The organism is Selenomonas sp. WCT3 (assembly GCA_900100835.1).
GTDB lineage: Bacteria > Bacillota > Negativicutes > Selenomonadales > Selenomonadaceae > Selenomonas_A > Selenomonas_A ruminantium_E.
Genome location: FNCM01000015.1, coordinates 1 through 57,671 on the forward strand (window position 1 = coordinate 1; position 57,671 = coordinate 57,671).

Here is a 57,671-nt window from a genome sequence, read left to right on the forward strand (position 1 = left end):
ACGCGCTTCGCGCCCACCGCCCGGGATGTCCACCGGACATCCGCAACTTCGTTGCCCCCAGAGGGGAAGGCAGTTTTGTACCGGCTCTAACCGAGGCGGCGGGGGACACAGTATCATAAGCGTAGCCTTGACGTTCCGCGTGAAGCAAGAAATTTTTGCCTGCGTTCTCGTTGGAAAAGCAGTTTCGTCCAAGCGAAGCGCGTTTAACTGTTTTCCAACTCTTAATTAAAAGGCAAAAATTTCTTGTAGCGGGTTGTCACCGGTGGAGCGTTGGTACTGGGGCCCCCGCCGCCGGCGACTTACCTCGAACACGAACTGGGTACGACTCCCCTGCAAACTGCAATCTATGAAATCTTATAGAGAACCCTTTGGTGGGCAGGAATTTGACGAAATCGTGTAGAACGTGTATTATGATAACTTAGAAAAGGATTAGAAAAATGGAAGGAATCGTGATGTCTTACAAGGGGAGTTGCTATGAAAGCGGAAAAGAAGCGGAGGCGTTGTACGAGGAAAGAGAGTTTCTTTATCCTATCGGTAGCCTTCCTGTTCCTGGTGGCAGTAGCGGCTGTGGGTGTATCACAGTTTCCTGTGGGAAGAGAACTGATGGTATCGCAGCATGTAACGGCGGCGGCCTCGTATGATGGCCCTCGGATTGTGGGAGGCGTTGTGCCGGGAGAAACGATGGGAGCCGAGGAAAAGTCCGGGGAGGATAAGGGAAACGACCCAATCTTTTTGAGTTGGGAATTTATCAATGGACTGTTTGCCATTATCATCGTGCTGGAGTTTGTCATTTTTCCCATCCTGTTTTGGATGTGGTTCAGTCCGGGCAGCTGTGAATTGGATGAAAACGAAGAGGAGGATTCCGAAGGGGAATCTTTACCGGATAAAAAATAGACCTTGTGGATTTTCGTATCCACAAGGTCTATTTTTGTCTGGCATTATTTTTCTTCGGTGCCGGCAGGGTCTTCCAGCAAGGGATGCTGTCCGAGCATTGTCGTCAGATTGTTGCGGTGGAAACCGTAGGAGAAGCTGGCGAAATCCTGCTCTGGGTTGTAGCGGGCCGACGGTGCATTTAGCAGACCGCAAATCATATCGTAGAGCATGTCATTGGTGAAGTAACGGCTCTGATGCATGCGAAGGGCGTTGGTATGGCTTGGCATGATCTGTTGATAAGATGGCGAGAGGTACGTCCACATGGGGATGCGCACCATGTCGAAACTGAATACATCCGGGTTGTGGGAAATCTCAATGTTTTCGCCATGGTCGGAGAAGTATACCATCGCCTGCAGGTTCAAGTTCTTCTGAGCATAGTCGAAAATCTGTGAAAGAATATAGTCGGTATAGAGAATGCTGTTTGCGTAGGACTGAACGGAAGAAACGGTAGAATCGCCTTCGGCGGTTTCAAACTTATTGAACTCACTGGGGTAGCGGTTGTTGTAGTAAATATGGCTGCCCATGATATGGAGGACAATGAAGTTGTTCTTTGACGGGTCAACCTGGGTCAAATACTGCAGCAGGGCTTCGTCGTATTTGTCCGAGAAGTTATAGGAGTCATCGGTCCATTCTGCGTGGTCGGCTGTCTTAGCCACCAGGGTGATGGCGCTGTCGTACTGGCCATAGCGTCCCTGATTGCTGAACCACCAGGTTTCATATCCGGCTTTCTTAGCCACATCGACGATAGAGGCAGAATCGAAGAACTCCTTGCCGTTGTACTGGCTCTGTTCCGTCAGGGCTCGCTGCAGTACCGGAACCGTCTGGGACCAAGAGGAGTAGACGTTGTCGAATTTCAGGAAGTTCGACGAATCGTTAGCGAATTTATCGCTGAGCCATGGCGTATCCTCATAGGGGAACGATGGTGTATAGGCCTTCATATAGTTGCGGGAGGCCGATTCGCCAATGACTACGATGACAGTACCCGGCAGTTTCGTGGGCAGGGTCATATTCCGGTCAATCATCAGACTGTTTAACCGTTCGTCATGGCCGACGCTGTATTCCTGAGTTTGGTCTACATAGGAAATGACATCGTTCCAAAGGTCGGCAACGGAAGTCTGCGGCAGATACCAGCCTTCAGCGGCAATCATGGCGATAGTAAGGAAAGACAAGGCTCCCATGCGTCCAGCTGTGGTATCCTCGGCCAGCGTGCGGCGGCCAAATTCCCGGTGGCAGTGATAGCAGCCATAAAGGAACAGGGCAAAGCCAGTAAAGATGAGGAGCGTCGGCAGCAGGCCAAGATTTGACTGAATGAAGTCAATGCTTTCCCGATAGTTAGTCAGATACAGCGCCATAAGAGATGCAGGGGAAAGGCAATGCCAAAAGAGGCAGTAGTAAGTCACCTGGATAAAGGGAATGACAAGGCAGAGAAAATTCAGCACGGACATAAAAGCCGCAGTAATTTTTTCATATCCCAGCCGGAACAATGCCCCCTCCAAAGCCATGAGGAGAACAAAGCCAGCGGTACCGACCACAAAGTCAAAACAGATTTTTGACTGGTACCAAACGGAATGGTAGGTCCACTGATAAAGCAAGGGAAAGGTGATACACCAGGTCACACCGGTTACGAGATTCGGTAGCGCAGCCTTGCTGAAGATACTGACTCTGGTGCCGTATTGTACGAGGACTAGGGCGGCAAGTATCGGAATTAGGACGGGCATAAAGTATTTGGCACCCATATCCTGGCCGAAGTCAATATAGGCTGCAATCAAGCAGACAAAATAGGCGGCAGCCGCCGCAAACCAGCGGATAAATTTGTCCTGGTTTATCGTAGTATGTTTCATAGCTTGGTATTCTTCCTTCTACTATATAATAAAAAGTAAAAACTAATGATAATTCTACATGAAATAGAGTATTTCGTCAATTTGGCCTTTTCTTGACTTTTGAATGGGGAGTAAGTAAAATTGACGATAGAAAGAGCAAAGTGAGGATTTGTCATGGAAAAGCTAGATTCGTTACGTTTGGAAGATCAGCTATGCTTCCCGCTCTATGCCTGCTCCCGCGAGATTATTAAGATATACCGTCCCCATATGGATAAACTGGGGCTCACGTATACGCAATACATTACGATGGTTGTTTTGTGGGAAGAAGGCAGAATAAGTGTTAAAGAGTTGGGAAAGAAACTCCATCTTGATTCTGGCACACTTACGCCACTGCTGAAGAAACTGGAAAACAAGGGGTATTTGAAGCGGGAGCGTTCCCGGCAGGATGAACGTGTCGTTATTGCCTGCCTCACGGATAAGGGCCGGAAGCTGCGGCAGATAGCTGCAGATGTTCCTCGGGCAATGCACGAACAAACGGCAGCGTTTGGGCAAAGTGATGCCCGCGAACTTTACGGACTTTTGTATAAGCTGATGGCTTTTTTGGAAAATCTCAACAGCGAAGAAAATAAAAAATAAAAAATACCGATTGGAGCAGGAGCAGCAGGGGCTCCTGCTCTTTTTCGTATCATTTATGACCGGATTTGGGAGATTTGGTCATTGCCATCTGAGAGGTTCTTTGGTACAATATATACCGTTACGACAATATTAAACCACAATATATAGGGGGAGGCGTCAAGGAATACCGCATATATGGGAGCGGTATCCGAGTAGTCTATGAACTTAAAAACAGTTACGAAACGTTCTGGCCATACCGTGGCCTATAATCGTGAAAAGATTTTCAATGCCATTGCCGGTGCCAACGTGGACGGTGGCAATAAAATGACCGACAAGGATATCGATGAGGTAACCAGTCAGGTCGAATGGGATATCCAGGACCGCGAAAATGTCAGCGTGGAGGAAATCCAGGACATCGTTGAGCAGGAGCTCATGAAATACGATTTCTATGATGTGGCGAAAAAGTATATCACCTATCGCCAGAAGCATGCGGAGCGCCGTGCCGCGCAGAAGCATCTGATGAATTCCTATCGGGATATTTTCTTTGCCGATTCGGTGGATGTTGACCTCAAGCGCGATAACGCGAATATCAACACCGATGCCTCCATGGGTATCATGCTGAAACTCGGTGCGGAAGGTTCGAAGCACTTTGTGGACAACTATGTGCTGACGGATGAATTCCGTGAGGCAGACAAAGAGAATTGGATTCACATCCACGATAAGGATTTCTCCCTTATTACCTTTAACTGCTGTCAGATTGACCTGTTGAAGCTGTTCCATGGCGGTTTTTCCACGGGCCATGGTTTCCTGCGGGAGCCAAACTCCATCCGTGCTTATGCCAGCCTGGCCTGCATCGCAATTCAGAGCAACCAGAACGACATGTTCGGCGGCCAGTCCATCAATGCCTTTGACTATGCTATGGCCGAAGGCGTCCGCAAGTCCTTCCGCAAAGCAGTGATTGACGAGGCTTACAAAGCGCTGCGCTATCAGCTGGCCCAGGATTTCGGCAGCGAAGAGGAGTTCAAACAGGAATTCAAAAAAGTGATGGCCTTTGATTCCTGCCGTTATACGGAAACCATGGAGGATGAGGGAGCACAGCGTTCCATTGCCGCCATCAAGACTGCAGTGACAACTCTGCTGGCAGAAGTCTATCACAAAGAACTGGCAGACCTTGACCGAATCGTTTCGGTCATCTATCAGCTGGCCTGCGAAGATGTGGTGGAAGAGACGCATCAGGCCATGGAGGCACTCATCCACAACTTCAATACCCTGCACAGCCGTGCCGGTGCCCAGGTTCCCTTCAGTTCCATTAATTACGGTATGGATACGTCGCCGGAAGGCCGTCTGGCTGTCCGGGAAGTGTTAAATGCCATCTGGTCGGGACTGGGCAATGGCGAAACGCCGATATTCCCCATTTCGGTATTCCAGCTCAAGGCTGGTGTCAACTACAATCCGGAAGACCCGAACTATGACCTGTTCCTGCAGGCCTGCAAGACCAGTGCCAAGCGCCTGTTCCCGAATTTCGTCAACATCGATGCGCCGTACAATCTGCAGTATTATAAACCGGGAGATTACAACAGCGTGGTGGCAACGATGGGCTGCCGCACCCGCGTTATGAGCAACATCAATGGCCCGGAGGAATCCGGCAGCCGTGGTAACTTTGCCTTTACGACCATCAACCTGCCAAAGCTGGCCTTGGAGTCGAAGGGCGACATGGATAAATTCTGGCAGTTGTTTGACAAGTATATCCAGATAAGCCATGATTATCTGCTGGAGCGCCTGCATGTCATTGAACAGAAACACGTCTATAACTACCCGTTCCTCATGGGCCAGGGGGTTTGGATGGATAGCGACAAATTGTCCAATGATGACAGCATCAAGGATGTTCTTAAGCATGCGTCCTATTCCATTGGTTTCTGTGGTCTGGCCGAGTGCCTTAAAGCACTTATGGGCAAGCATCACGGCGAAAGTGCTGAGGCGCAGGAACTGGGCCTTAAGATTGTCGGGCACCTGCGGGCGGCAACGGATAAATATACGGAAGATGAGCATATGAACTGGTCGACGTTTGGCACGCCGGCAGAATCAACGGCAGGCCAGTTCCAGCGCAGCAACCGCAAGAAATACGGCGTCATCGAGGGCGTTACGGACCGCGACTACATGACGAATTCCAGCCATGTCCCGGTATACTATCCGATAAAAGCCATCGATAAAATCCGCATTGAGGCACCGTACCACGCCCTTGAAAATGCTGGACATATTGCCTACATCGAGATGGATGGCGACCCGACCAAAAACGTCAAAGCATTCGAGAATGTAGTCCGCGCTATGCACGACGCCGATATGGGTTACTTCTCCATCAACCATCCGGTTGACCGTGACCCAGTCTGCGGCTACACCGGCATCATCGAAAACGAATGCCCCCATTGCCATCGTAAAGAAGTTGGCACTGGCCGCTTCACGATAAAACGCATGAAGTAAATAAAAAAGCTCCTTATGAGAATAAAACCTCCCCCTATGAGTGACAGTAAAAATGTCATCATAGGGGGAGGTTTTTACGTCCGCTTGATCACCTGGGAGTAGTGGCTATTTTATCAAAACTTTGTTCGCATTTTTTGAGGAATTTACAATGTTTTTGTCGAATTATGAAAATATAATATAAATTTTGCGAATGCAGGGAAGGTAGCGTCGAAGAATGCTTCCATGGGCAAGATGGATATAGGCGTTACCGTTGGTGTGGGAAGCAGTCATAGTGAAAGTAAAACTACCACAAAAAGCGGAATATGTCGGTAGTAATATCGATTTCGATTGGGTTCAGGAGGGTGTTAAATCGATAGTGTCAGAAGTAGAAAGTTATAAATACGGAAAGATCGATGAATATGATAGTTAGTTACCCAAGTCGATAAGTATTCCTAATAAGGTGATGAAAAATGTCAGAGGTGTGAAAACAGGAGGACATATAATTGGGATTCAAAAAGAAAAGGAAAATTAAAAATATCGATATAAGAAATGAAACATTAAGAGGTGATATAAAAGCGATGCTTGAGCCAATGGTTGGCTTCGAACAAAATATTGTTGAACTTGCAACTCAAGGTAGAGGTTTAAAAGTAACTGTAGAAGGTGAAAACAATACTATTTGTTTGTTTTTTAATAATGTATGTGAATATTTCGTTGTTGATAGATTCGGTGTTTTTTTTGATACATATAATGATTCGTTTGGGAAGTATTTAAAAGAAGGATTTAATAATATATTATATAGCGTAAAAAAAGAGAATAATGAAAATGCGTTTTTGGTTGTTACAGAGAATTATTTCATTGAAATTATAGCTGATGAGTGGGAACAGGTTAAACATATATGATGATGGCAATTGTTTTTTTTTTCTTAATATATATTTTTGCGATAATATCCACGTATACATAAAGGTTAAAATGGAGTTATTATGGAGAAAATTTTAAATGTAAAAGAAGGAAAATATCAGGTGGAGGTTTGGTTGAATGAACTTGATAGAGAAGATACTGGATTGAATGTTAAAATGATAGGAGATGAAATAATATATGATATAAGTTTTGGGTATGTTTCTGGATTCTTTGAGAAGAAAATAAGGTCGAATATTGAACCGGGTATATATTTATGTAATAGAGAGAATCATTTTTTAGAAATTATGAAAGAATGGAAAAAAGCGATTTATGATGAAAATCAAAAACAATATATTGTTGTCGGGGAAAAAACATGTTTACTCGTTTTGTCAAACTGGGAAGTTGAAATGAAATCGTTTATAGTGAAAAAGTAAAGGCAAATGTGATATCGTGGGAAAATAGAATCGGAATATCAAAGCACTACTGAGCAAACAGGGATTTATGCAGGAAAAGAAGGATTCCAAATCAATACCGTAAGGAATACAGATTTAAAGGGGGCAGTTATCGCAAGTGAGTCCGCGTCTGCTAAGAATAAGTTAAGTACTGGAACACTTAGCTGGGAGGATATAGATAATAAAGAAGAATATAAGGCAGGAGAAATCGGCTTCTCGTATCATAAGTATGGTGACTTTGATAAGAAAACACGGGCAGAACAAGATGCACTTTATAAGACAATAGGACTTACTCCCGATTCGTCGATGTCAGCCCAGGGAAAAGTTAAGAATATCAGCAAAGCTGCGATAGCAAAAGGTGAAATTACAATTCGTGATAAAGAACAAGATATTAATACCTTGAGTCGTGATACACAAAATGCGTTATCAAAGTTAGATAAAATATTCGATAAGAGTACCCTACAGGAAAGACAAGAGCTGGCTAAAATGTTTGGGGAGGAAGCATATCGGCTGGCACATAACATGAAAGACGATGGAAGTGGTCGAAAAATTGTGGTTCATGTCGCTATTGGCGGAATAATGAGTTAAATAACAGGGGCAGGATTCGTACGGGATACCAAATTCAAGTAAGGATAAAATTGATGATAAGGGGAATATACTAATAAGGAGATGGTATGATTCGAAAGGAAGAGCGGTGAAAGATGTAGATTTTACAAATCATGGAAATCCTAAACAGTATCCTAAGATCCCATATGAGTATAAGTGGGGATGGGATGAAAATGGCGTGCCGAGAAGAGGTAAATAAAATGAATGAAAAATATATAGAATTAGAAATACCAAATGAATGGGGAGAGTATTTATATAATCTATTAAATGGATTAGAAAAAGAAAGAGAATTACATTGGATGATAAATTATAGTGAAATATTAGAAAAAAAAGGAAATGATTTTCCGGAATTGTTAGAAGAAAAAGTATATAAAAATGATGACTTATTTAAAAAAATAAAGACAGTGTGCTATGTAATACAATTGGATATATATGCATATTGTAAGGAAAGAATAGAAGTTATGCATTTGCGAATATCGGATTCATCTTATGTCGAAATATGGATGAGTGATAAGTATGTTTTTGACAAATTTATAAAGGGAAATATTATATCTGATTATTTAAGGGAGCATGGGATGGAGTAAAAGTGTGAAAAATTGTATTAGGAATTTGTAAATCCGTCGAATATAAAAAGTCAGTGATGATTATAAAAATAGGAATGCAATGAATGAGAGGCCATCAATGGAAAAATGGATTGATGTTTATGAAGGTGTTATCCCTAAAGATAACTATATTATAGAAATCAATTGGGGAAGAAAGGTGATTGCTAACTTAATAGGCAATGCTTACAATATAAAAATTGAATTCGAAGGTGAACCTATAATTCACTGTATGGATGAAAGTGATATGTTGGGGGAGGGGTATAATGAAAAAGAGATAGAGCGGTTGAAAAAATGTCGATACAAGAACACAATTTATAAAATAAATAATGGTGAATATAAGAGGTATGTTCAAAAACATATAGGTAGTACAGAAAAATATGATTCATATATTATTGTTACGGAGAATTACTTTATTGAAATCATGACTAATTCTAAAATAATAATAACCAACATAGATGAAGGTTGAGGTGATAGTGTGTTTGAAAATATAAAATTTCGGCGATTAAGTGAAATAGTTAACGGCTCATATGATGTTGATATTGCTTATGGAGAAGAAAAAGGAATGCAAGTTCATTTATATGGAGCTGATAGTGAAATAAATATTTATTTTTTTCGAGCATCGATATTAGTATATGATAAAAAATATGCTAAAGACTATAATGATGGATTATATGAAATAGAAGATAGTGAATATGTAGAGTATGTAAAAAATAAGATGGGGATTGCTTCGGAGATATATGATTATAATAATTATATTTTAATTGCGGGGAAATATATAATAGAAATAGTTGGTGATCCGCCTGAAATAACTGTATTATAATTAATTATAATACTTAAGTGGAAGTCGCTTATTATGCTGTAATAAGCAGATGGGATATCCAGAAAATATCGATGGTAGATTATGGATCGATTTATAATATAAGTGTAGCAATATATGGCAAAAAATAATATATCGCATAGGCCATTAGTATAATGGTGCTTGCGACAAACTCTTTCCAAGAGAAATTATACGTTATTACAAACTGATTTACAGATTGGTGATAGGGGATTATGGTGAGGTCGTAAGATATTAAGAGAAAATGATAATTGGTTTTTGAACAGTAGGTAGTTTATGATAATATGTATTATTAAGGGATTAGGTTGGTAAGTTGCCTAATATGTCAGTATCAGCAACAAGGCGTTGAAAATGTTGGTGGTGCTGATACTTGGGATAAGTTTAGAATATATTGGAAAGTAGAACGATGAAAATGAAATATGAATATATATTCATTGTATGGTTGCTTTTATATTTAAAATTGATTATAGATTACAGACAGAATAAGTACAGTGATTATGTTTATAAAATAATGCAAAAGGTTTCTTTATTGGAATTGATCTTATTACTATCAATATATCTAATAATAGATAATAGATTGCCTGATTTATTTTACAGAGAAAATATTTCTTTTTGGGTAATTATGCTTTTGATTTCATTGTTGTCTGCAATCGGATGTTATCCAATGAGAATAATAAAAAAAGTTAGTGATGATTATAAAAATAGGAATGCAATGAATGAGATGCCATCAATGGAAAAATGGATGCATGATTGGTGCTTGGTTACAACAGATGAACATTTTTGGATAATATGTGTATTAGTGGCGTTTTGGTGTTCACTAGCATTACTATATACATTATTGACAGGTGACTATGGTGAGATAAGAAAATTTTGACAAGTAAAAAGAAAAATGGAGTTAAGGTGTGAAAATAACAAAAACGGTGATAGGGTGCATATGTAGTATAGTCTGTCTTGTAAATACACAGTTCGCTGAGGCAGCGCTTAATGATAATTGGCAAGATTCGCGATATTGAGCAGGGGATAGAACCGATGAAACCGGAGGAATAAGTCTGGTCTGTAGTATATAGAATTATTTTATGGGGAGACGCAGTCCTTTTTGCAGGTAATTCCGCTGCAGTTCGAAGATGCATTGGATGAGTTTGTCCTGCTGGCGCAGGTCTAGGCTGTCTTCGAAGGAGGCGCCGACGTGGAAGACCGTTCCCGAAAATACTTCAACCTTGGTGCAGCGTTCTATCCGGGCTTCGGTGTGCAGGGTTCCGTATAGTGGGAGATTGGGAATGGTGACGACGATTTTTTCGTGCAGGAGTACTTCTTCGGTATGGGCAAAGCAGATGCCGCCGCCGCTGATATCAACGAGGGTTGCATCAATTGTATCCTGCATGCTGCCATGGGCCCCGGGCAGTTTTATCTGAATGGGAAGAGCCATGGGCACGCGGACGAAACGGCGCATTTGGACACGGTCCACGGTAGCAGGCTTTTCGATGAACCAGTTTTTCTCGGCCAGGGTAGAACTGCTGCGGAAATTGGCAGCAAAGCGATAGACGTAGCCATTGCCTGTAACCGAACATTGGAGTTCGGCATTGGCAAGGGGCGTGGACAAGAAGGTTTGGGGCGAAACATCAAGGGTGATGGATAGGAAGCGATGGGCGATTTCGTTTATCGTCCCTCGGATATCGATAGATGCGTCGGTGATATGTATGGCCTGGCCTTCACGCAGGACTGCTTCAGAAGATTTGCTCTCCGTCGTCATAGGCGGCATCCTTTCTGTTTTGTCGTTATTGCAATTGGTTTTATGGTAGCAAAGTCCTAATTTAGTGTCAAGTGAAAAAGCCTGTCTCCCAATCGGAGACAGGCTTTTCGTTGATGGGCAGTTTTTACCACGCCATATTCAGCAGATTCCCAATCATGTTGTACTGCACGTTGGCAGTCAGGACTTTCGGGTTGGTGTAGGCTGATGCAAGGTTCAGCTCACTTCCGAGCATGGTCTTCATTGAAGGGAAGGCCTTGTCCTGCTGGGCAAGGGCAAAATCGGCATGATGGCTTGCTTTGCCAGCAAGACCGTTTTTACCCAAGGCGTTTTCGACGCGGCTGCCATTTTCGGTAAGAGCTTTGGCAAGTTTGTCTTCATCGACAGATAGTTCGCCAGTTTTGCCGTCTACGCTTATTCCGACCTGTTTGTAGATGTCGGAACGATAGGTAGTATCAGCGAAGGTATTGGCGATGGATTTCATGCGTTTGCTCACACTGCTGTAATCGCTCGTGATTCCCAGGGCATCGTTGTAGTCGGATACGAGCTGCTTGATGTCTTTGATGGCACCTTTGAGCGCGTCGCTGTACGTTTTCGTACCATCTTCGGCAGTTTTGATGTCATCCTGGCTGAACTTCGAAGTGTCCAGTTTTGCAACATTATCAGCGGAGCTTTTCAGGTCACTCATGGTGGCTGAAAATTCCGTCTGGTAGACCTTCCGTGCTTCGTTGTACGAGTTGACCAGCTCCGTGGCACTGGAGCTTATGCCGTAAATCGTACTGAGACCCGAAAGACTTGACGAAGAGTTGGCAGAAGCCGTGTAGCTTGACCAAAGATTCGTCAGGGAATCCTGTGCGGCATTGGTTTTCTTCTGCGGACTGTAGGCAGAGGAAAATGCGGACACGAGATTGCTGTTGGCCGATGTGGTGCTGGCAGTGTTACCTGAAGCCATTTTATACATGGTGTAGGTGTTGTTAGCCAGCGAAGAAATCGTGGTCATGGTAAAACCTCCTTTCATCAAGAATGTGGGGAGAAAATATTATCCCTAATGGTATATCGATGGTTTGTGATGAAAAGATAAGAGGATTTTTTAAATGATGAAATTTTCTGTCTTTACGGTTCCCTCGTGAATTATACGGATAAGCTATGTTTATAAAGGGGAATAAAACCAATAAATTTTAAACAAGGATTGTGTTTTCAGAAAATATTTACTTTGGAAAAATCTGGTGGAAATTGTTTTACTTATAGGGACAAAACGTGTAGAATAATAACTGTCAGAGGGATTGTTCCCTCAATTAGTTCAGGCCGTGAACAGGGTGCCACAGCGACACCGGGAAACCGGTGGCAGCCTGTTTGATAGTAATATGGAGTAAAAAGAATAGGTGGGGATTTACAACATGTTAAAGAAGACGAAAATCATCTGCACGCAGGGACCATCCACGGAGAAACCGGGCGTTATCGATGCGCTGATTGCAAACGGTATGAACCTGGCTCGTTTCAACTTCTCTCATGGTGATCATGAGGAGCATCTGAACCGTATCAACATGGTACGCGAGGCTGCTAAGAAGGCTGGCAAGGTTATCTCCCTCGTTCTGGATACGAAAGGTCCGGAGATGCGTCTGGGCGAGTTCAAAGACGGTAAAGTCATGCTCGAGAAGGGCAACAAATTCACGCTGACCTATGAAGATATTCCGGGCGATGAGACTCACGTTTCTGTCAATCACAAGGGCCTCTACACGGAAGTAAAACCGGGCGACACGCTGCTGCTGTCCGATGGTCTCGTAGCACTCAAAGTCGATGAGATCAAAGGCAAAGATATCGTTACGACGATTCAGAACAGCGGTAAGATGAGCACGCGTAAACGCGTTGCTGCACCGGGCGTATCCCTGGGCCTGCCGCCGATTTCCGAGCAGGATGAGAGGGATATTATCTTCGGCTGCGAGCAGGATATGGATTTCGTTGCCGCTTCCTTCATCCAGCGTCCGGCTGATGTCCTGGCTATCCGCAAGCTTATCGAAGAGCATAACGGACACATGGAAATCATCCCGAAAATCGAGAACCTCGAGGGTGTTAAGAACTTCGACGAGATTCTCGAAGTTTCCGATGGTATCATGGTTGCTCGCGGTGACCTGGGCGTTGAGGTTCCGGCTGAGGATGTTCCGCTGATTCAGAAAGAAATCATCCGCAAGTGCAACAAGGCTGGCAAACCGGTTATCGTTGCTACGCAGATGCTCGATTCCATGGAGCGCAACCCGCGTCCGACTCGTGCAGAGGTTTCCGATGTTGGTAACGCTATCCTCGATGGTACGGATGCCATCATGCTGTCCGGTGAGACGGCTTCCGGTGACTACCCGGTTGAGGCAGTTGCTACGATGAACCGCATCGCTTGCCGTATCGAGTCCGCTCTGGAGTACAAAGACCTCTTCATCGAGCGCGGCTTCGAGCATCTCCAGTCCCGTACGCGTGCAGTCGCTCATGCTACGGTACAGATGGCTTATGAGCTCGATGCTCCGGCAATCATCACGCCGACCGAGAGCGGTTACACGACGAAAGTCGTTTCCAAGTATCGCCCGAAAGCAGCTATCGTTGCTTACACGCCGAGCGAGAAAGTTGTCCGTCAGCTGAACCTGCGTTGGGGTGTATATCCGATCCTGGGCACAGAGTGGAACGATGTTGACGAGATGCTCAGCAACGCTACGTCGGCCGCTGTTAAGAATGAGTACGTAAAACGCGGCGACACGACGATTGTTACCTCTGGTATCAAAGTTGACAGCAGCGCTGCTGTTGGCAAGAACACGAACTCCATCCGTGTTTACGCTATCTGATAATTTCATCAGGCTTTTCAAGAGCTTTCCTGAGGGGAAGCTCTTTTTGTTTTTGTCGGCTTTTTCTTGCGGAGGGGAGCTACTCTATGGTAGAATAATAGGGAAACTGTAATTAAAGGGAGGCTTACATACATGTTGCTTACCGTTTTGATGATATTAGATGCATTGGTAGCAATTATCCTCATCGCGTCGGTGCTTGGGCAAGAGGCAAAATCCTCGGGCATGGGCGGTATGGGCGGCGGTGCGGATACCGTATTTTCGAGCAAGGCTCGTGGTATGGATGCATTGCTGGCACGCGTGACCGTGGTCTTTGCGATTCTGTTCGCGGTAATCACGATTGTAATTGCTCGTATGAGCAACTAATACGAGAAAGCGTTCCCTGTTCTGCAGTATCAGAGCGGGGTTTTTTCTTTATGGATTCGAGGGGGCGAGAGGATGATTTTGCCAGGAGCGGAACCTTTTTTCCTGCCGGGAGGGCCAAAGGGGGTTCTGCTGATTCATGGCTTTACGGGACTTCCAGCAGAGCTTTTGCTCATGGGGCAGCATCTGCATAAACTTGGGTTTACGGTGCTTGGGGTTCGGTTGGCTGGGCACGGAACCACGGTGGAGGACATGAGCCACATGACCTGGGAAGATTGGATGGATTCGGTACGGGATGGCTATGCGGTGCTGTCTGGGTTCTGTGAATCCATCGATGTTATCGGGCATTCCATGGGAGGACTGTTTTCTTTGCTGCTGTCAACGGAGGAGAAGGTTCGAAAAGTGGTGACGATGGCAGCTCCCATCCAGATTGCCGAAGAGCGTGGCATCAAGTTTTTGCCCCCGCGGGAAGTTTGTAACAATCAGTTCATTCCCAAGGCCCGGCGACGGCTCAAAGGGGTTCCCGAAGCGGTCAATAAGACCTATCGCAAGATGCCCCTCATTGGGGTACATGAGCTGGTGGATGTGATTGAGGCCACAAAGGGCTGCATTGATAAGGTTTCCTCACCCGTGCTTATCATGCATAGCCACGACGACCATACGGCGGCTCCGTCCAGTGCGGGGTATATATACGAACACGTCAAAAGTGAAGATCGCCGTATTTTTTGGCTGGAAAAGTCCGGCCATCTTCTGCCGGTGGCGGCAGAGCGCGAAAAAGTTTTTGCCGAGGCAGCGGCGTTCCTGCAGTCATCTGACGCGTAAGGGATGACGGGGAAGCGAGAGTGAAGCGCCGCGCGGGCGCTTTAGGAAAAGGGAGAAAAAGAAAGTATATGGATTTAAAAGAACGAATTGTTGCGTATATGCGTGAAGATGCCTATAAACCATTGCTGGCCGAGGATTTGGCTGAGGAAATGAACCTCACTCCGGAGGAACTGGTGCAGTTTGAACAGGCACTGGAGGAACTGGAGCAGGAAGGTGCCATTATCAAGAACCGCAGCGATCTCTACGGTGTGCCGAGCCGCATGCATTTGGTGGTGGGGCGTATCTCGATGACGGCCAAGGGCTTTGGTTTCATCATCCCGGATGTACGCGAATCGGAAGAGGAAACGGACGTATTCGTGCCGGGGCCGGGGATTGGTTCTGCGATGCACGGCGATCGGGTGGTGGCACGGGTCACGCCGTCGGAACAGCCGGGCCGTTCGCGGGAGGGTGAGATTGTCCGCATCCTCGAGCGGGCCAATGAGAAAATCGTTGGTACCTTTGAGAGCAGCAAGACTTTTGGTTTTGTGACGCCGGATAATACGAAGCTCACCCAGGATATTTTTGTGCCGAAGAAGTTTTTCCATGGTGCGAAAACTGGCAGCAAGGTTGTCGTAAAGATTACGAAGTGGCCGGATGGACGGCGCAGTGCTGAAGGCGATGTAATCGAGGTGTTAGGTAAAGTCGGCGAGCCTGGTGTCGATGTTCTGTCGGTTATGCGCCAGTATGAGCTGTCGGAGACCTTCCCCGAGGATGTCCAGGCAGCTGCCGATGCGGTGGAGCAGGAGCCGTCGCCAGAGGAATACCGTGGCCGGGCTGACCGTCGTGATCTTCCCATTGTGACGGTGGATGGCGAGGATTCCAAGGATTTGGACGATGGTGTTTATGCCCGCAAGAATGAGGATGGTTCCTTCTTCCTTGGCGTCTATATTGCCGATGTCAGCTGGTATGTCCGGGAGAATCAGCCCCTTGATCGTGAGGCTTATGCCCGTGGTACGAGTGTCTATCTAGTTGACCGGGTTATTCCCATGCTCCCGAAGGAACTTTCCAATGGTATTTGCAGCCTTAATGCAGGCGTCGACCGCCTGTCGATGGCCTGTGAGATGCAGATTTCCCCCGAGGGTGAAATTACTAGCTATGAAATTCTGCCGACGGTTATCCACGTATACCGCCGTTTGACTTATAACATCGTCAACAAAGTATTGGTCAACAAGGAAGAACCCTTCCTGTCGGATAATCACGACATCCATTCGATGCTCACGACGTTGGCGGAACTGCGCAACGTCTTGAAGGCAAAGCGCCATCGCCGTGGTTCCATTGACTTTGACCTGCCCGAGGTAAAAGTCAAGCTCGATGAAAAGGGCCATCCGGTGGCTTTGATTAAACGCGAAGGTTCCCTGGCTGAGTCGATTATCGAGGAATGCATGCTGGCAGCTAATGAGACGGTGGCCCGTCACATGGACACGAAAAATCTGCCCTTTATGTACCGCGTGCATGAGCAGCCGACCACGGAAAAAATCGAGCGGCTCAACAATCTGCTGGGTGCCTTCGGCTTGTTCGTCCGTCAGGACGAGGCGGGGCAGATTAAACCCATGGATGTACAGAAGGTCCTCGAAAAGGTCGAAGGCCGTCCTGAGGAGCGCATCATCAGCACGGTAGCCCTGCGTTCCATGCAGCAGGCACGATACTCAGAGCTGAGCCTGGGGCATTTCGGTTTGGCAGCCCGCTATTACACGCATTTCACATCGCCGATTCGCCGCTACCCGGATCTCATCGTTCACCGGCTGCTGCGGGAGACTTTTGCTACGGGCACGCTTCCAGCAGCTCGTCAGGCAAAACTCAAGTCGGTCTTGCCAGAGACGGCAGATCATGCTTCTCAGCGTGAGCGCGTTGCCATCGAGGCCGAACGCGAGACTACCGATATGAAAAAGATTGAGTATATGGCGCAGTTCGTCGGGGAAGAATTCTCCGGCGTCATCAGTGGCGTGACGGCCTTTGGCATCTTCGTGGAGCTTGATAATGGTGTCGAGGGGCTGGTTCATGTTTCTACGATGGTCAACGACTATTACGAATATGTTGAGGAACAGTATGCCATGGTGGGGGAACGCAGCCAGGCGAAATACCGCCTCGGCGATGAGGTTGAAGTGGTGCTGGTGCGTGCCAGCGTCGAGGAACGCAACCTTGACTTTGTGCTGAAAGACAATGGTGCCTATGACCCAGAGGCCATGAAAAATGCCCTCCGGGGTGGCCGCAATGCTGGCAAGGGCAAGGAAAAAGGCAGCAAGAACGGCAAAAAGAACAAAAAAGATAAGAATAACGGCAAAAAAGAGACCAAAAACACCGATAAACGCGGTGGCCGCAAGGATAAGAAAAAAGTGGCGGCTGAGGATATCATTGCTGAGGCTATGGTAACGGATTTGGAGGCCGAAAAGCCCAAGAAAAAATCTCGCGGCTCCCGGGGCAAGAAACGCGGTGCCTCTGGCGAAAAGCTGCCGAAGCAGGAAAATCAGCAGCCGAAGAAAAAGGAGCGCAAGCGTCCTGAAAAGGCTGCCCGTCCCCAGGAACAGGGCGGTGACCGCAGCCGCAACCGCGACGAGCGGCGTGGCGGCAAAGAGGGGGACTACCATCGCGTCTATGTGACGGGGCTCAACAGTGCCGTTTGGCCGGACCCGCCGGGGTATCATGAGCGCAAAATGCGGGAAGAAGCCCGTCAGGAGAAAGAGAAGGCGAAAAAGGCACCGAAACGCCGTCCGCGTCCCCATCGCAAGACCGAAGGCGGTACGGCCAACAGCAAATAATCAGTATTCCCATAGGGAAGTAAGGTGATAATCATTGGGTAAGCAGAACATCCCTATCAAGATTGCCTGTGAGAACCGCAAGGCCCGTCATGACTATTTCATTCATGAGACTTTTGAGACGGGGCTGGCACTGCAAGGGACTGAGGTCAAGTCCCTGCGGGCTGGCAAGGCAAATCTCAAGGACAGTTATGCCGTTATCAAGAATAACGAGATATTCGTTGAACATATGCATATCAGCCCGTATGAGCAGGGAAATATCTTCAATCATGACCCGCTTCGCACCAGAAAACTGTTGATGCACAAGGCGGAAATCATCAAACTCTTCAGCAAGACCCGGGAAAAGGGTTATACGCTGGTGCCGCTTAAAGTGTATTTCAAGCACGGCAAGGCTAAATTGGAATTGGCCCTGGCAAGCGGCAAACACAATTACGATAAGCGTCAGGACCTGCAGGCTAAGGCGGCAAAACGCGATGTAGAACGTGCACTGAAAGAACGTCAGCGGTTTTGACGAGAAGACGAGGAGCATGGCTCCTCGTCTTTTTATTTCTGTAATGTTGTAAAGGGATAAGGGAAAATGCTATAATGGGAAGGTATTCTTTTTATTTGGAGATGAATGTATGAGTGAACCGACGAAAATGAAACGTGGCCTCAAAAATCGTCACCTGCAGATGATAGCGCTGGGCGGCGCTATTGGCACGGGGCTTTTTTATGGGTCGACGTCGACGATTGCCCTGGCGGGGCCTGCGGTTATGCTGGCTTATTTGCTGGGGGGTATCGTTATCTTTTTTATCATGCGCATGTTGGGAGAGATGGCCGTTGATGAACCGGTCTCGGGCTCCTTTAGCCATTATGCCACGAAATATTGGGGCAAGTTCCCAGGGTTTTTGTCCGGTTGGAATTACTGGTTCAACTACGTGCTGGTTTCCATGGCGGAACTTACGGCTGTGGGCATCTATATGCAGTTCTGGTATCCGGATTTGCCGCAGTGGATTGCGGCGTTTATCTGCCTGGTGGTCATCACGGCGGTAAACCTCATAAACGTCAAACTCTATGGCGAGTTTGAGTTTTGGATGGCGCTTATCAAGATTGCCGCGATTGTGCTGATGATTGTGCTGGGACTTTATCTTTTGTTCAGTGGTCCGCTCAGTTTTCCGGATAATTTCCGCAACATCTGGGCAAACGGTGGCTTCCTGCCCAATGGCTGGTGGGGCCTTGCAATGGCTACGGCAGTAGTCATGTTCTCCTTTGGTGGCATCGAGCTTATCGGCATTACGGCCGGTGAAGCAGAAAATCCCGATAAGACGATTCCACGGGCTATCAATCAGGTTATTTGGCGCATCTTGCTCTTTTATGTTGGCACGATGGCGGTTCTTATGGCCCTCTGGCCCTGGAACCAAGTCGGTGTTGATGCCAGCCCCTTTGTGCAGATTTTCTCCAATGTGGGGGTGGTAGCGGCAGCGCATATCTTAAACTTTGTCGTTTTGACGGCTGCCGTATCGGTCTACAATTCGGCCATATACAGCAACAGCCGCATGCTTTACGGTTTAGCCTCTAAAGATGAAGCCCCGGAGTTTTTGGGACAGCTTTCCGGGCGCGGGGTGCCGGTAAAGGGAATCTTCGTCTCTTCGGGAATCACCCTTATCTGTGTGGCCCTTAATTACTTCTTCCCGGGAAAGATTTTCATGTATCTGATGTCCATTGCGACCATTGCGGCGACCATCAGCTGGATGACCATTACCATTACCCATCTCAAGTTCCGGAAATATTGCCAGAAACAGGGGAAGAAGACGAAGTTCCAATCCCCGCTGTATCCGTTCATCAACTATGTTTGCATCTTGTTCCTCGTAGGGGTCTGGTACTTTATGCTGCAGATTCCTGATATGGAATTGGCGGTATATCTGTTGCCTGTCTGGCTGCTGGTTTTGTGGCTGGGCTATTGTTATCGCGAACGAAATCACCAAAAGGGATAAAAAATGCCAGCTTGCAGCTGGCATTTTTGATTGATCGATTTAATTAGCGGGCGGTTTGGGTGATGGCCCGTGGCATATCGCGCAATGATACCTGATGTTCAACGGCACCGGAGTCAAAGGCGGCTTTTGGCATGCCGTAGACGATACAGCTTTGCTGGTCCTGCCCCAAGGTGGGCGATCCCTTTTGCCGCATGTGCAGCAGTCCCTCCGCCCCATCTTTTCCCATGCCGGTGAGAATCACGCCGAGGGCTCCGGCACCTATTTCCTGGGCGACAGAGTCAAACAGGACATCTACCGATGGGCAGCAGCTATGGACTGGTTCCCCGGGAGAGCAGTCCAGCATAATCTGTCCGCCACAGCGATGGACGGTCATGTGCTTGTTGCCTGGGGCGATATAGACGTGGCCCGGGCGGACGATGTCACCGGTAGCTCCCTCCTTGACCGTGAGGACGCATTCATCATTGAGGCGCTGCGCCAAAAGCCGCGAGAACATCGGCGGAATGTGCTGGACGATGACAATGCCGGGGAGCGGCGGACGAAGGTGTGTCAAAATGGAAGACAGGGCTTCGGTTCCACCGGTGGAAGAGCCGATGGCTATCAGTTGAATTGCTTGTTTGTTGGCCGCGGGGATAAATATCGGTTTTGGTTCCTCGGGCGTTGGGGCGGATGGTGGTATGGTCTTTATGGGGGGAGTTGGCTGCGTTATTGGCGCAGCAGCTGCCGGCTCCGATTGCACCGCTGGTGCAGCCGGCGTCGGTGGTGCCAGCGGGAGCCAGCCCTTTTTGGGCATAGCTGCCGTCCATAGCTCTTTGGTGACCATTGCTCCTGGCCCTACATTGGTGGACGGTGCGCTGGTGGAAGCTGCGGCAGCATCGGCGGTTAGCCGGACAAGTTCCTCATAAAATCCCTCTAGGGATTGTTCCGGTCCCGGTTTTTTCAGATAAGCAAAGGCACCAAAACTCAGTGCTGTTTTTTTGCTGGTATCCATCAGCCCATAGGTAATGATGGGAATATGAGGATATTGGCTGGCGAAGCTTGGCAGTAGTTGGTTGCCATCCATGGTGATGACGGACATGGCAAAATTCATGATGATGACCATGGGCCGGAAAAGTTGAATTTTTGCCTTGACGTCAACCGGGTCGGCGTTTTTTTCCACCAGACTGCCAGCAGGCAGCCGCTTGAGCAGTTCCTGGGCACAGGTGTCCTGGAAATATATGGAGTTTTCGATAAGCAATATACGAAGCCCCTGCATATCGTACCTCTCAGTGCTATTCTTGGTTGTTTATTCGAATTCATTGTAGCATAAGAATGTTATCACTGAAAAGAAGGAATATGAAGACCGATGTTGAATTATGTATTGTGGATGATAAAATAGATTCCAGAAATATTCAACAGGGAATCATGATAGGAGTGTTAGCATTATGAATCGGATCAGTAAATTATTGGCGGCAGCCGGCATTGCTGCTACGATGGTGTTTTCTCAGGGACAGGCAGATGCAATGGTAGTAACCGGCATCAGCCAGAGCATGACCATTGCGGATAAAACCGTAACGGCGACGGATCAGGATGGACAGAAGATAAAATTCGTTTCGGATGGCCGTGTTATGCGTCTGATGAGTGCTGATGGCGAGAAAGACTATCTGTCCTTCAATAGTTTTGATGGCCGGTACACGGGAGTGGATTTCAATGTCCGTGCAATCGAGACGACTGATCCGGGGATGCGCCTGTTTGAAATCACGGCGACTCATGGCGTTAATGATAAGAACTGCGGTTACTGGCTCGTGGGCAAGCATAACGGGCTTTGGACTACGTATATTTCTTGGAACAGCCTGGCCAATATCGGTTTCCGCGTAGATCGTTGGCACAAGCTTTCCTCCCGCATCGTTGATCAGCAGCTGGTAATCACCAGCACCAACAGCTATGGCCGTACGGATTTCCAGACCCAGGCCTTCTGGGATGACAGCTGTGATTGGTTTGGCGTTCGCCGTCTCTAAGAAAAATATGATTTAAGTATTGACAGGATGATTCGCATCCCTTATAATAAGTTCTGTCAGTTATGGAGTACCTGACAAATTGCTGATTTAGCTCAGTTGGTAGAGCAGCTCATTCGTAATGAGCAGGTCGTAGGTTCAAGTCCTATAATCAGCTCCATAGAAAGCCTAAGCTACCGAGAAATCGGAGGCCTTTTTTGTATGTCAGGCTTTGGTGGGGCAGGATTTCGGTGCGGAACGGAGAAAATCTAATAGAAATATAAAATGAGATTAATGACTTTGTCAACTAATTTTCGTAAGATAAAGAGGAAGATAGGTTTATTGTAAGGTGCACGGAGAAGGTGTTTGCAATGGGAAAGTATATAATGGGATTTTTCATGTTCTGCCTGCTCCTGATGGGAGCTGTTGCCGGGGAGGCAGCGCCCCAAATCATCACGGCAAACGGTGTTTATATCATGGGAGAAAATGATTCGCCGAAGATTGCCAAAGATGCTGCCAGGCAGGAAGCAATGCGGACAGCGGTGGAGAAGGCCGGCGTCTATGTGGAAAGTTATTCGAAGACCCAGAATATGCAGCTGACGGAAGACGATGTGAAAGTCATTTCCGGCGCGGTGCTCAAGGTGACCGATGAAAAGGCCAGGCCGGAGCTTGATGGTGATGTATGGCGGTATACTGTGACGATTACCGCGGAGATTGATACGGAACATCTCGATTTGAAAGCCATGATGGAAAAGCGCAGTGAACTGGAAAAATTGCAAAAGGAACGGGATGAGCTCAAACGGCAAAATGAAGAATTGCTGGAAAAATACCGGCGGGCCAGTGGCAAGGAAAAGGATACGCTAGGAACAAAGCTGGAAAATCAGTATGGGCTCGGGGCGATTTTTGACCGCTGTGTTGCCATGATTCAGCGCGGGGAGCAGCATCGGGCAATTGACACCTTAGGGGGTGTGATTCGCGATGCGTCGGTAACGGATAGCCCCTTGGCTTACGCCTATTATCTGCGCGGTCGGGCCTATTATGAGTTAAATTACGATTCCCGGGCCTTGGAGGATTTTGGCTTGGCACAGAGCACGCCCCATGATGATAGTATTTATCCGGTATGGAGGGCGCATTACTATCGCGGGCTCATTTATTACGACCGTCGGCAGTGGAAGGATGCCTATGCAGAAATAAAAACTGCCTGGGATGCGTCGGATAAGACCGATGGGGAGATGGAGGCGGCCCTTGCCCGAGCGAAGGAAAAGGCTTATCCATCCCGGCGGCAAAGTTCGCTGGAACAGATTCTTCGGGATGTGTTAATTGGGGCCATCAGGGGAGATTATGAAAGACCATGAGAGAATTTTGGCAAGAACAGGGATTGCGTGAATCGCTGCTGGCGGAGGTAGACCGCTATCGGCAGCAGTATCCGTGGCAGGGAAAGCGGCTGGTGGCAAAACCGCGATACCGCTATTACGGGCGGGAGGTTTTGGAACAGGCGGTTACGGCTATCGTGGCCGGCGAAAACCTGCTGCTGGTGGGGCCGAAAGCAACGGGGAAAAACGTGCTGGCTGAGAATCTGGCGGCAGCTTTTGGCCGCCCCGATTGGAATATTTCTTTCCATATTAATATGGATTCAGCCTATCTCTTGGGAACGGATACCTTCCGCAATGGGGCCGTGGAGTTTCGCCCGGGACCTGTTTACGAATGTGCCGAAGCCGGTGGCTTTGGGGTGTTGGATGAAATCAATATGGCCCGGAATGAAGCGCTGGCAGTGCTTCACTCGCTGCTGGATTTTCGCCGGATTCTGGATGTTCCAGGCTATGGGCGTTTGCAGCTCCACCCGGCGACACGGTTTATCGCCACGATGAATTATGGCTATGCGGGGACGCGGGAGCTCAACGAGGCGTTGACTTCACGCTTTGTCGTGCTTCAGCTTCCGCCGATTGGCGCTGATGATTTGGAGCGGTTGATGGGGGCGGAATTTCCACGACTAACGGCCAAAGGCAGGCGGCTCTTGGTGGAGCTCTTTGCGGATTTGCAACAGAAGTGCGAGAATGGGGAAATCAGCAGCAAGTCGGTGGATATCCGCGGGCTCCTCGATGCAATTCGGCTGATGGAGTTTGGTTTAGGGGTGTATCCAGCCTTGTCAATGGGAATCATCCATAAGTGTTTTGATGAAAGCGAACGCGAACTGGTGCGGGATACCGTGGCGCTGCGGATTCCGGAAAAAATGGAGCCGGCAGCGTTATTCGCTTGATGGGAGCGATAAGATGAAGGCGTCAAAACGAGAGGGAAATCGTGAGTTCCGGCAGCGCCGGGCTATGAACATCGTTTGGACGGCGGCGGGAGAATATGGTTTTTCTCCCGCTTTTTTGGCATTTCAGGAAGATGGTACGCCGGACCTTTATTTGAATTCGATTATCGGTTTTGCGCATCGCTTCTATGATGCGGAGAAGTTGGCGGCGTATGTTTGCCAGCTTGACCAGTCAATCCTGTCAAGTGTGTTTGAAGATATTTTGTGGCTGGGGTTAGAGCAGGCAATTTATAAAAGGGAATTGCCGAATCGCCCGGTCCTTGAAGAACTGCGCCGGGAGCATGCCCGGCGCTTTTTGCTGGATTCGGTTGATGTATCCATGCAGCAGCTCATGATGCGCAGTGAAATCATCCATACCTTGAAGGCTGGGCGCTGTCGGGAAATTTTAGGAGAGCCGCCTGGCATACGCAATCCTTGGGATAGGAAGCTCTACGAGGCTTTGGATTATTCGGCAGAATTAACCACTGAGGAAATCATTGCCCGGACGGACCAGATATTGCGGCGGTTTTTTATTTTCCGCTTTACGGCAGGCCGGCGGCGGAGCTGGCATATCATTTTGAGCAATCGCTGGCAGCAGTGGCTGCGGCGGTTGTTTTCGCTGGAGGGGCAGCGGGAATTTTCGATTCGCCCTTGGCGGCAGGCTGATGCAGCTGGGGGACTGGGAAATGACGAGGGCAGTATTTCGGGCTGGAGCCGTGATCCGCTGGCGGCAAAGCTGGCAGAGCTTACGGCAATTTATGGCAACCCCCTTTTTGCCGAATCGGTGCGGCTGGAGTTGGAGGTTTCCTTGTGCCGGGGAAATCATCAACGGGCTCATTTGTATTTTGCCATTGGCAGCGAGAACGATGCCAGCCGAGAAAATCGCGCCTTTTGGCGGGGGCACCAGCGGCAGTATGAACTGTGCCGGCGGCATCTTCGCGCTTCGCTGCAAAATTGCCTGTTGGTTCATCATCAACCGCAACAAATATCTGGGCGGCAAGGTGTCTTTGCGCCGGCTAGGGCTTGGCGAGGTGTTTTTCTGCATGACCCTAGCGTTTTTTGGCAGTATCAGGAGGAGCCTAAAGGGGATTTTGCCGTTACGCTGCTGCTGGATGCTTCGGAGTCGCGTCGGGAACAACAGGGGATGATTGCCGCGCAGACTTATGCGATTGCCGGAGCTTTGGCAGACTGCCGGATTCCCGTTCAGGTCTATTCCTTTTGCAGCGTAAAGGGGGTAACGGTATTTTGCCAGTTGAAATCGTTGGCGGAACGGGATGGGCAGAGAATCTTTGCTTATCGTACCGGTGGCTGGAATCGGGATGGGCTGGCCCTCTTGGCGGCTGAAAAATTACTTCCCCAGGAGAAAAAACGTCGTCAGTTGCTGATGGTGCTGACGGATGCCCATCCCAGTGATGCGCTGGACGTTCCGGCAGGGGCGGGAAGAAGTCATCGCTATATGGATAAGACGGCCATGGAGGATACAGCAGCGGCGGTGAAATCTTTGCGGCGTCATGGGGTAAAGCTGGTGGCTTTGGTCAATAGTGTGCTGATGGGCCAGGGGGCAGAAATAGCGGCCCGGGAAATATACGGCAAACAAGCCGTTGCCATTTCCTCGATTGAATGCTTGGCAGAAACCGTGGCCGGATTGGTGGAGCAGCAGATAAGCATGGACTGAGGATAAATGCGGATGCTTCGGATACGAAACTTGCTTTTTTGTGGGAAAAAGGGCAAAATAGAGAGGTGATTTATCGTTATTTACATGTGTAAGGATTTTTAACGGGTGAAATGGATATATGCAAATGGAGCAGATGCGGCAGTCTTTGGTGCTGGCAGTGGATGGCAGAGAAGAGGACCGCACAAAGTTAAGGAATGTGTTAGCCTCCCGTGTTAATTTCTTTGGTGTGGCGGCTGGCAGCGCTGGATTGGCGTATGTGGAGCAGAAGCGGCCGGACTTGGTGCTTTTAGCCGATGAATTGCCGGATATGGATGGGTTTGAGGTGCTAAGGCGCATCCGCGAGGATGAACGGTTCAAGGACATTCCGGTTATCATGATGACGATGGACCAGAGTCAGAAGGCCGAGGCCGCCAGCATTATGGCTGGGGCCTTTGAGATTGTGCGCAAGCCCTTTGTGCCCATCATTGTGGTGAAAAAGGTGGAGCAGGTCCTGGAGTTGGAATACCTGCACCGTCATTTGCGCAGTGAAGTCAGACGCCAGACCCATCTGGCGGAAGAGCGGTTGGCGTCGAGCCAAAGGCTGTTTGAGGAAACGGTTATGGCCCTGGCGAAAACCATTGATGCCAAGGATGCCTATACCCGTGGTCATTCCCAGCGGGTGGGGCGCTATTCCCGCCACATCGCCTATAAGTTGGGATGGACAGAAGAAGAGCAGCAGAAGCTTTATTTTATGGGACTGCTTCATGACATCGGCAAGATTGGTGTGCCGGAGGCAATCATCAACAAGCCAGACCGGCTTACCGATGAAGAGTATGATCGGATAAAGGAACATACGGTTATCGGGTCAGAAATTCTGGAGCTGGTGGCGGAGTTCCCAGAACTTACCATTGGGGCGCGGTCTCATCATGAACGATTTGACGGAACAGGGTATCCGGATGGCAAGAAGGGGAAGGAGATTCCCATTTATGCCCGCATCATTGCGGTGGCCGATGCCTATGATGCTATGACGTCTAAACGCAGTTACCGCGACATCTTGCCGCAGAATGTGGTTCGGGCAGAAATCGCCAAAGGGCGCAATTCCCAGTTTGACCCGGAATTTGCCGATGTGATGCTGCAGATTATCGATGAAGATGAAGACTATATGCTGCACGAGCGCTAATTGCTAAAAAATTGTATGGGATAAAACCCGCTGATTCGCAAGATCGGCGGGTTTTTCTTGCGTTATGGAACGGAATGAGTTAATATACCTATAGGGGGTATATTAACAGAGTGATTAGGAGAGAGAAAATGAGCGAAGCGAAAACTATGCCCTGCGGCTGCTGTGGCGGCATAAAGCATAAATTTCGGGATAAAGATGGTGAGGAATACAAGTGTCTGGTGCGCCGGCTGAACCGGATTGAAGGGCAGATACGCGGTATCCACAAAATGGTGGATGAGGATCGCTACTGTGTCGATATCCTGACCCAGGTCAGCGCGGTGCAGTCGGCACTGAATGCGTTTACCAAGGAGCTTTTAAGTCAGCATATCCATAGCTGTGTGGTGGAGGACATCCGCGCAGGCAATGACGAAGTGGTGGAGGAACTTTGCGGTCTCTTGCAAAAAGTCATGAAATAATGGATGGCCGGCTCCGGTAAGGAAGGAGAACGGTGTGAGGAAAGAAAAATTCAATGTAACGGGTATGACCTGTTCAGCCTGCTCGGCTCGGGTGCAAAAAGCCGTGGAAGGTTTGGCGGGGACACAGGACGTATCGGTCAATCTGTTGACCAATAGCATGCAGCTTCAATATGATGAACAGGTGGTCGATGCGGCAGCAGTGATTGCGGCGGTGGAAAAGGCCGGCTATGGAGCGTCGGTCAAAGGTGCCCCGGCAAGAGCGGCGTCGGAAACGGAGCCGGAACGAATCGGCGATCGGCAGATACGAGAGCTCCGCCAGCGGCTTTCGTGGTCGCTGCTATTCCTGCTGCCCCTTATGTATGTGGTGATGCAGAACCATTTAGGGGCTTTGGTGCCTGCAGGGCTTCGGGAGGTGCTGGCTGGACCGGAAAATGCTGTGGTATTTGCCTTTGTCCAGTTTTTGCTGGTACTGCCGATTATGCTGCTGAACCGTAAATTTTATATCGGCGGCTTCCGGGCACTTATTCAGGGGGCGCCCAATATGGATACCCTGGTGGGAATGGGCTCTATGGTCTCAGCCCTGTTCGGCGTGGTGGGGATTTTCCGTATCGGCTGGGGAATGGGCCATGGCGATTGGGCGTTGGTGTCATCGTATAGCCAGAATCTGTATTTTGAATCGGCGGGCATGATTGTCACGTTGATTACGGTAGGAAAATATCTGGAGAGCCGGGCCAAGGGGAAGACCAGCCGCGCCTTGGAACAGCTGATGGAACTTGCGCCGAAACAGGCAACTGTGCTGCGGGAGGGCAAAGAGGTGGTTATCGCCGCCGATTCTCTGCAGGTGGGGGATACCGTGGTGGTTCGCCCTGGCGAACGCATTCCTGCCGATGGGGTCATCACCTGGGGCACGACCAGCGTCGATGAAGCGGCTATTTCCGGGGAAAGTATCCCGGTGGAAAAGGGAATCGGCGATGGTGTGACTTCTGCCACCATCAACAAGAATGGCTTTATCCGTTTTAAGGCAGAACGGGTAGGGGAGGATTCTACCATCAGCCGGATTATCCGCTTGGTGGATGAGGCTAGCGCCAGCAAGGCCCCCATTGCTCGTTTGGCCGATAAGATTGCCGGTGTTTTCGTCCCCGTGGTCATGGCGATTGCTGTCAGTGCTGGGGCGATCTGGCTCATGGCTGGAGCGGATGTGGAATTCGCATTTTCTATTGCGATTTCGATTCTCGTCATTTCCTGTCCCTGTGCACTGGGGCTCGCTACGCCCGTGGCGGTTATGGTGGGAATTGGCAAGGGGGCGGAAAATGGTATCCTGATTAAATCCGGTGAAGCCTTGGAAACTGCCCATCGCATCGATACGGTAGTGATGGACAAGACGGGAACCATCACCGAGGGGCGGCCTGAGGTGGTGTCGGTGCAGCCCTTCGGCGTGTCAGAAACAGAACTCATCGCGGCGGCGGCTGGGCTGGAAGCAGGCAGTGAACATCCGCTGGCAGAAGCGATTATGGCTTATGCCAGGAAGCGGCAAATCGAGCCACTTCTCATGACGGATTTTGCGGCGGTCTTCGGCCGTGGTGTACGCGGACAGGCAGCTGGCAGCAAATGGCTGGCGGGAAATCAACGCTTCCTGCAAGAACAGCAGTTGGAAACCGCCGCGTATCAAGAATGGTTGGATACTTTGGCCGATGAAGGCGTTACTCCGTTGCTGGTAGCTTGTGAAAAGCAGGTGGTGGGCATTTTTGGTGTGGCCGACAGGGAAAAGGCCACCAGCGGACAAGCCGTTCGCGAGTTTGTTGCTATGGGCCTGGATGTGGTTATGCTCACGGGGGATAATGAACGAACGGCCGAGGCGATACGCCGCCGGCTAAATATTCCCCATGTTATCGCCGGGGTCCTGCCGGAAGATAAGGCAATGCATATCGAGGCGCTGCAAAAAGCCGGCCATCGGGTGGCCATGATTGGCGATGGCATCAACGATGCGCCGGCGCTTTCTCGGGCGGACTTGGGAATCGCGATTGGTGCGGGAACCGATATTGCCCTGGAAAGTGCCGATGCAGTGCTGGTGAAAAATGATCTGCTAGATGCCGTACAGGCAATACGGCTGTCGAAGGCGGTTATGCGCAATATCAAGGAGAATCTGTTCTGGGCATTTTTCTACAATGTGCTCTGTATTCCGCTGGCTGCCGGTGTATTGTTCCCTTCGTTGGGAATTAAATTGTCCCCGATGGTGGGGGCTGCCGCTATGAGTATGTCGAGCATTTGTGTCTGTCTCAATGCCCTGCGGCTTCGGTTGGTTTCAATGGATAAGGCCCCACAGTTATCTGGTGGCGGCGTTGTTAGGAATAAGGAGGTTTTAACTATGGAAAAGACGTTGAAAATTGAAGGTATGATGTGCAAGCATTGCCAGAAACATGTGACGGATGCACTTTCTAACATGGATGGTGTAACCGAGGTGGAGGTCAATCTGGAAAAGGGAACGGCGGCCGTCAAGATGAGCCGTGAGATTCCGGATGGGGAATTTCAGCAGGTTATCGAGGAAGCTGGGTACGAATTGATCCTTTGATACCCGAGGAAAAAGAAGCAGTTTTGATAGCTGCTTCTTTTTTTATGAATTTTTAGGATGAATATGTTACAATAAACAGAAATGAATGAATCCTTAATTTTCGGAAGGTGGTTGCCATTATGAAAAAACATATCTTAGCATTTTGCCTTGCCTGCCTGGTAGCAATGTCCGCCAATGTGTTTGCTGCTACGCCAGAAGCGGAGACCCTGTCGGTGGAGCAGCAGGGGGCTCAGAAGTGGATGGAAACGATGCTGGTTAAGGCAGACTATAAGACGGCTTTGTCCCAGCTGGGAGAAGAAGGTCAAAAGGCTTTGACCGAGAAGCAGATGAAGGAAAAGCAGCAGGAAATTCTCAAGAATCTGGGTAAAATGCAGAAATACCAGTTTAATGCCTGGATTCGTTTGGGGAAATATGACCGCATAGTCTATGCGGCCCAGTTTGAGAAGTATCCGCTGGTTCAGTGCGATATTATCACCAACCAGAAGGGGCAGGTTATTGATTTCGGTCTGTCGCCGATTCAGCAGCAGAAGCAGGATGCTGGCGCAGACAAAGACAAAAAGAAAAACAAGAAATAATCCGCAGGATAGGAGCCGGCAGCATAGCTGCTGGCTTTTCTAATTTTTGATACACTGTTATAATAGAAATTAGAGTATCAGAATGGAGGAATATGGATGAAACGCAGTGAGCGTATCTATCAATATATCCGGGAGAAATCGGCATTATATACGAAAGAGCAGTTAAAGGGCCAGGTGGGGCTGGACGCTCAGGAGATTGCCGGTGCCCTGGATATTTTGCGCAACAATGTGTCAAAAGAATTAAACGAGCTGCATCGCCAGGGGAAAATCGTCAAATTTTCCGGCCGTCCTGTCCGTTATTTCGATCGGGAGATCTTGGAGGGATTGCTGGATACGGACTTAGGGGCTGGCAACTGTCAGTTTCAGGATATTGAGGAGTGCCGAAAGCTCAGTGGGGTGGAAGATGAGGAAATCAATCCCTTTGAACACCTGATTGGTGCGGAACGCAGTCTTAAACGGCAGGTGGAGCAGGCCAAGGCGGCAATCCTTTACCCGCCAGATGGCTTGCATACGCTGATTGTCGGTCAGACTGGTGTCGGCAAGACGCTGTTTGCCCATATGATGTTCGCCTATGGCAAGACGATGCATCGCTTTGCTGAGGATGCACCCTTTGTGACGTTCAACTGCGCTGATTATTACAACAACCCGCAATTGTTGATATCCCATGTGTTTGGCCATATCAAAGGGGCCTTCACCGGAGCGGATACCGCCAAAGCTGGTCTTGTGGAAGAGGCTGATGGTGGCGTATTGTTCCTGGACGAGATTCATCGCCTGCCGCCGGAAGGACAGGAAATGATCTTTTATTTCATGGATACGGGAACCTTCAATCGTCTGGGGGAGACGACCCGCAGCCGCCGGGCCAAGGTGCTCATCATCGGCGCTACGACGGAGGACCCGAATTCGGCGCTGACGCGCACCTTTGTGCGTCGTATCCCCAATATCATCACCATTCGGCCCTTGGCGGAGCGGACCTTGGAGGAAAAGCTGGACATCTTAAAGCTGTTGTTCATGGATGAAGCCCGGCGCGTCAAAAAACCGGTCCGCATCAGTGTCGAGTCGGTGAAGGCCTTGATTGGAAGTATTGGCAGTGGCAACGTGGGCCAGCTGAAGTCGAATATCAAACTGCTCTGTGCCCAGGCCTTTTTGAATGGCATCGATAATCCCAACTATATTGAAGTGGATTTTAAGATGCTGCCCTCAAATGTCAAAGATGGTTTGCTTACCTTGTCGGCTAATCGGCAGGCCCTTACTGAGCTGACGAAATACGTCAGTGAGCCACTGGTGGTATCGCCGCCAGGTGGGAATTTCCAGCTGGAAGGAGCCGGCGGCAACGAAGGTGGCTTCAATCTGTATCAGGTGGTAGAGGATAAAGTAGCCCTGCTAAAGGGTGAGGGCATCAGCGATGAGCTCATTAAGCAGATTGTCGCTACGGATGTCAACGTATACGTCAAAGACCTTTATAACAAGAAGCATTCCGTCAATATGACCACCCGGGAACGTTTGCTGAAAATCGTGGATGAGGCTCTGGTGGATTTTTCGGAACAGGTATCGCTCTACGTGCAGAAACGCATGAACCGCAGCTATCGGGATCGCTTCCTTTATGCCTTTAGCCTGCATCTTTCGGCGTTCCTCAAGCGGGTGAAGTCCAAAGAGTCGATACCCTATACGGAAATCGAAGGGGCTGTTCCCCAGGATTCCCAGTGTGTGCAGGTGGCCGGGGAAATTGGCGAAATGATTGAAAAGCACTACCACCTAAAAGTTCCCCGCAACGAAATCGAGTATATCGCCCTGCTGCTGGAATCCTCCGATGATGACGATTTGGATGAGAAGGTAACGATATTGGTGGCAACCCATGGCAAGAGTACGGCCAGTTCCATGGTGGATGTGGCCCAGAAGCTGTTCAGTTCCACCGATATCAATATCATTGCAGTGGACATGCCGCTGGAAATCAAACCCCAGGAGATATTCGACAAGACAGCGGCGATGCTCCGAACTATGAATTGCGCAAACGGCGTGCTGATTTTGGCCGATATGGGTTCCCTTTGCAACATCGGTGCGATGCTGTCGGAAAAGCTGAAAATTCCCGTCCGTACGCTGGACATGGTATCTACGCCGCTGATTTTGGAAGCCATGCGCAAGGTGGATATTGCCGGTATGGATTTGGACAGCATCTATGATTCGCTGCGGAACTTCAAAGGTTACGAAGCAGTGGATTCTGCTGATGGGGCCCAGCCAAACGAAAACAGTCAGGAAGCCATTGTGACGATTTGTTCCACCGGGCAGGGAGCAGCCTTGAAGCTCAAAGCATTGGTGGAAGACATCCTGCGCCATGCTGGACGGGCCGTGGAGGTCATCCCCATTGGGCTGGTACACATGGAAGAGCGCATTGAAGAAATCAGTCAGGCTTACCATATTGTAGCTGCGGTGGGCATGAAGAAGCCAAAGGCGAAGATTCCCTTCATCCCCTTAGAACAGCTTATTGACGGAACCGGGGAACAGCTGCTTTCCGAGTTGGTTCTAGATCGCAAGATCGATATGGTTCCCAAACGGAGAGGGAGTATGGTGGTACAGAAGCTTTGTGAGGAATCCTTGCAGAAGTTTTTGACCTATCTGAATCCCGCTAAGGTCATGGGAGGTTTGCTGGAGTTTGACCGTTTGCTGGAAAAAGAATTGGGAGTAAAATTGTCGAACCCTGTACGCATCCGTTTGTTGGTTCATTGCGGCTGTGCGCTGGAGCGTATCGTTACCCGCAGTTCCCTGGTTTATAAAGGGGATAAACTTGAAGTCGATACACAAAAGCTGGAGGCGCTAAAAAAAGCAGCCAGAGTATTCGATGAGACACTAAAACTCCGATTCGATGAAGATGAGTTTTATTTCATGGCAAATATGATATAAGTCAATAAAAAATAAGATGATATGATACACTATGATGACGTTTGTCATCATAGTGTATTTTATTTGTGGATATTTTATTTTCTGACAGTATCAAAGTGTATTGGAAAATGGGAAACAGTGTATCAAAAGTGTATTAAAAGTATCAAAGAGAAAAAAGTTTTATGAAAAACCCCTGTAAGACAGGGCGTAAAAAGATTTTTTTGGATTAATACACAAAGTTGGCACGCTCCTTGCAATATATATGGGCGTAAGGCAAAATAAGCCAAAAACATTCAGAGACAGCCGGATGGTTATAAGAGAATGTGTAGTATAAGGAGGAAGTTTCCATGTTTGGTATTATTGTTGGAACACACGGTATTTTCGCCCAGGAACTTTTGAAGTCCTGCGAAATGATTTGCGGCGAGCAGAAAAATGTTCGTGCGGTAACGTTGATTCCAGGTGAGGGTCCGGACGATGTGGTCAAGAAATACGAGGCGGCTATTGCCGAGCTCGATTGCGACGGCGGCGTCCTGTTCCTGAACGACCTGTTCGGCGGCAGCCCGTACAACGCAGCCTGCCGTCTGGTCATCGGCAATGAGAATTACGGCATCGTAACTGGCGTAAATCTGCCGATGCTCATCGAGATGTGCAGTGCTCAGATGATGGATGATGGTTCGGATATCAAGGCTTTAATGGAGAAAGCAGTTGAGGCCGGCAAGAACGGCACTCAGACTTTCCATGCCAGCCAGATTTCCGATGATGAAGAGGAGGATTTATAATGAATATCGTATTAGCAAGAATTGATGACCGTCTGATTCATGGCCAGGTTGCCACGGTTTGGTCGAAGGTAACGGGCTGCCAGCGCATCATCGTCTGCGATGATGAGGTCGCTAAAGACACGATTCGCGCAACGCTTCTGAAACAGGTTGCTCCGGCTGGTATCAAATCCCATGTCGTTGATCTGGATAAAGCTATCCGCGTTTATGAAAATCCGAAATATGAGAACGAGAAATGTCTGCTGCTGTTCACGAACCCGACCAGCGTTCTGTATCTGGTTGAGCATGGTGTTGACATCAAGAGCGTCAACATCGGCGGCATGAGCTTCAAGGAAGGCAAACACCAGATTACGGGTGCTGTTTCCGTTGATGACAAGGACATCGAGTCCTTCAAGAAACTCAACGAGAAAGGCATCGAGCTGGAAATCCGTAAAGTCGATACGGATAAGAAAGTTATGCTGATGGATGTCCTGAAATAAGGATATTCTTCATAGAAAGGGAAGAAGCTGTATGGGGCGGCTTCTTTCCTGGGGAATTTCATATTACATAATGGAGGGAATAAACAATGAGCTCTATTCAAATCCTGCTTATCTTTATCTTTGCGACAATCGCAGGCATGGGGTCCTGCTTGGACGAGATGCAGACCCATCGTCCGCTGATTGCCTGCACAGTCACTGGCCTTATTCTTGGTGATATGACGACTGGTATTATCATCGGTGGTACCCTTGAAATGATGGCACTGGGCTGGATGAACATCGGTGCTGCAATTGCACCGGATGCAGCTTTGGCTTCGGTTATTTCGACGATTCTCGTTATTGCCAGCCATCAGGATGTGGCAACTGGTATTGCAATTGCCATGCCGCTGGCTGCTGCTGGCCAGGTTCTGGCTATCATTTGTAAGACGGTTTCCGTTGTGTTCCAGCACAAAGCAGACGATTACGCAGAAGAGGGGAATCTTTTTGGTATCGATCTGTGCAACTATGGTGCTTTGATCCTTCAGGGTCTCCGCGTTGGTATCCCGGCTCTGCTCGTCGCTATGACGGTTGGCACGGGTGCTGTTGAGAATATGCTCAGTGCTATTCCGCCGGTTATCTCCGGTGGTCTTCAGGTCGCTGGCGGCTTCATCGTTGTCGTAGGTTATGCAATGGTCATCAACATGATGGGCGCTCAGTACCTCATGCCGTTCTTCTTCCTCGGTTTCGTTGTCGCAGCGTTCACGAACTTCAACCTCGTTGCTCTCGGTGTTATCGGCTTGGTAGCCGCTGTTGTCTACATCCAGCTGAACCCGAAATATCAGGCAGTAGCCGCAGCTCCGGCAGCCGCAGCAGCTTCCAGCTCTGACGACGATCTTGACGACGAACTTGACTAAGCGCGAGTAGAGGAGGATATACATAATGGAAAAGAAAATTACTTCCAGCGATTTTTTCTGGACATTCGTCCGTTCTAACTTCCTGCAGGCATCCTGGAACATGGAGCGTATGCAGGGCCTGGGTTACTGCTTCGGCATGGTACCAATCCTTCGCCGTCTCTATGAGGGCGAGGAGCTCAAAAAGGCAATCAAACGTCACCTCGAGTTCTATAACACGCAGCCATTCGTAACGGCACCGATTATCGGTATCACGGCGGCTCTTGAGGAGAAAAAAGCTAACGGTGCACCAATTGAAGACGGTGTTATCAACGGTATCAAAGTCGGTATGATGGGCCCGCTGGCTGGTGTCGGTGACCCGATTTTCTGGGGCACGCTCCGTCCGATTACGGCAGCTCTTGGTGCTTCGTTTGCGCTGACGGGCAGCATCATCGGCCCGATCCTGTTCTTCGTTCTGTTCAATGCTATTCGCCTGGCAGTTCGCTGGTACGGTATCAAATACGGCTATGCCAAAGGTACGGATATCGTCAAAGATATCGCTGGCAACAAGCTCCAGAAGATTACGGAAGGTGCTTCCATCCTCGGTCTGTTTGTCATGGGTGCTCTCGTTAACAAATGGACGTCGGTCAACATCCCCGTTGTCGTTTCGGAAATCACGAACGCCAAAGGCGAGCATGTAGTTACGACGGTTCAGGGTATCCTCGACCAGCTCATGCCGGGTCTTGTTCCGCTGCTCATGACCTTTGCCTGCATGGCACTTCTCAAACGCAAAGTCAGTGCTATCACGATTATTTTCGGTCTGTTCGCAGTTGGTATCATCTGCTATGCCCTCGGCATCATGAACGTAAAATAAAACATCGTTACAAAATTGGGAAAGGAGCTGATTTTCGGCTCCTTTTTCTTATGAAATACTTTACTTTTATGGCTGAGTTTCGTAAAATAAGGTAGTATGGTTTGATAATAAATATTTATTAGTTTTTCATAGTTTTATAGGAGAGATGTTTCCATGATTAAAAAAGCAATTGCGGTAATGACGTCCGGCGGCGACAGCCCGGGAATGAACGCAGCTGCCCGTGCAGTTGTCCGTACGGCCCTGTACGAAGGGATTGAGGTCTATGGTATCAACAACGGTTATCAGGGTATGGTCGATGACGACATCGTTCAGCTCACGAGCCGCAGTGTCAGTGACCTTATCCAGCGTGGTGGCACGTTCCTGGGAACGGCCCGCTGCATGGAGTTCAAGACGCCGGAAGGCCGTAAGAAGGGCTTTGATAACTTGGTAAAACGCGGCATCGAGGGTCTTGTAATCATCGGTGGCGACGGCAGCCTTACGGGCGGCAGCCTGCTCTCCAAGGAAACGGGCCTGCCCATTGTCGGCCTGCCGGGTACCATCGATAACGATGTCTGGGGCATGGATTACACGATTGGCTGTGATACGGCTGCCAATACGATTGTCGATGCCATCAACAAGCTGCGCGATACGGCTTCGGCTCATCGCCGCATCATGCTCGTTGAGGTAATGGGCCGTAACTCCGGCTGGCTGGCTATGATGGCTGGTATCGCTGGCGGTGCTGAGTATGTCCTGGTACCGGAGGTTAAATACGACCTGGATGAGATGTGCCATGAGCTCAAAGCTATGTATGACGCAGGTAAGCGCTACAGCATCATTGTCGTGGCAGAAGGTGCTGGTTCGGCTGTTGGCCTTGGCAAAGTCGTCGAAGAGAAGACGGGCATTGATACCCGCGTGTCGGTTCTTGGACACATTCAGCGTGGGGGATCCCCGACGGTGGAAGATCGCATGAAGGCTTCGATGCTGGGTGAGAAGGCAGCCTTGGCTATCATCTCTGGTGCAACCAATATTGTCTTTGGCTTCAACGAAGGTAAAGTCGTTGGCGTAAACCTGTTTGACGCAGTAAACAACAAAAAGACGCTGGATCCGGAGCTGGTTCGTCTGGCCCGCGTTTTGGCATAATCAGAACGATTAAAAAGTCCCACTGGAAACAGTGGGACTTTTTTAGAGAAGGGAATCAAAAATTTATGGCGGAGATATGTGGGAAAAAACGATGGCGAAAAAGGCTGGGGAAGGCGGGTTTCATGTGGGTGTTGCTGCTTTGCCTATTGGTCATGACGCCCTGTTGTCAGGCGATGAAATTAGCCGGGCAGTGGTATTGGCAGGATGACCCGGACTGTGCAGGGGTGTGGAGGCCCTTCCAGACACCGGGGCAGCCGCCCTTTGCGAAGGGGACGCAATATTTGTGGCTGCAGACGACGCTGCCGGAGGAACCGATTCATGATGCCACATTATTGCTTAATGTCACCGGTCAAAATTTTGAGATTTGGCTGGACGACCAAAAAATCTACAGTTATGGGGATATGGAGCAAGGGCCCATGTCCTATGGGCAGCGATGGCATTTGGTGGACTTGCCACTGGATTACGAGGGTAGGACGCTGCGGATTCATACCCGCTCGGGCAATCCTTTTTGTTTGGGGAATTTTGGGACAATCCAGCTCGATTCTAGTGTGACGCAGATGGCCACCATCCTGCGGCGGGATATTCCGTATATCGCCAATATCCCGCTGGGAATCTTTATGATTTTCATTATGATGATGTATTATATGAGTCCCACGGCACCCAAATCCCTTTATACGCAGATTATCCTGTTTATGATTTCCTTTGTCCTCTGGATGATGTGTGTGCTCAATACCAAGCAGTTGTTTTTGGATATGCCGGTGTTTTGGTGGTTTCTATTGCGAATCAATGCTTATCTGCTGCCGATCCTGGCAAATTTGATTATTTACCGGGTCATTGACCGGAAATACCGGCGCGGGACCTGGCAGGTAGTCATGGCCTTTTCGGCTTTATTCTTGCTGGCGCTGTTCGGTGAGCTGCTTGGCTTCAATGGCCTGGATGCCTGTGCGGGCAGCTTTTATATCATGCTGCCGGTGCTGGAAGGACTGGTGGCATATTGGACCATTCGCTCGGCGGTGCGGGGGAATTACTATTGCCGGGCTATGCTGCTGCCGTTGACTGGGATGCTCATTGCGGGCACGCTGGATGGCATGTTTGGTCATTTTTACTGGCTGCCGGAAAGCGGATCCCTGCTTCCCTATGGCACCTTTACCATTGGTATTTTTGTCCTTTATATCGTGCGGCAGCAGGTTCGCCGGGAACGGTCGCTGGCAGTGCGGGCGGCTGGTTTGGCTGATGCCATGGCCGAGGCGGTGGCCCGTTCTGAGACGGACCGGCTGACCCATTGCTATAACCGGAATCGCATGGATTCGGTGTTGGCAGCAGAAATCAGCCGTCATCGTGGGGAAAAAGATGCCTTTTCTCTCATCATGCTGGATATTGATTTCTTTAAACGAATCAATGACAACTATGGGCACGATGCGGGGGATGAGGTTTTGGCATCTTTTGCCGGATTGATTCGCGACAACATCAAGAAGTCGGATGTGTTTGTGCGCTGGGGTGGTGAAGAGTTCATTCTGGTTTGCCGTGGCTGCTCTAGAGACGAGGCCCAATTGGTGGCGGAACGTTTGCGGCGGCAGGTGGCTTATTCCGATATTTTCCCACGGCAGCGGATTACCTGCAGCATTGGGGTGGCCTCCTGGCAGGGAACAGGGGACAGTGCTGCTGACTTGCTGAAACGCGTGGATACAGCTCTTTACACGGCCAAACGCAATGGCCGCAATATGGTTTGTTGTGCACCTGAAAATGTAGGACTTTCGTCTTGATAATAAAGAAAATTCCTTGACAAAATGAAACTTATCCGCTAATGTAGGGAAAGTGATTTTTGTACATTCAGTGGATGAGGAACAGGAGGGCTTTTGATATGAAGCGTTTATTTACGCGGATAATGGCCCTGTTGTTCCTCTTTTTGTCTGCCGTTGGACAACCGGCTGGCAGCGAGGCGGCAACCATACAGGACGATTGGTCCTATAGCGGGGCGCAGGATGGCAGCTGGCGTTCTTGCCCGCCTGTGGAGCAAAATGGTTTTAAGACGTGTTATGAGGAGGTCTGGTTGGCCGTTACCTTATCGCCAGCGGATTCCCTTAAGGATACGCTGTTTTTTCAAACCAGTGGCCAGAGTGTCCGCGTCATGGTGGGAAATCAGACTGTCTATGAGCAGGAAGCTTCTGGGGATACGCTTTTTACTTCCTACGCACGACGGTGGCATATGGTGAAGCTGCCGGAACTTACCCAGCAGGAGCAGCTGGTGGTGGAACTTCATGGGAATCGGCGTTTAAGTCCCGTGAATCTGTCGGAATTCAGCCTGGATACCGCCAGAGTTCAGGCGGGCAAGGTGTTCCTGTATGATTTGCCCTATGTGTTGTCCCTGCCGGTGGCTTTACTGCTGGCTTTGATTATCTTGATGTATTATTTCCATCAGACAGCCTGGAAGCAGCTGGACTTCAGTTTATTGCTGCTTTTGCTGGTGATGAGTGTTCTCAGCGTCAGTCTTTCCCATACGGTGCAGTTGTTTTGGGATTGGCCGGCTTTTTGGTGGAATTTATCCCATGGAGCGATTTATTTGCTGCCCCTGGCAGGAAATTTTGTCATCTATCAGATTGTGGAACCGGAGTTCAAAGGGAAAATTCTCTATGTAATTGGGGCCTATGGCATGCTGGCTGCGACAGTAATGGCGGCGGAATTATGCCGTCTTCCGGGATTTCACGGCGGCCTGTATCTTTATTATTTGATGCTTATCCCGTGTCAGGTGTTTGTGCTTTACTGGCTGATGTTGTCGGTGCGCAAGTACCAGAATATCTACTCAAGGTTTGCCATAGTGCCGATGCTTAGCTTTGGGGCAGCGGGGGTGTTGGATGGCCTGAATCAGCTGCTAGATATTATGCCCTGGAAGACTTATCTGGTGCCTTGTTGTGTTTATATGCTGACGGCCTTTATCATCTGCATGTTGCGGGAACAATTGCTGCGGGAACGCCGGATGCAGGAACGGGTGAATAATCTCGAATATGAGATTGCTCTGGCTATGGAAAAATCGGAGGTCGACGGGTTGACGGGCTGCCGGAATCGGACGGCCTTTAACCGTTTTATGCAGCATCGGGAGACGGAATCCTTTTCCATGCTGATGTTGGATATCGACCACTTCAAAGAGGTTAACGATACCCTAGGGCATGATGCGGGGGATAAGGTGCTAAGGAAGTTTGCCGCAGTGGTACGGGAACAGTTGGATAAAAGTCACGAGTTTTTCCGCTGGGGCGGTGAAGAATTTGTCGTATATGTTCCCAGCGCGAATGCAACCGTTGCCTTTCGGCTGGCGGAAAAAATCCGGCAATTGGTGGAGAAAGCGGATATCCTGCAGGAGAAACGGATTACCGTCAGCATTGGCCTGGCTTATTGGCACGGTGAGGATGATTGCAATATTGACTTGTTCCGCCGCATGGATAAAGCCCTTTATCGGGCTAAAAACAAAGGCAGAAACTGCGTAATGCAGGAATAATAAAGGGAAAGTTTACAACGAAAGACGAAAAAACGGCTATTGCCCGGTGGGGGCAATAGCCGTTTTATTATGGCAGTATCAGTCGGACGTTATGTTTTTCGAAGTATTCGCCATATTCGCGAGGAGGTTCTTTTTCGGTGATGACGGCGTCCAGGTCGGAGAGCCGGCAGTAGGTCATAAGGGAGGCTTTGTCGAATTTGCTGCTGTCCACCAGCAGGAAAGATTCAGCATTTTTTTGTGCCAGGCTGCGTTTGATTTCACATTCCAGCGGCGAGGCGTTGGTGGCACCGTGGGCAATGGATATGCCGGTGCTGGCCAAAAAAATCTTCGACAGATTGTAGTTTTGCAGAGCGGCAAGGACGCTGGGTCCTACAAAGGCATTGGAAGGCATGTAGAGGGTGCCGCCGGTGGCGATGATGTTGAGACCCGGGTAGCTGCCCGCCGCGTTGATGACATGGACGCTGGCGGTGACAATGGTAAGGTATCTTCGCTTTATCAAATAGGGAATCATGTGCATGGTGGTGGTGCCGGAATCGATGTAGATGACATCGCCGTCCTGTACCTGGGCGGCAGCGGTTTGGGCCACCAGCTTTTTGGCATCTACGTTTCGCCCTTCGCGGTAGGCGAAGGGTTCCGGGGCGCCGGTTTCTTCATCGGCTAGTACGATACCGCCGTAAACTTTTTTGACGATACCGCTGGCTTCCAGTTCGGCAACGTCCCGGCGAATGGTGTTTTTGGATACTCCGAAGCTGTCGCAGAGGTCATTGAGAGAGACGCTGTGGTTGCGCTTCAAGAGTTCATGGATTTGTTGTATGCGGTCTATTTTCATGATAGCCACCTCTTGTGCTTATGTTAATATGTTTGTGAAGTTTTGGGTATGTTTTATGGATATATTATACTTCTAATCGAATTGCATTACAAGGGGATTTTAATACTTATCTTGTTTTGACGTTATTTTTATAGAAACAGACTAAACAATGACAAAAGGTGATGATTTTTGCCGAAATAATATTGACAAAGTGATTAAGCAGGTGTAAATTATAACCATAAAGTTATCAAGAAATTACCAAATGTTTACAAAATAGTAAATAAAGGAGATGCGTTACCATGGGTTACACGTTTATGGTTCCGGCCAAGATTATTTCTGGTGAAAATGTTATTGCTGAATTGGGAAAACACATTGAAGGGAAAGGTAAGAAAGCCCTGATTGTGACGGACCAATTTATGGTAAAGTTTGGCAATGTGGCTAAAGTGGAGGCTGCCCTGAAGAATGCAGGCCTTTCTTATGTAATCTTTGATGGAGCCAACAGTGAGCCCACGGATAAGATTGTGGAGGCTGGTCTTGGTGTATATCAGCAGGAAGACTGCGATTTCATTATTGCCCTGGGCGGTGGCAGTCCCATGGATACGGCCAAGGCCATTGGCTTTATGTCCACGGTACCTGTGGGAACGAAAATCAGTGCCTTCATGCATAAAAATATCGATATGGAAGTTCCCTACTTGGTGGCTATTCCGACTACGGCGGGGACGGGCAGTGAAGTGACGAAAAATACCATTATTTCCGATACCGAGAATAATGTAAAAATGCTGCTGGGCGGCCCGTCTATTATCCCGGCGCTGGCGGTGGTGGACCCCACCTTTACCATGACAGCTCCGCCGAAGGTCACGGCGGCTACGGGTATCGATGCCCTGTGTCATGCCATCGAGGCCTACACTTCCCGCAAGGCGCAGCCGCTGACCGATACCTTTGCCCTTTCGGCAATAGCCAAGATTCATCAAAATCTCCCGCTTTGCTATGCGGATGGCAAGAATGTAAAGGCCCGCTTTGCTATGAGTTTGGCGGCCCTGGAAGCTGGTATTGCCTTCAATAATGCTTCCGTTACCATTGTTCATGGCATGAGCCGCCCGATTGGGGCGCTGTTCCATATCGCCCATGGTGTATCCAACGCGATTTTATTGCCGGCCTGCATGGAATTTGCCATCGAGGAAAATACGGAGCGCTTTGCCGATATTGCCCGGATCATGGGGGTGGCGGAGGAGAATACCCCGGCTAAGGCAGCGGCTGAAGCTTTTGTCAAAGAGGTTGCCCGTTTCTGTCAGGCTGTTGGCATTCCGACGCTGGCGGAGCTGGGGGTAAAGAAGGAGGATTTCTTTGCTCAGCTCGACAAGATGGCAGCCGATGCGCTGGAAAGCGGCAGTCCCCAGAATACGATGCGGGTTCCTAGCAAAGAAGAGCTGATTGAAATCTACAAGAAATTGTTCTGATGGAAAGCGGGGAGCCTAAGCGGTGGTTTCCCATGAGAGGAGGCAGGTATTATGCCGCTGGTAAATATGAAGGAATTGCTGGCCAAATCGGATGCTGGCTTTGCGGTAGGAGCCTTTAATGTTTCGGATATGGAGATGGCCATGGGGGCCATCAAGGCTGCTGAGGAGCTGAAGGCGCCCCTTATTTTGCAGATTGCCGAGGGCCGTTTGCGCTATTCCCCTTTAGAGCTTTTGGGGCCGGTGATGATAGCTGCGGCCAGGAAATGCACCATGCCCACCGCCGTTCATCTGGATCATGGACGTACCTTGGAAACGGTGCGACTGGCGCTGAGCCTCGGTTTTACCTCTGTTATGTTTGACGGCTCCCATTATCCGTTGGCGGAAAATATTGAAAGGACCCGGGAAATTGTGACGATGGCGGAAAAATTCGGCGCGTCGGTGGAAGGGGAAATCGGCAGTATTGGCGGTGCTGAAGGGGATATGGCTTCGGCGGATATTCAGGTGACTTCGGTGGCAGAAGCCAAGCGTTTCGCGGAGGAAACGAAGGTGGATGCCCTGGCGGTGGCTATTGGCACGGCTCATGGGAATTATAAGGAAACGCCCCATTTGCGAATTGACCGATTAAAAGAAATTCATGGGGCACTGGATACACCGCTGGTGCTTCACGGTGGAACGGGACTTACCCCAGAAGATTTCCAAAACTGCCTGGAAAATGGCATTACCAAGATAAATATTGCGACGGCCTCTTATGATAATTCGGCGGCAAAGATTAAAGCCGTGCACAAGGCCAAGCCAAATGCTAACTATTTTGACTTCAGTGATGCGATTTGTGTGGGGACTTACGAAAATGTTAAGAAGCACATGGAAATTTTTGGACTTAAGGGCAAGGCTGGGTTATATAATTAAAGAGGCAGCCTGTTTGCTGGTTGGTATTGGTGGTTTGCTTTTGGCGGTACTTTTTGGCCTGCTGATTAAAGCAACCGGAAGAGATTGAAAAATCCTTGGAGGGTGTATTGATATGGCACTGATTGAATTTGACCAGAAGAAGGAACGGGACATTGTGTTGATTGGGCGGGTGACGTTGGATTTTAATCCCAATGAAATCAACCGCACCTTAGATAAGGTGGAGACCTTTTCCATGTATTTGGGCGGCTCCCCGGGCAACATTGCCGTCGGCGTGAATCGCCTAGGCAAGAAAGTTGGCTTCATCGGCTGTGTATCCGATGACCAATTTGGGGATTTCGTGTTGAATTATTTTGAGAGCCGGGGCATTGATACATCCCAGATGGTGCGGGCTAAAAATGGGGAGCGCATCGGCCTTACTTTTACGGAAATCAAGAGCCCTACGGAAAGCAGTATTCTCATGTACCGTGACCGGGTGGCCGATTTGGAGATTGCCCCGGAGGATATTCACGAAGATTATATTGCCGGTTCCAAGATTTTGCTGATTTCCGGTGTGGCCCTTTCCAAGAGCCCTTCCCGGGAAGCTTGCCTGCTGGCTTTGCAGTACGCGAAAAAACACGGCACCAAGGTCATATTTGACGCCGATTATCGTCCTTACAGCTGGCGTTCCGACAAAGATATCTGCGTTTACTACTCGCTGGTGGCCCGGTTTGCCGATGTCATCATCGGTTCCCGGGATGAGATTGACCTTATTGAGGGACTGCCGGTGCTGGCCAATGATGTGCCGGACCATGAGATTGCTGAAAAGTATATCGAAAACGGCGCGAAGATTGTCATCATCAAACACGGCAAGAAGGGGTCGATTGGCTATACGGCAGACAAGCATGCCTACAAAGTCGAGTCCTATCACATCAAACTGCTGAAGTCTTTTGGCGGTGGCGATGCCTATGCGAGCGCCTTTATCTATGGCCTGCTGGAAGGCTGGAGCGTGCCGGATTCCCTGCAGCATGCCACGGCTCATGCCGCCATGGTGGTGGCTAGCCACAGCTGCTCCAACGCCATGCAGACGGCGGAACAGATTGAAGCCTTTATGCAGGAGCATAAGGATGAAAAGGTAATTACGGAACTTGACTGGGAGGCTAAATTATGAGATTCGGCAGATTGGGAACGGAATTGAAGCATGGATATAATGCTATGACCACCCGCGGCAGTGATATGCTGATGGATATCGGCTATCAGGTTATGAAGGAAGGCGAGGCCGTGGATTTCCAGGACAAGGTGCAGGAAACGGCTTTCGTCATTTTGACGGGCAAGGTGGAAGTCGCTTGGGATGGCAAGAAAGAGGTTATGGAGCGTCATTCCCTCTTTGATGAGAATCCCTACTGTCTCCATGTTCCTCGTGGGGTGGAAGTGACAATCAAGGCTTTGATTCCTTCGGAGGTGCTGGTGCAGCAGACTGTAAACGATAGGGATTTTGCGCCGGTGTTTTACCGGCCGGAAGATGTACAGGCGGATGTCTTTGGCAAGGGCCTTTGGAAGGGCACAGCGGAGCGCACGGTACGCACCATTTTTGACTATGACAATGCGCCCTATTCCAATATGGTAAATGGTGAGGTCATCAATAGTCCGGGGCGCTGGTCTGGTTATATCCCTCACAATCATCCCCAGCCGGAGGTCTATACCTACAAATTCGACAAGCCGCAGGGCTTTGGCGCTTGCTTTATCGGGGACGATGCCTTCAAGATTACCCATAACAGCTGGTCGGAACTTTCCGGTGGACTTATGCATCCCCAGGTTACGGCTCCGGGCTATGCCATGTGGTACAGCTGGATGATTCGCCATCTGCCGGATAATCCTTGGAAGAAGACGCGGACGGATTTGCCGGAACATACCTGGCTGCTGGACCCTGAGGCCCAGATTTGGGAACCCAAAAGATAAACGATATCCTGCGGAGGAGGGCTTAAATATGGCTAAGACAATCAGACTCACTGTGGCACAGGCTTTGGTGAAGTTCCTTAATAATCAGTATATTGAATTTGATGGAAAAGAAAATCCCATGTTTGCCGGCATCTTTGGCATCTTTGGCCATGGCAATGTGGTGGGACTGGGGCAGGCTTTGGAGCAGGACCCGGGGCACCTCATCATGCACATGGGACGAAATGAGCAGGGTATGGCCCATGCCGCTATGGGCTATGCGAAGCAGAAGCGCCGGAAACAGATTTATGCCTGCACTTCTTCTGTGGGACCAGGCGCCGCTAACATGGTGACGGCGGCTGCTACGGCTACCGCAAACTGCATTCCCGTCTTGTTCCTGCCCGGCGATACCTATGCGGACCGTCAGCCAGACCCGGTGCTGCAGCAGATGGAGCAGCCCAATAGCCTAAGCGTCACCACCAACGATGCCTTCAAGGCTGTCTGCAAATATTGGGATCGGGTGACCCGGCCGGAAATTTTGATGACGGCCTGCATCAATGCCATGCGAGTCCTAACTGACCCGGCGGATACCGGCGCGGTCTGCATTGCTCTGCCCCAGGATGTCGAGGGTGAGGCTTGGGATTATCCCGAGTATTTTTTTCAGAAACGGGTGCATCATATCGACCGGGTGAAACCCTCTGAGCGGGCTATCCGCGAGGCAGTAGATTTAATTCGCCGCAAGAAGAAACCAATCATGATTTTTGGCGGTGGCGTGAAGTATTCGGAAGCGGAGGATACTTTCCGCAAATTTGCTGAGAAATACGGTATTGCCTTTGGCGAGACCCAGGCAGGTAAGGGAACCATCACCTGGGAGCATCCTTTGAATCTCGGCGGCCTGGGAGAGACGGGCGGACTGGGGGCTAACACTATCGCCGCTGATGCAGATCTGGTTATCGGTGTTGGCACTCGCTATACGGATTTCACGACTTCTTCCAAGTGGATTTACCAGAACCCCGACGTGGAGTACCTGAACATCAACGTGAGCAAATTCCATGCCTATAAGATGGATGGCCTGCAGGTGGTGGGCGATGCTGGTGCAGCCTTGGAGATGCTCGATGAGGCATTGTCGGGCACCGGTTATCATGTGTCTAAGGAGTATGAGTCCGAGGTAAAAGCGGCTAAAGAAGCCTATGATAAAGAAGTGGATCGCCTCTATCATATCGAGTATACCGGTGAGGATTTTGTGCCGGAGGTCAATGATGATTTTGACTTCAAGAAAGCCGCCAAAGAATTTATCGAATTGACAGGCTGCAGTCTGCCCCAAACGGCGGTGTTGGGCACGGTGAACGAATGTATCGACAAGAATGCCGTCATCGTTGGTGCTTCCGGCAGCTTGCCGGGGGATTTGCAGCGGGCATGGCGGGCTAAATCCGTGGGAAGCTATCATGTGGAGTACGGTTTTTCCTGCATGGGCTATGAGGTAAATGCCGCTTTGGGGGTCAAGATGGCCGAACCAGACCGGGAGGTCTATGCGCTGGTAGGCGATTATGCTTATATGATGCTCCATTCGGAACTTCCCGCCTCCATAGCCGAAGGCAAGAAGATCAATGTCATTCTCTTTGATAACATGAGTGGCGGCTGCATCAATAACTTGGAAGTGGGCCATGGTCAGGGCAGCTATGGTACGGAATTCCGCAGCCGCAATGATAAGACGGGGCAGCTGGATGGCCGTTTAGTGCCTGTGGATTTTGCCATGAATGCTCGTTCCTATGGCTGCGTGGCGTATACGGTTCACACCATCGAAGAATTGAAGGCAGCCATTGAGGATGCCAAAAAGCAGACGGTTTCTACCCTTATCGATGTGAAGGTCTTGCCCAAGACCATGGTTCATGGCTATGGGGACTGGTGGCGCGTAGGCGTGGCCCAGGTATCGGAAAACCAGAAGGTCAATGCGTGTTACGAAAAGGTCATGAAACCCCATTACGATGCGGCAAGGAAATATTGATTAGCTGAGAGCAGGCAGCACTTCCAGGTGCTGCCTGTTTTTTTCTGGATTTTTCTATTAACAGCAGGAGCAAGATTTTATAGTATTGTGGAGAGAATGCGTGGCTTTGCCTGGGATGTTTCGGTTTTTCTCGCGTTTTCTAAGAGTATTTTATACGGTTTATTATCAATAAAAACAATTTTCTATAGAAACAATAGTAAGAAAATAGATATAATATAATCAAAAGATGTACAAAAGGCGCCAAAACATCACAGAAATTATCAATTTAATAGGAGGACTGGTAATGATGAGTACAGAAAACGCACAGCTTTCCTGGAAAACCAGGATTGCCTACGGATTAGGCGATACAGCCCAGAATGTGGTCTGGGGGGCCATGGGTATCTTAACCTTCTTCTACACGGATTATGCTGGTATCGACCCGGCTATTGTCGGTTTGGTCATGCTTCTTTCACGCTGTTTTGATGGTTTCTCCGATGTTGTCATGGGGTTCTTGGTGGAAAAGACCCATTCCAAATGGGGAAAATCCCGTCCCTGGATCCTTTGGATGAGTATCCCCTTTGCGGTGTCGATTATTCTTATCTATACCGTGCCGCAAACTACGTCAGCTTTGCAGTTTGCCTATATCTTTGTAACGTATAATTTCTGCACGACATTCTGCTACACCGCTTTGAACCTTCCCTACGGCAGTCTTTCGGCGATGATGACTCGGCTTTCTAAGGAAAGGGATATGCTTTCCATTACGCGTATGTGCCTGTCTCCTTGGGGCCGTATCCTTTCGGTTTCAGCTACGCTGCCGCTGGTAAAAGTATTTGGTGACAGTCAGATGGCCTGGGTTGAGGTCATGAGCCTCTGGGCGGTAGTCGGTTTGGCACTGCTTATTTTCTGCTTCCGCAACTGTGAGGAAACCGTTGTGATTGAAGCCCGTGATAAATCAGAAGATAAGATTCCGGTAAAACGGGCCCTGAAAGGCCTGGCTGTGAATAAGTATTTCTGGGCTGGCATGACCATTTGGATGATGCAGAATGTTATCTTTACCGTTACGGGTACTATTCTCCCGTATTATTGCAAATATATCTTCAACAATGATTCCCTTTACAGTGGCTTGTATCTTCTTGAGACGCTGGTTACCATCGGGGTCATGGCACTTTTCAGTCCCAAACTGCTGCAGCGTTTCGGTAAGCGAAACATGAGCCTGGGCGGCGTGCTTATCTGCCTGGTTGGCCATCTGATTTTCCTGCTTAATCCTGAGGATTTCAATATGCTGGTGTTCAGTTGCGTTATCCGCGGCATTGGCTTTGCGCCGATTCAGTCGGTTATCTTCGGTTTCCTGGGAGATGCTGTTGAGTATGGACAGTGGAAGAGCCACCTGCGCCAGGAGGGCTTGGTATTCTCCGGTGGTTCGGTGGGTACTAAGGTAGGTACTGGTCTTACCAGCGCCATCCTGACAGGTCTTCTTTCCTATGCTGGCTATGTGGCAACAGCCACGGGATCGGTAGCACAGACGCCGGCTGTTATCAGCATGATTATGAGTATCTATATGTATGCACCGCTAGTGGTTTGGGGCGTTCTGATTGTGGTATTGGTGAACTACAAACTGGATAAAGAATATCCGGCTATCATGCAGGAACTGGTACACCGTGAAGCTTTAGGCCAGATGTAAAAAGGAGTTTATGATGAAAGAGAATACGCTGATTACGATTACCCGCCAATATGGCAGCGGCGGCCGGGAAGTATCGGAAATCCTGGCCAAGCGCATGGGGGTGCGCCGCTACGACCGAAAGATTGTCAGTATGGCGGCAGAAGAAATGGGACACGGAGCAGATATTGAGAGCATCGTCGCCTCATCTTATGCGTCGCCGGAAACCAGTAAACCTTATTTTCAGCAGGGGGGATTTGGCCGGGTGGCTGATTACAATCGCCGTTATCTCGAGCAGGCCAAGGCTATTCTGGCCATTGCCAAACGCGGCGAAGGGGCGGTGTTCCTGGGGCGCTGTGCGGATTTTGTTTTGAAGGACTGTCCAGAGCATTATTCCTTCTTCATTTACGCCGATGACGCTTTTCGTGAGGAACGGGCGAAGAGCGAGTACGATGAGAAGACTGTGAAAGAACTCGATGCGGTGGATGAACAGCGGCGCAATTACTACGCGTATTATACTGGCCGCAAGTGGGGAGATCCACAAAACTATGATATGATGATTAATACGAGCCGAATTTCGCTGGAGGAGGCAGCAGACCTTATCCAAAGCTATGTAGAAATGCGCCAGGCGAAAAAAGAATGAAAGCGTATAGAAAAGGGCTGTGAAATTACAGTTTATCGGTTAGTGGAACCTTATTCGAAGCAGCTCTTCGCCGCCGCTAGGGGCAGTGCCAACACTACGCGGGAGATGTTTTTCTAAACGAAATTTTTATCTTTAATTAAGCATCGAAAAAGTTGCAAAACGCGCTTCGCTTGAACGATAGCAATTTTTCGACGAACGATGAGGATAAAAATTTCGTTCTTCACGAAAAACATCAAACGCTTCGTTTATGGCACTGCCCCTAGCGGCGGCTGAGTCTGTGGCGAATTTCCCCGAGTTTCACCCTCCGAGGGCGCAGCAATTCGTGCCGACTCTAACCGAGGCGGCGGGGGCCCCAGTACCATAAGCGTAGCCTTGACGTTCCGCGTGAAGCAAGAAATTTTTGCCTGCGTTCTCGTTGGAAAAGCAGTTTCGTCCAAACGAAGCGCGTTTAACTGTTTTCCAACTCTTAATTAAAAGGCAAAAATTTCTTGTAGCGGGTTGTCACCGGTGGAGCGTTGGTACTGGGGCCCCCGCCGCCGGCGACTTACCTCGAACACGAACTGGGTACTACTCCCTTGCAAACTGTAATTTGTAAAAACTACGTGGATAAATTCGCAAAAGCCTCCATAAGTTAGATTAATCAATTTAACTTATGGAGGCTTCTATATTTTATGTCAATATAAAGGCTTTTTCACAGTCCCTTTTGGTGCAATTTACTTGGTCCAAGTGGAGCGGTAATCTCCCGGGGTTATTCCCGTGGCTGACTTGAAGGCGTTTTGGAAATAATTTGAGTTGTTATAACCGACCCGAGTGGCGATTTCTGTGATGGTTAGTTGTGTATTGATGAGTAGATTTTGGGCCTCGCCTATGCGGCGCAGAATGACGTATTTCATGGGGGAGAGTCCGATTTCGGAACGGAAGAGATGCGAGATGTAATAGGTGTTGGCATGGACGGATTTGGCGATGTCGGCGAGTTTGATGTTCTCTTTATAGTGTCTATCGATATATTCGCGGGCCAGGGTAGCTGGAGAGGTCCTTGGGACTTCTTTGGGCGAGCTGTGCTTTTGGATGAGCTGACAAATCTTGGTAAGTAGAGCATAAGAAAGGAAGGCTGCCGTTTCTGCGCCTTGGGGCAGGCGGCTTTCCCGCTCAATGCTGCGGAATAAATCAAGTATGATGGGGTAATCGTCACCGCAGGAAAGAATGGGGGATAACTCTGGGGCGATGATTTTTCCAGGAGGGAGTTTGTCTAGGCGTAGATTGCTGAGACCGATGCAGTAGGTATAGAGTTCGCTGCCGTTGCCGCCAAATTCGTCGTGGATTGATTTGCTGTTGTAAAAGATAAGATCACCGGTTTTAGCGGTGTAGCGCTTACCATCAATCATAAAAATCCCTGCGCCGTCATAAACCAGTACGATTTCCGTGATGTGCTGGTGCTCGTGCATACTGCGCGGCATGCGGGAGGATTCGGCATCCACGTTGCAGATATATTCCAATTGGGGCCAGTGCCCTCGTTGGAAGGCGGAGTGGAAGTGATTGTCCATGAAATATTGCAGCATATATCTTCAACCCCCTTGTTTGTGATGGTAACTATTATTATTTTATACTGAATGGATGGAATTTGTCAGCTTTTTTTTCTTTTTGGGTTAGTCAATGACAAGATTTTATAGTATTAAGGGGGAAATGTTGGCGCAAAACAGATAAACAAGCGGTAAAACGATGCAAATATGCCAAAATACCGCAGAATCAATGGACACGCCGGTGCTATAATAAAGATAAAGTTAATCAAGAAGAACAAATGAGGTAATCAGAAGTTCTTCAAATAATTGAGCGAAAGGCGGAGAGAGTAATGATTAAAGTAGGTATTATTGGTGCAGGCCGTATCGGACATGTCCATGGGGAAAGCATTTCAAAATTTGTGAAACATGCAGAAATCAAGACGATTGCTGACCCGTTTATGAATGAAAAGACAGAAGCATGGGCCAAGTCCCTGGGTGTCGAAAAGACGACGAAGGATTACCATGAAATCCTCAACGATCCCGAAATCGAAGCCGTGCTGATTTGCGCATCCACGGACCAGCATTCACCCCTTTCCATTGAAGCTTTGCGGGCCGGCAAGCATGTATTTTGTGAAAAGCCCATTGACCATGATGTGGAAAAAATCAAGGAAGTTCTGGCCGTTGTAAAAGAAACCGGTAAAAAATATCAGGTAGGCTTCAATCGCCGCTTTGACCACAATTTCCAAGCGGTGCGCCAGGCCGTCAAAGATGGCCGGGTGGGCAAACAGCAGATTATCAAGATTACCTCCCGTGACCCAGAGCCGCCTTCCATTGATTACGTAAAGGTATCGGGCGGAATTTTCCTGGATATGACCATTCATGATTTTGATATGGTGCGTTACTTATCTGGAGCTGAGGTCGAGGAGGTCTATGCGGCTGGTTCGGTTACGGTAGACCCGGAAATCGGCAAGGCTGGTGATATTGATACGGCGGTTATTACCTTAAAGCTGGATAATGGTGCTACGGCTGTTATCGACAACTGCCGTGCGGCCTGCTATGGTTATGACCAGCGGGCGGAGGTCTTTGGTGATCAGGGCTGCATTGCCATCAGCAACGATTCGGATTCCAATGCGGTATTCAGCGGCAAAGATGGCGTGGTAGCCGAAAAGCCGATGTTCTTCTTCCTGGAGCGCTATATGATGGCCTATGCGAAAGAAGTGGACAGCTTCGTAGAGGCTATTGTCAATGATACGGAGACGGAGGTAAATGCCAAAGATGGTCTGGAACCCGTGCTGATTGGCCTTGCAGCCAAGAAATCCGTGGCAGAACACCGCCCGGTACGCATTGAGGAAATCCGCAGCCAGTATGGCCTTTGATTTGGGAAGAAAGGAAGTATGCAGCATGGCAACGATTAAACTGGGCATTGCACCTATTGCTTGGACGAATGATGATATGCCGGATTTAGGTAAGGAAAATACCTTTGAGCAGTGCGTCAGTGAGATGGCACTGGCCGGTTTTACCGGCTGCGAAGTTGGGGGCAGATACCCGAGAGATACAGCCGTACTGAAAAAGGCCTTATCCCTGCGAGGCATGGAGATTGCCAGTGCCTGGTTTAGCTCCTTCCTGCTGACCCAGCCCTATGAGCAGGTGGAAAAAGACTTTATCGCCCATTGTACCTTCTTAAAAACCATGGGAGCTAAATTCTGCAACGTAGCGGAGCAGGGCAACAGTGTCCAGGGAAAACTGGATGTACCTGTCTTTGACGGCAAGCCGGAAAATACCGCAGAGCAGTGGAAGCTCTTGACGGAAGGCTTGGACAAGCTGGGGAAAGTAGCCAAGGACATGGGGATGACGATGACCTATCATCACCACATGGGGACTGGCGTTCAGACCGAGGCCGAAATTGACCGCTTGATGGAAAACACCAATCCGGATTATGTTTGGCTTCTCTATGATACCGGGCATTTGGTCTGCTCCGGCGAGGACTATCTGGGAATCCTGAAGAAATATATGTCCCGTATCCGTCACATTCATCTAAAGGATGTGCGGCTAGATGTGCGCCAGCGGGTGATTGATGAGAAGATGAGCTTCTTGGATGGTGTACGTGCTGGCATGTTTACGGTTCCCGGGGATGGGGACGTGGATTTTGAACCAATTTTCGACTATGTGAATAAGAGCGATTTTGATGGCTGGTACATCGTCGAAGCAGAGCAGGATCCGGCCAAAGCCAATCCGTTGGAATATGCCCAGAAAGCCCGCAAATATATCCGCGAGAAAGCTGGACTGTAATCTTTTGTGAATGTGTGGAAACACCCCCTATAGTGAAAACAGCCTCAAGGCAATGCCTTGGGGCTGTTTTGCTGAAGCGTATTTTGTTTATTATTTTACCAGAGACCCTGGATATTTGAGGGTGGCGAAATAGTCGTCAATGGTCTGGGCGCGGCGGATGAGTTCGACGCTGCCATCTTCCCGTAGCAGCAGTTCGGCACACCAGAGTTTGCCGTTGTAGTTGAAGCCCATGGCGCTGCCGTGAGCACCGGTGTCGTGGATAATGACCAAATCGCCGATGTCGATTTTCGGAAGTTTCCGGTCGATGGCGAATTTATCGTTGTTTTCACAGAGGGAACCGGTGATGTCGTAGAGGTGATTGCAGGGCTCGTTTTCTTTGCCGGCAATTGTGATGTGATGGTAGGCACCGTAGAGAGCTGGGCGCATGAGGTTGGCCATGCAGGAGTCGAGACCGATGTAATCCTTGTAGGTCTTTTTCTCGTGAAGAACCGTGGAGACAAGCCAGCCGGCAGGACCGGTCATGGCGCGGCCGCTTTCGGTCATGATACCGGTTTTGGTAAGGCCGGCGGGAACCATCATTTCGTTGTAGAGCTTATGGATGCCCTCGCCGATTTCCATGAGATTCAGTGGTTCCTGCTCAGGCAGGTATGGGATTCCAAAGCCGCCCCCCAGATTGACAAATTCCACTTCGATATCCAGCTTTTCTTTGAGTTCGACGGCCAGGGTAAACATCAGTTTTGCCGTAAACAGGAAGGCTTCGGTGCGGCGTTCATTGGACGCAACCATGGTGTGAAGGCCGAAGCGCTTGATGCCTTTTTCTTTGGCAATCTTGTAGGCTTCAAAGAGCTGTTCACGGGTCAGGCCGTACTTGGCCTCTGTCGGTTTGCCGATGATGTCATTGCCCTCAATGAGGTCGCCAGGATTGTAGCGGAAGCAGATGATGTTTGGCAGACCGGCATTCTTCTCCAGATATTCGATATGGGAGATGTCATCCAGGTTGATGATGGCACCCAGTTCAATTGCCTTTTGGAATTCATCGGCCGGGGTGTCGTTGGAGGTCAAGAGAATTTCCTCCCCCTTGACGCCGGCGATATCGGAGAGCAAAAGCTCCGCCAGGCTGCTGCAGTCGGTGCCAGCCCCTTCTTCATGCAGGAGCTGTACAATGCGCGGATTCGGCAGTGCTTTGACGGCGAACTGTTCGCGGAAGGAGGGCGCCCAGGCAAAGGCTTTTTGCAGCGCGCGGATATTTTCGCGGATAGCGTGCTCGTCGTAGATATGGAATGGCGTTGGATATTTTTTGACAATTTCCTGGAGTTGTTCTTTATTCAGTGGAAAAGATTTTTTTGCCATGTCGGTATTCCTCCTGCCGTTTATAGAGAATAATTATTAACTGTAAAATTGTAAATAAATTATAACAAGACAGTATAATAAAGTCAATATTTATAAAAAAATAGTATACTCATTGCTTGCTGGCCTAGCTATCATCAGATTTTCATCTCGATGTAATTGTTCTGTAAAAAGCGGCTACTACAATAAGGTTGCTTTGACGTGACAAAGCACAGCGATAGGGAGGGACGATATAGTATGAGAAAGAAAAGCAGTATAGTTTTATTGGCCATGTTATGTTTGTGCGTCATATTATCGGGATGTGCCGGTGTGGTGACTTTAGATGGAATGGGAAAAACATCCTTGGAAGATACCACTTTGACCGGGCAGTATTCGACGATGCAGCTTAAGTTTCCTAAGGTAAAGGAAAACGACCAGGCGAACATATTGAATGCCAATAATATGGAGACAAAATCGTGGTCAGGTAAGGCCGGAGATACGAAAATCACGGTAGAAACCAGCCATTATGACCCGTCGAAGAATTATTGGATAAATTTTGACAGCGAAGTAAAAGCTGCGGTGAGAGCATTTGAATGTATGCATTTTAATGTTGAAAATTTGACCAACGAACAGGCAACGCTGGATGGCCGGATTGCCAGAAAGATTGATTTTGATTATAGCGAGGGATCGGAAAAATATCATTGTACGCTTTATATTACCATGGTCGAGAACAAGGAGCTTTGGGCGATTGCCTTTAACACCAAACAGGGCAAAGAACAGCCGCAGGAAGTGCTGGAAAGCTTGAAAATCGAGGCTTTACCAAAGACAGGTGTCGATCCGCAGAAAATAGCGGAAAATGCGCCCCAGGCAGCCATTGAGGGGCTCACCTTTGAGGAAGATGATTTACGTTTTAAGTATCTGTGCTTAAAATTGAAGAACACGGATCCCAAGCGGACCATTGATAGCTTCCGGGTAAATCTTTACAAGTACGATAAAAACGGTCAGCTCGTACCGGAGCACCGGGAGTATTCCAGTAAAGCCAGTGAGCTATGTGAATACAAACAGAATATCCTGCCGGGGCAGTATACCGATGACCAGAAAGGATGGCGGGTAAGCCCCAAGGCGGATATTGGCAAATATGAAGTAGAACTTGAGTCCATTACCTATACCGATGGTTCTGAATGGAAGGCTGTGGAGGGCCAGCAAATCCGGACGTCGGTATCCATATAAAATCTGTTGGAGAAACGCCGTTGGGCGGTCTGTTTATGAGACTGCGTAGCGGCGTTTTTGTCCGTGGGCCCTTTGGTTCTTTTCATCGGCAGGTATAAATGATACAATGGGGCTATATATATAGGGAAGAAATAACCGTTATGAGGAGGATGAAGATGCGCCGAATCCTGAGCTTTTTGAAATTGTTTCGCTATGATTTGATTGTACTGTTGACTGCGCTGCGTCATCGGGATACGCCGCGGCGTATCAAGGGGCTGTTGGCCCTGGCGGTTGTTTATTTGGTGAGTCCAGTCGATATCATTCCCGATGCGGTGCCTATGGCGGGAATCTTAGACGATATGGTTATCGTTCCCACGGCGATATGCGGCCTTACGAATATGCTGCCCTACCATGTGCGGCGGGAGGCCGAGATGAAGGCGGAGCGCATTGCCCGCTATATGCCGCTGTTGCTAATTGGAGCTTCGTTGTTTATTTTGTTGTGGGTAGGCTTGTTCGTGTATGGAGCCTACTGCTTGTTTGCTTATATCCTGGGATAGTGGTTTAGAAGAGGAGACTGTTACATTGCGTTTATATATTGCCGAGAAACCGAGTGTTGGGCGTGAACTGGCAAAGTGCCTGGCTGGCCCGGTGATTCGTCATGATGGTTATCTGGAGACTGGGGAGGGGATTGTGACCTGGCTGTTTGGGCATATCCTTCGCCAGGCAGAACCGGATGAATACGATCCGCGTTTTAAACGCTGGCGCGCTGAAGATTTGCCGATAATCCCGGAGAAGTGGAAATTATTCGTGGCAAACGATTGCGAAAAGCAGTTTGCCATTGTCAAATCGCTGATAGAAAAGGCCGATGAAATCGTTCATGGCGGTGACCCGGACCGTGAGGGTCAGCTGCTCGTGGATGAGGTGCTCGATTATATCGGCACCACCAAACCAGTAAAACGAATCCTTTTAAATGCGCTTGATGAGAAGAGCATCAAAAAGGCCAACAGCAGCTTGCGGGAAAATAAGGAGTTCGTCAACCTGAAAAAATCGGCCTTGGCCAGAGCACGGGCTG

General features: G+C 49.1%; 51 protein-coding genes and 1 tRNA gene (1 of these 52 running past the window's edge). 45 read left to right on the top strand and 7 right to left on the bottom strand.

Going from position 1 to position 57,671, the window contains the following annotated elements:
• Window positions 1-474 precede the first annotated feature (474 nt).
• Window positions 475-894, top strand: a complete 420-nt coding sequence (locus tag BLQ36_RS11230; RefSeq protein ID WP_074515680.1) for a hypothetical protein — start codon at window positions 475-477, stop codon at window positions 892-894.
• A gap of 44 nt (window positions 895-938) precedes the next feature.
• Here the strand turns inward: BLQ36_RS11230 and BLQ36_RS11235 are convergent, their stop codons facing one another.
• Window positions 939-2,774: a phosphoethanolamine transferase gene (locus tag BLQ36_RS11235; protein WP_074515681.1), complete on the bottom strand. Its 1,836-nt coding sequence runs from the start codon at window positions 2,772-2,774 to the stop codon at window positions 939-941.
• A gap of 153 nt (window positions 2,775-2,927) precedes the next feature.
• Between BLQ36_RS11235 and BLQ36_RS11240 the strand changes: the two genes are divergently transcribed.
• The 9 genes from BLQ36_RS11240 to BLQ36_RS11280 all read left to right on the top strand — a co-directional run bounded on the left by BLQ36_RS11240 (window position 2,928) and on the right by BLQ36_RS11280 (window position 10,091).
• Window positions 2,928-3,389 (top strand): MarR family winged helix-turn-helix transcriptional regulator, encoded by a 462-nt coding sequence (locus tag BLQ36_RS11240; protein ID WP_074515682.1) that lies wholly within the window; start codon window positions 2,928-2,930, stop codon window positions 3,387-3,389.
• 198 nt (window positions 3,390-3,587) lie between these two features.
• Window positions 3,588-5,846 (top strand): anaerobic ribonucleoside triphosphate reductase, encoded by a 2,259-nt coding sequence (locus tag BLQ36_RS11245; RefSeq protein WP_074515683.1) that lies wholly within the window; start codon window positions 3,588-3,590, stop codon window positions 5,844-5,846.
• 482 nt (window positions 5,847-6,328) lie between these two features.
• Window positions 6,329-6,724: a hypothetical protein gene (locus BLQ36_RS11250; protein WP_074515684.1), complete on the top strand. Its 396-nt coding sequence runs from the start codon at window positions 6,329-6,331 to the stop codon at window positions 6,722-6,724.
• Window positions 6,725-6,805: 81 nt separating this feature from the next.
• On the top strand, window positions 6,806-7,156 hold the full coding sequence (locus tag BLQ36_RS11255) for a hypothetical protein (protein WP_074515685.1): 351 nt from the start codon (window positions 6,806-6,808) through the stop codon (window positions 7,154-7,156).
• A gap of 324 nt (window positions 7,157-7,480) precedes the next feature.
• Window positions 7,481-7,762, top strand: a complete 282-nt coding sequence (locus BLQ36_RS11260; RefSeq protein WP_074515686.1) for a hypothetical protein — start codon at window positions 7,481-7,483, stop codon at window positions 7,760-7,762.
• A 218-nt stretch (window positions 7,763-7,980) separates the two neighbouring features.
• The gene (locus BLQ36_RS11265; RefSeq protein WP_143558754.1) at window positions 7,981-8,364 is read left to right on the top strand and encodes a hypothetical protein; all 384 of its coding nucleotides are present in this window, start codon (window positions 7,981-7,983) and stop codon (window positions 8,362-8,364) included.
• Window positions 8,365-8,461: 97 nt separating this feature from the next.
• Window positions 8,462-8,848, top strand: a complete 387-nt coding sequence (locus tag BLQ36_RS11270) for a hypothetical protein (protein WP_074515688.1) — start codon at window positions 8,462-8,464, stop codon at window positions 8,846-8,848.
• Between the two features lie 9 nt (window positions 8,849-8,857).
• The gene (locus BLQ36_RS11275) at window positions 8,858-9,202 is read left to right on the top strand and encodes a hypothetical protein (RefSeq protein WP_074515689.1); all 345 of its coding nucleotides are present in this window, start codon (window positions 8,858-8,860) and stop codon (window positions 9,200-9,202) included.
• Between the two features lie 421 nt (window positions 9,203-9,623).
• Window positions 9,624-10,091, top strand: a complete 468-nt coding sequence (locus tag BLQ36_RS11280; RefSeq protein ID WP_074515690.1) for a hypothetical protein — start codon at window positions 9,624-9,626, stop codon at window positions 10,089-10,091.
• 195 nt (window positions 10,092-10,286) lie between these two features.
• On the opposite strand, the gene BLQ36_RS11285 is transcribed toward BLQ36_RS11280, so the two are convergent.
• Window positions 10,287-10,967, bottom strand: coding sequence for a flagellar brake protein (locus tag BLQ36_RS11285; protein ID WP_074515691.1), 681 nt, complete (start codon window positions 10,965-10,967; stop codon window positions 10,287-10,289).
• Window positions 10,968-11,091: 124 nt separating this feature from the next.
• Window positions 11,092-11,964, bottom strand: a complete 873-nt coding sequence (fliD, locus tag BLQ36_RS11290; RefSeq protein ID WP_074515692.1) for a flagellar filament capping protein FliD — start codon at window positions 11,962-11,964, stop codon at window positions 11,092-11,094.
• Window positions 11,965-12,361: 397 nt separating this feature from the next.
• On the opposite strand from fliD, the gene pyk reads away from it, so the two are divergent.
• The 6 genes from pyk to BLQ36_RS11320 all read left to right on the top strand — a co-directional run bounded on the left by pyk (window position 12,362) and on the right by BLQ36_RS11320 (window position 19,736).
• Window positions 12,362-13,789, top strand: coding sequence for a pyruvate kinase (gene pyk / locus BLQ36_RS11295; RefSeq protein WP_074515693.1), 1,428 nt, complete (start codon window positions 12,362-12,364; stop codon window positions 13,787-13,789).
• Between the two features lie 150 nt (window positions 13,790-13,939).
• Window positions 13,940-14,152 carry a preprotein translocase subunit SecG gene (gene secG / locus BLQ36_RS11300; RefSeq protein ID WP_074515729.1) on the top strand — a complete coding sequence of 71 codons (213 nt, stop codon included), beginning with the start codon at window positions 13,940-13,942 and terminating at the stop codon, window positions 14,150-14,152.
• A gap of 72 nt (window positions 14,153-14,224) precedes the next feature.
• Window positions 14,225-14,971: an alpha/beta hydrolase gene (locus BLQ36_RS11305; RefSeq protein WP_074515694.1), complete on the top strand. Its 747-nt coding sequence runs from the start codon at window positions 14,225-14,227 to the stop codon at window positions 14,969-14,971.
• A gap of 68 nt (window positions 14,972-15,039) precedes the next feature.
• A complete protein-coding gene (gene rnr / locus BLQ36_RS11310; protein ID WP_074515695.1) occupies window positions 15,040-17,766 on the top strand; it encodes a ribonuclease R in 2,727 nt (908 codons plus the stop codon).
• A 34-nt stretch (window positions 17,767-17,800) separates the two neighbouring features.
• On the top strand, window positions 17,801-18,274 hold the full coding sequence (smpB, locus tag BLQ36_RS11315; protein ID WP_033171037.1) for an SsrA-binding protein SmpB: 474 nt from the start codon (window positions 17,801-17,803) through the stop codon (window positions 18,272-18,274).
• A gap of 109 nt (window positions 18,275-18,383) precedes the next feature.
• Complete coding sequence (locus BLQ36_RS11320) at window positions 18,384-19,736, top strand: amino acid permease (RefSeq protein ID WP_074515696.1); 1,353 nt, start codon at window positions 18,384-18,386, stop codon at window positions 19,734-19,736.
• 43 nt (window positions 19,737-19,779) lie between these two features.
• On the opposite strand, the gene BLQ36_RS13605 is transcribed toward BLQ36_RS11320, so the two are convergent.
• Complete coding sequence (locus tag BLQ36_RS13605) at window positions 19,780-20,988, bottom strand: chemotaxis protein CheB (protein WP_318260982.1); 1,209 nt, start codon at window positions 20,986-20,988, stop codon at window positions 19,780-19,782.
• Window positions 20,989-21,157: 169 nt separating this feature from the next.
• On the opposite strand from BLQ36_RS13605, the gene BLQ36_RS11335 reads away from it, so the two are divergent.
• From BLQ36_RS11335 to BLQ36_RS11415, 17 genes are all read left to right on the top strand, one after another.
• The gene (locus tag BLQ36_RS11335) at window positions 21,158-21,730 is read left to right on the top strand and encodes a hypothetical protein (RefSeq protein ID WP_074515697.1); all 573 of its coding nucleotides are present in this window, start codon (window positions 21,158-21,160) and stop codon (window positions 21,728-21,730) included.
• Window positions 21,731-21,811: 81 nt separating this feature from the next.
• Window positions 21,812-21,887 (top strand) — tRNA-Thr (locus BLQ36_RS11340).
• A gap of 190 nt (window positions 21,888-22,077) precedes the next feature.
• Window positions 22,078-23,061 carry a hypothetical protein gene (locus tag BLQ36_RS11345; RefSeq protein ID WP_074515698.1) on the top strand — a complete coding sequence of 328 codons (984 nt, stop codon included), beginning with the start codon at window positions 22,078-22,080 and terminating at the stop codon, window positions 23,059-23,061.
• Window positions 23,058-23,963 (top strand): AAA family ATPase, encoded by a 906-nt coding sequence (locus BLQ36_RS11350; RefSeq protein WP_074515699.1) that lies wholly within the window; start codon window positions 23,058-23,060, stop codon window positions 23,961-23,963. Before BLQ36_RS11345 ends, BLQ36_RS11350 begins: the two co-directional genes overlap by 4 nt.
• 13 nt (window positions 23,964-23,976) lie before the next feature.
• Window positions 23,977-25,674 carry a hypothetical protein gene (locus BLQ36_RS11355; protein WP_074515700.1) on the top strand — a complete coding sequence of 566 codons (1,698 nt, stop codon included), beginning with the start codon at window positions 23,977-23,979 and terminating at the stop codon, window positions 25,672-25,674.
• A 118-nt stretch (window positions 25,675-25,792) separates the two neighbouring features.
• Window positions 25,793-26,833: an HD domain-containing phosphohydrolase gene (locus tag BLQ36_RS11360; protein WP_074515701.1), complete on the top strand. Its 1,041-nt coding sequence runs from the start codon at window positions 25,793-25,795 to the stop codon at window positions 26,831-26,833.
• Window positions 26,834-26,979: 146 nt separating this feature from the next.
• On the top strand, window positions 26,980-27,288 hold the full coding sequence (locus BLQ36_RS11365) for a metal-sensing transcriptional repressor (RefSeq protein WP_143558760.1): 309 nt from the start codon (window positions 26,980-26,982) through the stop codon (window positions 27,286-27,288).
• 34 nt (window positions 27,289-27,322) lie between these two features.
• A complete protein-coding gene (locus tag BLQ36_RS11370; RefSeq protein WP_074515703.1) occupies window positions 27,323-29,857 on the top strand; it encodes a heavy metal translocating P-type ATPase in 2,535 nt (844 codons plus the stop codon).
• Window positions 29,858-29,976: 119 nt separating this feature from the next.
• The gene (locus BLQ36_RS11375) at window positions 29,977-30,432 is read left to right on the top strand and encodes a hypothetical protein (RefSeq protein WP_074515704.1); all 456 of its coding nucleotides are present in this window, start codon (window positions 29,977-29,979) and stop codon (window positions 30,430-30,432) included.
• 96 nt (window positions 30,433-30,528) lie between these two features.
• On the top strand, window positions 30,529-33,327 hold the full coding sequence (locus BLQ36_RS11380) for a sigma-54-dependent transcriptional regulator (RefSeq protein WP_074515705.1): 2,799 nt from the start codon (window positions 30,529-30,531) through the stop codon (window positions 33,325-33,327).
• A 326-nt stretch (window positions 33,328-33,653) separates the two neighbouring features.
• A complete protein-coding gene (locus BLQ36_RS11385; protein ID WP_074515706.1) occupies window positions 33,654-34,085 on the top strand; it encodes a PTS sugar transporter subunit IIA in 432 nt (143 codons plus the stop codon).
• Window positions 34,085-34,561 carry a mannose/fructose/sorbose PTS transporter subunit IIB gene (locus BLQ36_RS11390; RefSeq protein ID WP_033170958.1) on the top strand — a complete coding sequence of 159 codons (477 nt, stop codon included), beginning with the start codon at window positions 34,085-34,087 and terminating at the stop codon, window positions 34,559-34,561. Before BLQ36_RS11385 ends, BLQ36_RS11390 begins: the two co-directional genes overlap by 1 nt.
• Window positions 34,562-34,647: 86 nt before the next feature.
• Entirely contained in the window at window positions 34,648-35,451 is an 804-nt protein-coding gene (locus tag BLQ36_RS11395; RefSeq protein ID WP_074515707.1) for a PTS mannose/fructose/sorbose transporter subunit IIC, read from the top strand.
• A 25-nt stretch (window positions 35,452-35,476) separates the two neighbouring features.
• Window positions 35,477-36,301 carry a PTS mannose transporter subunit IID gene (gene manZ / locus BLQ36_RS11400; protein ID WP_074515708.1) on the top strand — a complete coding sequence of 275 codons (825 nt, stop codon included), beginning with the start codon at window positions 35,477-35,479 and terminating at the stop codon, window positions 36,299-36,301.
• Between the two features lie 153 nt (window positions 36,302-36,454).
• Window positions 36,455-37,420 (top strand): 6-phosphofructokinase, encoded by a 966-nt coding sequence (gene pfkA, locus BLQ36_RS11405; protein WP_033170955.1) that lies wholly within the window; start codon window positions 36,455-36,457, stop codon window positions 37,418-37,420.
• A gap of 122 nt (window positions 37,421-37,542) precedes the next feature.
• The gene (locus tag BLQ36_RS11410) at window positions 37,543-39,183 is read left to right on the top strand and encodes a sensor domain-containing diguanylate cyclase (protein WP_180364876.1); all 1,641 of its coding nucleotides are present in this window, start codon (window positions 37,543-37,545) and stop codon (window positions 39,181-39,183) included.
• A gap of 98 nt (window positions 39,184-39,281) precedes the next feature.
• A complete protein-coding gene (locus BLQ36_RS11415; RefSeq protein WP_074515710.1) occupies window positions 39,282-40,910 on the top strand; it encodes a GGDEF domain-containing protein in 1,629 nt (542 codons plus the stop codon).
• A gap of 67 nt (window positions 40,911-40,977) precedes the next feature.
• On the opposite strand, the gene BLQ36_RS11420 is transcribed toward BLQ36_RS11415, so the two are convergent.
• Window positions 40,978-41,739 (bottom strand): DeoR/GlpR family DNA-binding transcription regulator, encoded by a 762-nt coding sequence (locus BLQ36_RS11420; protein ID WP_074515711.1) that lies wholly within the window; start codon window positions 41,737-41,739, stop codon window positions 40,978-40,980.
• Between the two features lie 278 nt (window positions 41,740-42,017).
• Between BLQ36_RS11420 and BLQ36_RS11425 the strand changes: the two genes are divergently transcribed.
• The 7 genes from BLQ36_RS11425 to BLQ36_RS11455 all read left to right on the top strand — a co-directional run bounded on the left by BLQ36_RS11425 (window position 42,018) and on the right by BLQ36_RS11455 (window position 50,276).
• Window positions 42,018-43,175, top strand: a complete 1,158-nt coding sequence (locus BLQ36_RS11425; RefSeq protein ID WP_074515712.1) for an iron-containing alcohol dehydrogenase — start codon at window positions 42,018-42,020, stop codon at window positions 43,173-43,175.
• 51 nt (window positions 43,176-43,226) lie between these two features.
• Entirely contained in the window at window positions 43,227-44,081 is an 855-nt protein-coding gene (locus BLQ36_RS11430) for a class II fructose-bisphosphate aldolase (RefSeq protein ID WP_074515713.1), read from the top strand.
• A gap of 112 nt (window positions 44,082-44,193) precedes the next feature.
• A complete protein-coding gene (iolC, locus tag BLQ36_RS11435; protein ID WP_074515714.1) occupies window positions 44,194-45,228 on the top strand; it encodes a 5-dehydro-2-deoxygluconokinase in 1,035 nt (344 codons plus the stop codon).
• Window positions 45,225-46,016: a 5-deoxy-glucuronate isomerase gene (locus BLQ36_RS11440; protein ID WP_074515715.1), complete on the top strand. Its 792-nt coding sequence runs from the start codon at window positions 45,225-45,227 to the stop codon at window positions 46,014-46,016. Before iolC ends, BLQ36_RS11440 begins: the two co-directional genes overlap by 4 nt.
• A gap of 28 nt (window positions 46,017-46,044) precedes the next feature.
• Window positions 46,045-47,997 (top strand): 3D-(3,5/4)-trihydroxycyclohexane-1,2-dione acylhydrolase (decyclizing), encoded by a 1,953-nt coding sequence (iolD, locus tag BLQ36_RS11445; RefSeq protein ID WP_074515716.1) that lies wholly within the window; start codon window positions 46,045-46,047, stop codon window positions 47,995-47,997.
• Between the two features lie 283 nt (window positions 47,998-48,280).
• Complete coding sequence (locus tag BLQ36_RS11450) at window positions 48,281-49,657, top strand: glycoside-pentoside-hexuronide (GPH):cation symporter (protein WP_074515717.1); 1,377 nt, start codon at window positions 48,281-48,283, stop codon at window positions 49,655-49,657.
• Window positions 49,658-49,667: 10 nt separating this feature from the next.
• Window positions 49,668-50,276 carry a cytidylate kinase-like family protein gene (locus BLQ36_RS11455; protein ID WP_074515718.1) on the top strand — a complete coding sequence of 203 codons (609 nt, stop codon included), beginning with the start codon at window positions 49,668-49,670 and terminating at the stop codon, window positions 50,274-50,276.
• A 713-nt stretch (window positions 50,277-50,989) separates the two neighbouring features.
• Here the strand turns inward: BLQ36_RS11455 and BLQ36_RS11460 are convergent.
• Entirely contained in the window at window positions 50,990-51,835 is an 846-nt protein-coding gene (locus tag BLQ36_RS11460) for a helix-turn-helix domain-containing protein (protein WP_074515719.1), read from the bottom strand.
• A gap of 290 nt (window positions 51,836-52,125) precedes the next feature.
• Here BLQ36_RS11460 and iolG point away from each other — a divergent pair, with 290 nt between their 5' ends.
• Both iolG and iolE read left to right on the top strand, forming a co-directional pair.
• Window positions 52,126-53,151: an inositol 2-dehydrogenase gene (gene iolG, locus BLQ36_RS11465; protein ID WP_074515720.1), complete on the top strand. Its 1,026-nt coding sequence runs from the start codon at window positions 52,126-52,128 to the stop codon at window positions 53,149-53,151.
• Between the two features lie 25 nt (window positions 53,152-53,176).
• On the top strand, window positions 53,177-54,064 hold the full coding sequence (iolE, locus tag BLQ36_RS11470; protein WP_074515731.1) for a myo-inosose-2 dehydratase: 888 nt from the start codon (window positions 53,177-53,179) through the stop codon (window positions 54,062-54,064).
• A 90-nt stretch (window positions 54,065-54,154) separates the two neighbouring features.
• Here the strand turns inward: iolE and BLQ36_RS11475 are convergent, their stop codons facing one another.
• A complete protein-coding gene (locus tag BLQ36_RS11475) occupies window positions 54,155-55,414 on the bottom strand; it encodes a diaminopimelate decarboxylase family protein (RefSeq protein ID WP_074515721.1) in 1,260 nt (419 codons plus the stop codon).
• A 306-nt stretch (window positions 55,415-55,720) separates the two neighbouring features.
• Here BLQ36_RS11475 and BLQ36_RS11480 point away from each other — a divergent pair, with 306 nt between their 5' ends.
• The 3 genes from BLQ36_RS11480 to BLQ36_RS11490 form a co-directional block, all read left to right on the top strand.
• Window positions 55,721-56,620, top strand: coding sequence for a DUF5780 domain-containing protein (locus tag BLQ36_RS11480; protein WP_143558758.1), 900 nt, complete (start codon window positions 55,721-55,723; stop codon window positions 56,618-56,620).
• 155 nt (window positions 56,621-56,775) lie between these two features.
• The gene (locus tag BLQ36_RS11485) at window positions 56,776-57,156 is read left to right on the top strand and encodes a YkvA family protein (RefSeq protein WP_074515723.1); all 381 of its coding nucleotides are present in this window, start codon (window positions 56,776-56,778) and stop codon (window positions 57,154-57,156) included.
• Between the two features lie 25 nt (window positions 57,157-57,181).
• A protein-coding gene (locus BLQ36_RS11490) for a DNA topoisomerase 3 (protein ID WP_074515724.1) crosses the window boundary here: on the top strand, window positions 57,182-57,671 show its start. It continues 2,036 nt past the right edge of the window; only the first 490 of its 2,526 coding nucleotides appear in the window; the start codon lies at window positions 57,182-57,184; its stop codon lies off the right edge, out of view.

Coding starts and splice junctions, on each gene's coding strand:
- BLQ36_RS11230 (WP_074515680.1), top strand. CDS start 475: ATGAAAGCGGAAAAGAAGCGGAGGCGTTGTACGAGGAAAGAGAGTTTC.
- BLQ36_RS11235 (WP_074515681.1), bottom strand. CDS start 2,774: ATGAAACATACTACGATAAACCAGGACAAATTTATCCGCTGGTTTGCG.
- BLQ36_RS11240 (WP_074515682.1), top strand. CDS start 2,928: ATGGAAAAGCTAGATTCGTTACGTTTGGAAGATCAGCTATGCTTCCCG.
- BLQ36_RS11245 (WP_074515683.1), top strand. CDS start 3,588: ATGAACTTAAAAACAGTTACGAAACGTTCTGGCCATACCGTGGCCTAT.
- BLQ36_RS11255 (WP_074515685.1), top strand. CDS start 6,806: ATGGAGAAAATTTTAAATGTAAAAGAAGGAAAATATCAGGTGGAGGTT.
- BLQ36_RS11260 (WP_074515686.1), top strand. CDS start 7,481: ATGTCAGCCCAGGGAAAAGTTAAGAATATCAGCAAAGCTGCGATAGCA.
- BLQ36_RS11265 (WP_143558754.1), top strand. CDS start 7,981: ATGAATGAAAAATATATAGAATTAGAAATACCAAATGAATGGGGAGAG.
- BLQ36_RS11270 (WP_074515688.1), top strand. CDS start 8,462: ATGGAAAAATGGATTGATGTTTATGAAGGTGTTATCCCTAAAGATAAC.
- BLQ36_RS11280 (WP_074515690.1), top strand. CDS start 9,624: ATGAAAATGAAATATGAATATATATTCATTGTATGGTTGCTTTTATAT.
- BLQ36_RS11285 (WP_074515691.1), bottom strand. CDS start 10,967: ATGACGACGGAGAGCAAATCTTCTGAAGCAGTCCTGCGTGAAGGCCAG.
- fliD (WP_074515692.1), bottom strand. CDS start 11,964: ATGACCACGATTTCTTCGCTGGCTAACAACACCTACACCATGTATAAA.
- pyk (WP_074515693.1), top strand. CDS start 12,362: ATGTTAAAGAAGACGAAAATCATCTGCACGCAGGGACCATCCACGGAG.
- secG (WP_074515729.1), top strand. CDS start 13,940: ATGATATTAGATGCATTGGTAGCAATTATCCTCATCGCGTCGGTGCTT.
- BLQ36_RS11305 (WP_074515694.1), top strand. CDS start 14,225: ATGATTTTGCCAGGAGCGGAACCTTTTTTCCTGCCGGGAGGGCCAAAG.
- rnr (WP_074515695.1), top strand. CDS start 15,040: ATGGATTTAAAAGAACGAATTGTTGCGTATATGCGTGAAGATGCCTAT.
- BLQ36_RS11320 (WP_074515696.1), top strand. CDS start 18,384: ATGAGTGAACCGACGAAAATGAAACGTGGCCTCAAAAATCGTCACCTG.
- BLQ36_RS13605 (WP_318260982.1), bottom strand. CDS start 20,988: ATGCAGGGGCTTCGTATATTGCTTATCGAAAACTCCATATATTTCCAG.
- BLQ36_RS11335 (WP_074515697.1), top strand. CDS start 21,158: ATGAATCGGATCAGTAAATTATTGGCGGCAGCCGGCATTGCTGCTACG.
- BLQ36_RS11345 (WP_074515698.1), top strand. CDS start 22,078: ATGGGAAAGTATATAATGGGATTTTTCATGTTCTGCCTGCTCCTGATG.
- BLQ36_RS11350 (WP_074515699.1), top strand. CDS start 23,058: ATGAGAGAATTTTGGCAAGAACAGGGATTGCGTGAATCGCTGCTGGCG.
- BLQ36_RS11355 (WP_074515700.1), top strand. CDS start 23,977: ATGAAGGCGTCAAAACGAGAGGGAAATCGTGAGTTCCGGCAGCGCCGG.
- BLQ36_RS11360 (WP_074515701.1), top strand. CDS start 25,793: ATGCAAATGGAGCAGATGCGGCAGTCTTTGGTGCTGGCAGTGGATGGC.
- BLQ36_RS11365 (WP_143558760.1), top strand. CDS start 26,980: ATGCCCTGCGGCTGCTGTGGCGGCATAAAGCATAAATTTCGGGATAAA.
- BLQ36_RS11375 (WP_074515704.1), top strand. CDS start 29,977: ATGAAAAAACATATCTTAGCATTTTGCCTTGCCTGCCTGGTAGCAATG.
- BLQ36_RS11380 (WP_074515705.1), top strand. CDS start 30,529: ATGAAACGCAGTGAGCGTATCTATCAATATATCCGGGAGAAATCGGCA.
- BLQ36_RS11385 (WP_074515706.1), top strand. CDS start 33,654: ATGTTTGGTATTATTGTTGGAACACACGGTATTTTCGCCCAGGAACTT.
- BLQ36_RS11390 (WP_033170958.1), top strand. CDS start 34,085: ATGAATATCGTATTAGCAAGAATTGATGACCGTCTGATTCATGGCCAG.
- BLQ36_RS11395 (WP_074515707.1), top strand. CDS start 34,648: ATGAGCTCTATTCAAATCCTGCTTATCTTTATCTTTGCGACAATCGCA.
- manZ (WP_074515708.1), top strand. CDS start 35,477: ATGGAAAAGAAAATTACTTCCAGCGATTTTTTCTGGACATTCGTCCGT.
- pfkA (WP_033170955.1), top strand. CDS start 36,455: ATGATTAAAAAAGCAATTGCGGTAATGACGTCCGGCGGCGACAGCCCG.
- BLQ36_RS11410 (WP_180364876.1), top strand. CDS start 37,543: ATGTGGGTGTTGCTGCTTTGCCTATTGGTCATGACGCCCTGTTGTCAG.
- BLQ36_RS11415 (WP_074515710.1), top strand. CDS start 39,282: ATGAAGCGTTTATTTACGCGGATAATGGCCCTGTTGTTCCTCTTTTTG.
- BLQ36_RS11420 (WP_074515711.1), bottom strand. CDS start 41,739: ATGAAAATAGACCGCATACAACAAATCCATGAACTCTTGAAGCGCAAC.
- BLQ36_RS11425 (WP_074515712.1), top strand. CDS start 42,018: ATGGGTTACACGTTTATGGTTCCGGCCAAGATTATTTCTGGTGAAAAT.
- BLQ36_RS11430 (WP_074515713.1), top strand. CDS start 43,227: ATGCCGCTGGTAAATATGAAGGAATTGCTGGCCAAATCGGATGCTGGC.
- iolC (WP_074515714.1), top strand. CDS start 44,194: ATGGCACTGATTGAATTTGACCAGAAGAAGGAACGGGACATTGTGTTG.
- BLQ36_RS11440 (WP_074515715.1), top strand. CDS start 45,225: ATGAGATTCGGCAGATTGGGAACGGAATTGAAGCATGGATATAATGCT.
- iolD (WP_074515716.1), top strand. CDS start 46,045: ATGGCTAAGACAATCAGACTCACTGTGGCACAGGCTTTGGTGAAGTTC.
- BLQ36_RS11450 (WP_074515717.1), top strand. CDS start 48,281: ATGATGAGTACAGAAAACGCACAGCTTTCCTGGAAAACCAGGATTGCC.
- BLQ36_RS11455 (WP_074515718.1), top strand. CDS start 49,668: ATGATGAAAGAGAATACGCTGATTACGATTACCCGCCAATATGGCAGC.
- BLQ36_RS11460 (WP_074515719.1), bottom strand. CDS start 51,835: ATGCTGCAATATTTCATGGACAATCACTTCCACTCCGCCTTCCAACGA.
- iolG (WP_074515720.1), top strand. CDS start 52,126: ATGATTAAAGTAGGTATTATTGGTGCAGGCCGTATCGGACATGTCCAT.
- iolE (WP_074515731.1), top strand. CDS start 53,177: ATGGCAACGATTAAACTGGGCATTGCACCTATTGCTTGGACGAATGAT.
- BLQ36_RS11475 (WP_074515721.1), bottom strand. CDS start 55,414: ATGGCAAAAAAATCTTTTCCACTGAATAAAGAACAACTCCAGGAAATT.
- BLQ36_RS11485 (WP_074515723.1), top strand. CDS start 56,776: ATGCGCCGAATCCTGAGCTTTTTGAAATTGTTTCGCTATGATTTGATT.